Here is a 57,671-nt window from a genome sequence, read left to right as displayed (position 1 = left end):
CTGTAGCTAAATAAATAGACGCAAACATTACATTACCCAAAGTAGCAGAAATACCAAAAATATGAACTGTTTTGATTACTTGAATATTAGCAATAATTGTACCAATTGCTACCCAAGCAATTAAGCCTTGTTTGCCAAAACATCGAAACATTATAACCATTAATATAAATGTAACAAGAAATGTTGTTACACCGAAAATTTCATTATACATAAATATCCTCCTAAATTTTGATGATGCGGGTGTTTAGAAACCGCAAAAAACAACTTAATTATTTTATAGTAATTACTACATAAATGCAATAAGACTTACCATTTTCATCAACACTTATTATTTATTAAATCGATTATTTCAAAATAAATACAAATTAAGTTATACTTATTCCATGCTTATATTAAGACAATACTGTATTTAAGGAGTGACTGTTATACTTACACATTCCGAACAAGAAGCAATTGATAAAATTGATGAATTAATGAATACTTATTGTGAAAAATGTTTACTAAAAACACATATCAGAAAGACGGAAGGTAAGACACAAGCACACCATTTTTGTATATCTGAGTGTTCAATAGGTAAACAAATCAAACAATTAGGTAATGAACTTCAATAGGAGGTAAGGACTATGCAAATTGTTTCAATTGAAGAAACACCAAATCATAACACTATGAAAATTAACCTAAGTGAAAAAAGAGAAGATAACAAATCTAATACATTTACTTCTGCACAAGAAGGACAACCTGATTTCATAAATAAACTGTTCGAGATTGATGGTGTAAAATCAATATTCTATGTTATGGATTTTATTTCTGTCGATAAAGAAGATAATGCAGATTGGAATGATATTCTCCCTCAAATTCAATCTACTTTTTAATAAATATTTACAAGGGGACATGCACTTATGGAAATATTAAGAGTAGAGCCGACGCCAAGCCCTAATACTATGAAAATCGTATTATCTAACAAAAGGGAAGATAATAAATCTAATACATTCACATACATAGAAGAACACCAACCACAATTTATTAATGATTTATTAGCAATTGACGGTGTCAAATCTATATTTTATGTGATGGACTTCTTAGCTATTGATAAAGAGCCTAAATCCGATTGGGAAGTGGTCTTACCTCAAATCACTTCAACTTTAAATAGTGAGTCATTTATAGATTCATCACAAAAGCCCGATGAACACTATGGAGAGATTAAAGCTGAAGCACTTATGTTTAAAGGTATTCCATATCAAATTAAACTCACTACGACTTCAGATGAAAGTCGTAAGCAGTTGCCGGACTATTTTGTTGAGAGTATGTTAAAAGCTCAAAAAGATGGAGATAATGTTGTGTTTTTACGTAAATGGCATGATTTGGGAGTTAGATACGGTGATTTAGAAGAAGTTATGAATGAAGTGTACGAAGAAATTATTGCTTTATATCCATCTGAAAAGTTAGCATCTCTAGTTCAAACTGCATTAGAAACTGATATTGTTATTCCGCAGCAACAATATCATCATGTAACTTTAAATGAATATAAAGAGGCTACTGATTGGAAAGATAAATTAAGAATGTTAAAAGAATTTCCAACACCTACATTTCAAAATATTGACTTATTAGATGAAGCTTTACAAGAAGATAAAGCACCCCTAAGACGACAAGCTATAGTATTAATAGGCATGATTGAAGATAAAGAAATTCTTCCATACTTATATAAAGGCTTGCATGATAAGAGTCCAGCTGTTAGACGCACTGCTGGAGATTGCTTAAGTGATTTAGGTTTTAAAGAGGCTCTGCCTGAAATGGAAAAAGCCTTAAATGATCCGCAAAAAATTGTACGTTGGAGAGCTGCTATGTTTCTATTTGATGAAGGCGGACCTGAACAATTACCTAGTCTAAAGTCACACGCTAATGATCCTGCTTATGAAGTCAAACTTCAAATTGAGATGGCAATTTCTAGAATTGAAAATGGTAATGAGGCACTAGGTTCTGTATGGAAACAAATAGCTAATCGAAATAAATAATTATGTTAAAGTAAAACTAAATTAGGAGTGAAAATTATGAATCCTTATGAACAATATATGCAAGAATTAGCACAACAAATGAGAGCTGAACTCACTGAAAATGGTTTTGAAAGTTTAGAAACAAGTGAAGATGTATCAAATTATATGAAAAATGTTAACGAAGAAGATACAACATTTGTAGTAATTAACTCTACATGTGGTTGTGCTGCTGGCTTAGCCAGACCTGCAGCTGTTGCCGTAGCAGAGCAAAATGACAAAAAACCAACAAATAAAATCACTGTATTTGCTGGACAGGATAAAGAAGCAACTCAAGCGATGCGAGAGTACATCCAACAAGTTCCATCAAGTCCGTCCTACGCTTTATTTAAAGGAACAGAATTAAAACATTTTATCCCTAGAGAACATATCGAAGGTCGTGACATTCAAGATATCTGTATGGATATTAAAGATGCATTTGACGAAAACTGTTAAGCAGTATAATTTTAAATAATTTGAGTCATCCATATCAGAGAATACACTCAGAGTTACTATTGTAATCCTAAATTAAGGGTATAAACTTGAATTGAATAAATAAGGACTCTCTTTTCAATCCCAAATATAAAATTAAAAACTAATTTTATATTTGGGATTTTTTTATTTTAATTTTATAAATACGCATTATCTAGTATAATATTCAGTAATATAAACAATTCTAGGAGATGAGCAAAATGTTAAATTCCTTTGATTCAGCTTATCATGCTTTATGCGAAGAAATATTAGAAATTGGTAATCAACGGGATGATCGTACTCATACCGGTACTATTTCTAAATTTGGTCATCAGTTACGATTTGATTTATCTAAGGGTTTCCCATTACTTACAACAAAAAAAGTATCTTTCAAACTTATCGCTACAGAATTATTATGGTTTATTAAAGGCGATACAAATATACAATACTTACTAAAATATAATAATAATATTTGGAATGAGTGGGCCTTCGAAAAATATGTGCAATCTAATGATTATCATGGTCCTGATATGACCAATTTTGGTCATAAAGCACTACAAGATGATAAATTTAATGAACTGTATAAAGAAGAAATGTCTAAATTCAAACAACACATATTAAATGATAACTCATTTGCAAAAAAATACGGAGATTTAGGTAATGTATATGGTAAACAATGGAGAGATTGGGTAGATAAAGAAGGTAACCACTTTGATCAACTTAAAACAGTTATTGAACAAATTAAAAATAGTCCAAATTCTCGCCGACATATTGTCTCAGCATGGAATCCAACAGAAATAGATAGCATGGCTTTGCCACCATGTCATACTATGTTCCAATTTTATGTTCAAGATGGCAGATTAAGTTGTCAATTGTATCAACGAAGTGCAGATATTTTCTTAGGTGTACCATTTAATATTGCTAGCTATGCATTATTAACACATTTAATAGCAAAAGAATGTGATCTTGAAGTTGGAGAATTTGTGCATACTTTTGGTGACGCACATATTTACTCTAATCATATTGAAGCAATAAAAACACAATTGTCTAGAAACAGTTTTGATCCGCCAACTTTAAAAATTAATTCAAATGCATCCATTTTCGATATCAATTACGAAGATTTAGAATTAATTGGATATAACTCACACCCTGCAATTAAGGCACCTATTGCAGTATAATAGGCTGAAATTTTACGGTTATTAATATAAACAATTTTTTCATACGGAGGGGAAATATGACTTTATCAATTTTAGTAGCACATGATGAACAACGCGTTATTGGATATAATAATGATTTACCGTGGCATTTACCTAATGATTTGAAACATGTTAAAAAATTATCAACTGGAAATACACTAGTGATGGGGAGAAGAACATTTGAGTCAATTGGTAAACCGCTTCCTAACAGAAGAAATGTAGTGTTAACGAGTGACACAACGTTTAACGTTGATGGTGTAGATGTGATTCATTCTATAGATGATATTTACAAATTAGAAGGTCACATTTTCATCTTTGGTGGTCAGTCATTATTTGAAGAAATGATTGATAAAGTAGATGATATGTACATTACTGTTGTTGATGGTAAACATCAGGGCGATACATTTTTCCCACCTTATACTTTTGAAGAATGGGAAGTAGAGTCATCGGTAGACGGAGAGTTAGATGAGAAAAATACAATTCCACATACGTTTTTACATTTAGTACGTAAACATTAAATTAAATTGATATACCGGAGGCACTTATGACTAAACAAATTATCGTGACGGATTCTACATCAGATTTATCACATGAATATCTAAAACAAAATAATATACACGTAGTACCTTTAAGCTTAACGATTGACGGAAAATCATTTGTTGATCAAATAGATATTACATCTGAGGCTTATATTCAACGAATTGAGGAAGATGCCGACGTAAAAACAAGCCAACCACCAATCGGGAAATTTATTGAACTATACGAAGAACTTGGTAAAGAGGATGTTGAAATCTTTAGTATCCATATGTCATCAGGTCTAAGCGGTACATACCAAACTGCTTTGCAAGCCAGTGATATGGTTGACACTAAAGTAACCGTAATTGATTCCAAATCTATTTCATTCGGACTCGGCTACCAAATCCAACGACTTGTTGAATTAATTAATACGAATCTTTCGTCTAATCAAATCGTAGACAAACTCAAAGAATTACAAAAGAACATTAAACTCTTTGTTGTAATTGGACAATTAAATCAATTAATTAAAGGTGGACGCATAAGTAAGACAAAAGGTTTTATTGGTAATATAATGAAAATTAAACCCGTCGGCACTTTAGAAGATGGATATTTAGAAATCGTACATAATGCACGTACACAAAATTCTAGTATTCAATATCTAAAAAAAGAAATTTCAGAATTTATCGATAAAAATAAAATTAAATCGATTGGTGTTGCTCACGCAAACGTTCTTGACTTTGTTAACAAGCTCAAGTTGCAATTTGATGAAGCATTCGGCCAACAGAAATATGATGTTAATGTAACGACACCAGTTATTTCAACTCATACTGGTCAAGGAGCAATCGGCTTGGTTGTTGTTCGTGAATCAAATTAATCTCATTATTTACTTCTTATTGTTCTTTTAATAAAATTCATCAATGTGAGTAGATTACTTTAAATAATAGTATATATATCGTAAATTTAAATAATGACAGAGGAGGTAATAATATGGCATATGCAACTTTAGCTGGAGGATGTTTCTGGTGTATGGTTAAGCCTTTTACATCATATCCCGGTATTGAAGAGGTAGTATCTGGATATAGTGGAGGTCATGTTGAAAATCCAACGTATGAACAAGTTTGTACTAATCAAACTGGACATAGGGAAGCTGTTCAAATTCAGTTCAACTCAGACATTACGTCCTTTGAAAACATCTTAGAAGTATATTTTAAAACTTTTGACCCTACAGCCGGCGGTGGTCAATTCTTTGATAGAGGAGAAAGCTATGAACCGGCTATCTTTTATCATGATGAAGAGCAAAAGAAAGCAGCTGAACTTAAAATACAACAATTAAATGAAGAAGGTATTTTTAAAAAACCTGTTATAACGCCAATTCTTCCATACAAAAACTTTTATCCTGCTGAAGACTATCATCAAGATTATTACAAGAAAAACCCTGCTCATTATGAGCAATATCAACGTGGATCAGGAAGAAAATCATTTATCGAAACACATTGGGGGTCTCAAAATGATTAAAAAAGCTAAAAATGAATTAAATGAAATGGAATATTTAGTTACTCAAGAAAATGGTACTGAACCTCCATTTCAAAATGAATATTGGAATCATTTTGATAAGGGTATTTATGTAGATAAAATTTCAGGCAAACCATTGTTTACTTCTGAGGAAAAGTTTGAATCTAATTGTGGTTGGCCAAGTTTCTCTAAATCAATTGATGACAATGAAATCATTGAACTCGTAGATAAAACATTTGGTATGATTAGAACAGAAATTAGATCGGAAGATGCTAACAGTCATTTAGGTCATGTATTCAACGATGGTCCAAAAGAAAGTGGTGGACTACGTTATTGTATTAATTCCGCAGCGATTCAATTTATCCCTTATGATAAGTTAGAAGAACTTGGATATGGAGATTTAATTCCGCATTTTGAAAAATAGGAGTGGCTAATTATGTTTAAAAAATTATTTGGTAAAGGTAAAGAAGTTAATAAAGAAATTGAAATATATGCACCACTAACTGGCGAATATATTAATATTGAGGATATTCCAGATCCAGTATTTGCACAAAAAATGATGGGCGAAGGCTTTGGTATTAACCCAACTGAAGGAGAAGTTGTTTCTCCAATTGAAGGTAAAGTGGACAATGTATTTCCAACTAAACACGCAATAGGACTTAAAGCAGATAATGGTTTAGAAATATTAGTTCATATTGGATTAGACACTGTTCAATTAGATGGTCAAGGTTTCGAAATCTTAGTAAGTAGTGGCGACACTGTTCAAGTTGGTGATCCATTACTTAAATTTGATCTAGAATATATTAGTAATAATGCTAAAGATGTTATTTCACCAATTATTATTACAAATTCAGATCAAACTGAATCAATTCATGTTAATGATGTTAAAGCAGTCATTAAAGGTGAAACTAAAGTTGTTGATGTGACAATGAGCTAATGAAAGAACATTCATTCTATCAATTTGCTCTAACGGTTAGAGGGCGTAAAGATAGCAAGGGAGACTTAGCTGAAGAAATATTTAATGATTTGTCTTTTCCAAAACATGAAAAAGATTTCAATCAATTGTCTGACTATATTGAAATGCAAAGCGACATATCAGTACCCATGTCAGTGTTTGATGATTTATATGAAGAGTATACAGAATGGTTAAAATTCTGACTTACTCAGTAATGTGATTAGCACATGTATCATATTAAAATTGCATTAAAAATTTCATAACAGCTAGCTAAATGAGAAGTATATCAAGCCTTTCTCAATTCTAGTCATTTTTTCGGGGGTGGAACGAATTCATTATGAATTCTGTCCCACTCCTTTTGTGCTTTTTATTCAACTTATTTCTTAAAAGTTGCGTTTGTGTCTAAATAACGACATACTTATATTATCTTTATAGATGAAATTATAAATACATAAGATGTTATATGAGGAAGTGGTTTTATGAGTCAACATTCTGAGGAAAAACAAAGTAGTATAGACTCCAAACATAAAAATGAAACATCTTCTAATAAAAGAATCAATTTTAAAACTTGGCAATTTATAGTACTTTTATTAGGAGTTATCATTATTACAGCTGGTATTACAGTTGCTGCTACAATTGGTATCAGTCACAAAATAAGCGGATTAACTAAAGATGAACGTCAAGAAATTAAAAAAATTCAATATGCTTATAAGACACTGAATAATGATTACTACAAAAAACAAAATGCTAGTAACTTATCTGAGGCTGCTATAGATGGCATGGTTAAAGAACTTAAAGATCCTTATTCAGAATACATGACTAAAGATGAAACGAAAAGCTTTAATGAAGATGTTTCAGGCGACTTTGTAGGTATTGGTGCAGAAATGCAAAAAAAAGATAAACAAATTATGATTACAAGTCCAATGAAAGATTCTCCTGCTGAAAAAGCCGGTATCCAACCAAAAGATGTTGTTACTAAAGTGGATGGAAAATCCGTAGTAGGCAAACCTTTAGATCAAGTAGTAAAATTAGTACGTGGTAAAGAGGGAACAACGGTCAAACTAACAATAAAACGTGGTTCTCAAGAAAAAGAAATTAAAATTAAACGTGGTAAAATCCATGTAAAAAGCGTGGAATATAAGAAGAAAGACAACATTGGAGTATTTACTATAAATAAATTCCAAGATAATACTGCAGGCGAACTGAAATCTGCTATTATTAAAGCTCATAAAGACGGTGTTCGTAATATAGTATTAGATTTAAGAAATAATCCTGGTGGTCTACTTGATGAAGCCGTAAAAATGGCTAATATCTTTATAGATAAAGATCAGACAGTTGTAAAACTTGAAAAAGGCGATGACACAGAATCAATCAAAACGTCAAATGACGCTTCTAAAGAAGCTAAAGACATGAAAGTTAGTATCTTAGTAAATGAAGGTTCTGCCAGTGCATCAGAAGTATTTACTGGTGCAATGAGAGACCACAAAAAAGCTAAAGTTTACGGTTCAAAAACTTTTGGTAAGGGAATAGTACAGACAACTCGTGAATTTAAAGATGGCTCATTATTGAAATATACACAAATGAAGTGGTTAACACCTGATGGTCATTATATTCATGGGAAAGGTATAAAACCTGATACAAAAATAGCTTCACCTAAATATCAATCTATCAGTGTCATTCCAACTGATAAATCTTATTCTGTTGGTGACAATACAAAATACGTGAAATCTATCAAAATCGGTTTAGATGCATTAGGCTACGACGTTAACAATGATTCTAAACAATTTGATACACAGTTGGAATCAGCTATTAAAAACTTCCAATCAGAACATGAATTATCAGTAAATGGTAAATTCGATAAAAAAACTAATGAGAAATTTACACAGTTATTAGTTGAAAAAGCTAATAAAGAAGATAAAGTTTTAGATGAATTAATTAATAAACTAAAATAAAGAGGAGCGTCAAAAACAATGATAAGACTAGGTAATATGCAAGATATTTCACAAATAGAAACTTTAGTTGAAGAAGCCAAAAAATTAATGAAAGAATTCAATAATAATCAATGGGATGATAAATATCCAGTCACAGAACACTTTGAAGAAGACATCAATACCGAAACACTATATGTGTTGGAAGAAAATGACACAATTTATGGCTTTATCGTGGTCGACCAACAACAATCAGAATGGTATGATGAGTTAGAATGGCCAATCGATCGTGAAGGCGCCTATGTCATTCATAGACTTGCTGGATCACAACAGTATAAAGGAGCAGCTACTGAGTTATTTGATTTCGCAGTTAAGTTAGCTGAAGAACATAATATCCATGTTCTTTTAACTGATACTTTTGCTCTAAATAAGCCAGCACAAGGATTATTTGAAAAATTTGGTTTCATAAAAGTCGGTGAAGCAGAAATTGACTATCATCCATTTGATAGAGGCGCACCATTCTACGCATATTATAAAAACATTTAAGAATAGAGGTTAATTACTATGTCTAAAATAGCATTTACCGGTGGCGGTACTGTTGGACATGTATCGGTCAATTTAAGTTTAATTCCAACAGCTATTGATAAAGGGCACGACGCATTTTATATTGGTTCTAAAACAGGTATAGAACGTGAAATGATACAATCACAATTACCTAACATTAAATATTATCCAATATCTAGCGGTAAATTACGTCGATATCTATCAGTTGATAATGCGAAAGACGTATTTAAAGTTTTAAAAGGTGTTATTGATGCACGCAAAGTATTAAAAAGAGAGAAACCAGACCTATTATTTTCTAAGGGAGGATTTGTTTCAGTTCCCGTAGTAATAGCTGCACGCTCACTAAACATTCCAACAATTATACATGAATCGGATTTAACACCAGGCTTAGCTAATAAAATTTCACTGAAATTTGCTAAAAAAATCTATACAACATTTGAAGATACATTAAAATATTTACCTAAAGATAAAGCAGACTTCGTTGGCGCTACCATTCGACAAGACTTAAAAGAAGGTAATCAATCACGTGGATACCAGTTAACAGGTTTCGACGCCTCAAAAAAAGTATTACTCGTCATGGGTGGTAGCTTAGGTAGTAAAAAGCTTAATCAAGCTATACGTGAAAATTTAGAAGCATTACTTCAAGACTATCAAATTATTCATTTAACAGGTCATGGACTAGTTGATTCTAGTATTGATGCTAAAGGCTATGTTCAGTATGAATTTGTTAAAGAAGAGTTAACAGATTTATTAGCTATTACAAATACTGTAGTTAGCCGTGCAGGATCTAATGCTATTTATGAATTTTTAACATTGCGTATTCCTATGTTATTAATACCTTTAGGACTTGACCAATCACGTGGTGATCAAATTGATAATGCAGAGAATTTTGAATCTAAAGGGTATGGTAGAACCATCCTTGAAGATCAACTTACACAGGTTAAATTATTAGAACAACTTAAAGAAATTGAAAATGATCGAGAGTCAATCATTAAACAAATGGAGACTTACACAGAAAGTTATACGAAAGAAGATCTATTTAATAAAATTTTAAAGGACGCTCTATAAACTCAGGAGGTGCAGACAATGAATCGTACGAAACGTATTACTTTGCTAATCGTTTTTACCTTAATATTTGGTATCATTGCATCCTTCCATGAGTCTAGACTGGGTAAATGGATTGATACTGAAGTATATGAATTTATTTATTCATCTGAAAGTTTCATCACTACTTCTATCCTTTTGGGTGCCACTAAGCTAGGAGAAGTATGGGCAATGGTCTGTCTATCTTTAATGTTAGTCGCATATTTAATGTTAAAACGCTTTAAAATCGAAGCGCTATTCTTTGTGATTGTTATGTCTCTTTCAAGTATATTAAATCCATTACTGAAGAATATTTTTGACCGAGAGCGTCCAACATTATTACGATTAATTGATATATCTGGATTTAGCTTTCCTAGTGGCCATGCTATGGGGTCAACATCATTCTTTGGTAGTGCGATGTTCATAGTAAATAGAAAAGCATCAGGTAATAATAAAGGAATTATTATAGGATTATGCGCATTATTTATTCTTCTGATTTCTATTTCAAGAGTATATTTAGGTGTGCATTATCCTACAGATATCATTGCTGGTATAATTGGCGGTGCTTTCTGTATTGTTCTATCAACATTAATACTTAAAAATCATTTATATCCAACAGCTACGTAAAATATATCGAGATACATTCTTAAAACGCGAGATTGTATCTCAATTTTTTTAAGGATTAAATATAAGCTATTTGAATTAGTAGATACTCAAAAGATTTAATCAAATCAGAATAACTAAATAAGCTAAATAAAAAAGCAGTGAACCTCGGCATTAGATTCACTGCTTTTTTTTAAAACGTTTAAAGTAAGTTTGAAACTTTAACGTTAGTCTTTTACGGGCATATAAAAGGGGAATAACTTGAAAATGACCAATCCTTTAAGAACGAAATATATGTGGGGGGAATTGTCTTATTCGGTATTGATAATCATTTTCAAATACTATTATACATCGTTGATAATCATTGTCAATTATAATTGCGAAAAATTTTCATTTAAATTTGATTATATCATTACAATTTAAATCCATTCTCTAATTTCAGTCTTTACTGTGATAAAATATAGTTTATATTATAAGAATATGCATTCGAAAACGCATCATTGATTTAACTCATTCTAGCTATTTAAAATATGATTAATACATAATAAAAGAGGTGAAAATAATAATGACTAATATACTTATTGTGGAAGATGAACAAAATTTAGCCCGCTTCTTAGAACTAGAACTAACTCATGATAATTATAGTGTAGATATAGAATATGAAGGACAAGCAGGGCTCGATAAAGCATTAAGTAATAATTACGATTTAATTATATTAGATTTAATGTTACCAAATATAAATGGCTTAGAAATATGTCGCCGTGTCAGACAAGAACAATCAACGCCTATCATTATTATTACGGCTAAAAGCGATACATATGACAAAGTGACTGGTTTAGATTACGGTGCTGACGATTATATTGTAAAACCCTTTGAAATTGAAGAACTATTTGCACGCATTCGTGCAGTACTCCGTCGTCAACCTCAAAAGGATATCATTGATATCAATGGCATTAAAATAGACGTCGATGCTTTTAATGTCACAATTAATGGAGAACAGTTAGATTTCACTAAAACTGAATATGACTTACTTTATTTATTAGCAACCAACAGAAACCGTGTACTACAAAGAGAACAAATCTTAGATCATGTTTGGGGCTATGACAGTGAAGTTGAGACGAATGTCGTAGATGTTTATATTCGATATTTACGCAACAAACTTAAACCTTATGGTAAAGATAAAACGATTGAAACCGTTCGTGGTGTTGGGTACGTGATTAGATGATTAAAAAGGGTACTTTAAAATATAAGTGGATGATGATTACAACGTTAATCATGTTTAGCACAATTATTCTTTTCTGTCTTGTTATAATCTTCTTTTTAAAAGATACCTTAAGAGACGGTGAGATTGATGAGGCTGAACACAGTTCAAATGATATCGTTAATTTAGTAGAATCACGATCTATGAATAATATTACTACATTAGATTTGACTGCTATGTTGGAGAATTTTGAAAAAGCCATCATTTACGATCGAAATGGTAAACAATTAATGCAATCCTCAAATGAAAATATGATTAATTTTAAACCTGATATTGATTTTGTTGATCCTGAAACGATTCAAATTTCAAAACATAATGGAATCCCTTACTTAATTATTACAGAACCAATACATAGTGAACGTTTTGAAGGCTATAGTGTTTTAATTCACTCCCTTGAAGGATATAACAATGTAGTTCGTTCTCTATATTTTGTAGCCATTGCATTTGGTTTGTTAGCAACTTTCATTATGGCGGGTATTAGTTATATTTTTTCAACGCAATTAACTAAGCCACTCGTAACCATGTCGAACAAGATGATTCAAATACGACGAGATGGATTTCAAAATAAACTTGAACTCAAGACGAACTATGAGGAAACAGATAATTTAATCGATACCTTTAATGATATGATGTACCAAATTGAGGAATCATTTAACCAACAACGTCAATTTGTTGAAGATGCTTCTCACGAGTTACGCACGCCGCTACAAATCATTCAAGGTCATTTAAATTTAATTAAACGTTGGGGTAAAAAAGACCCAGCTGTACTTGAAGAGTCTCTTAATATTTCATTAGAGGAAATGAATCGAATAACGAAGTTGGTTCAAGAATTATTATTATTGACTAAAGACAAAGTTAATATTCAGGCATTAGAATTTGAAGAAGTAAATATTAACGAAGAAATTCATTCACGTATTAAATCTTTAAAACAATTACATCCAGATTATCAATTTAAAACGCATCTATCAAAGAAACTATTAACATTACAGATTAATCGCCATCAATTTGAACAGCTATTACTTATTTTTATTGATAATGCAATGAAGTATGACAAAGATAACAAGCAAATCGAGATAGCTACTCAATTAAGAAACAAACAAATTAGTATTGAAATTACAGACCATGGTCTTGGTATTCCTAAAGAAGATCAGGAGTTTATTTTTGATCGTTTTTATAGAGTTGATAAATCCCGCGCAAGAAGTCAGGGTGGTAATGGCTTAGGGCTCTCTATTGCTGAGAAAATAGTACAACAATATGGTGGATATATAACTGTTGACAGCGAAGTAAACCAATATACAACGTTTAAAATTATATTTAAATGAATATTTACATCGAATCTGGGACAATTAAGTTGTTCCGGTTTTTTAATGCATAACTTTCTTTCAAATAATCATCTACAATTAAAACACTCATTCAAACTATCTCTATTTCACATTTTCAGAAAAATTTCCCATCAATTTTCACACAAAATCATATAATTTCAAATTACTAGATTTAGTATTTTTGTTTTTTCCATAATATTCAGTCAATGGACTTTATCAAAGCCACAAATAGTGCTATTATTGACCTGTAAGCGGTTTAACTATTTTGTGGAGGGTAATACTATGTCAAAGGATAACAAGGACGTTACAGAAGCTCCTGTAAACTTCGGTGCTAACCTAGGTTTAATGTTAGATTTATACGATGACTATCTACAAGACCCTAGTTCAGTGCCTGATGATTTACAAGTTCTTTTCAGCACTATTAAAAATGGCGAAGCTCATGTCGCAGCTAAGTCAACCACTGAAGGGAGTGGTTCATCAGCGGGAGATGGTACAATTAAGCGTATTATGCGCTTAATCGACAATATAAGACAATACGGTCACCTTAAAGCTGATATTTACCCTGTTAATGCTCCTAAAAGAACTAATCTTCCTAAGTTAGAAATTGAAGAGTTTAACTTAGATAAAGAAACATTAGAAAATGTCTCAGCTGAAATTGTATCTGATCATTTCAAAGATATATATGATAATGCTTACGAGGCAATTGAAAGAATGGAGAAGCGTTATAAAGGGCCGATAGCCTTTGAATATAATCATATTAATAATAATAAAGAACGTACGTGGTTAAAACGACGTATTGAAACACCATATAGAGCTAATATCAATAATGATGAAAGAAAAAAATTATTTGATACTTTAGCGCATGTAGAAGGCTTTGAAAAGTATTTACACAAAAACTTTGTTGGTGCTAAACGATTCTCTATTGAGGGTGTTGATACATTAGTTCCAATGTTACAACATACATTAAAACGTGCTGCTGAAGTTGAAATTAACAATATTCAAATTGGTATGGCACACAGAGGTCGTTTAAATGTTTTAACTCATGTGCTAGAAAAACCATATGAAATGATGATTTCTGAGTTTATGCACACAGATCCTATGAAATTCTTACCAGAAGATGGCAGTCTTGAACTAACTGCTGGATGGACAGGAGATGTGAAGTATCACTTAGGTGGTGTGAAGACAACTTCTTCATATGGTATTGCACAACGAATTTCATTAGCTAATAACCCAAGTCACTTGGAAATTGTTGCGCCAGTGGTAATTGGTAAGACACGTGCATCACAAGATGACACAAAACACGCTGGTAAACCAACTACAGATTTCCATAAAGGTATGCCAATTATAATTCATGGGGATGCTGCATACCCAGGACAAGGTATTAATTTTGAAACAATGAATTTAAGTAACCTAGATGGTTATTCAACTGGTGGCGCCTTACACATCATCACAAATAATAGAATTGGATTCACTACGGAACCAGTTGATGGACGTTCAACAACATATTCAACTGATATTGCGAAAGGTTATGACGTACCAATTTTACATGTAAATGCAGATGATGTTGAAGCAACAATTGAAGCTATTGACATTGCAATGGAGTTCCGAAAAGAATTTCATAAAGATTTTGTAATTGATTTAGTTGGCTATCGTCGCTACGGGCATAATGAAATGGACGAACCTTCGATTACAAATCCACTTCCATATCATAATATTCGCAAACATGATTCAGTTGAAATTATTTATGGTAATAAGCTAGTTGAAGACGGCGTTATTTCTAAGGAACAAATGGAAGACGTAATGGATAAAGTTCAAAAAGAAATGCGTGCTGCTCAAGACAAGATTGATAAATCAGATAAAATGGATAATCCAGATATGGAAAGACCTGAGTCATTGCAAGAACCTTTACAAAGTGATGATAAAGATTTCTCAGTAGATCATCTTAAAGAAATTAATGATGCTATGCTTTCATATCCTGAAGATTTCCATGTACTTAAAAAGCTAAACAAAGTTCTTGAAAAACGTAGAGAGCCTTTCGAAAATGAGAATGGTTTAGTAGACTGGGCTCAAGCTGAGCAACTTGCATTTGCAACGATTGTTCAAGATGGCATATCTGTTCGATTAACTGGACAAGATAGTGAGCGTGGTACGTTCAGTCATAGACATGCTGTATTACACGATGAAGAAAATGGTGATACATTCACACCATTACATCATGTTCCTAATCAAAAAGCCACATTTGAAGTTCACAATAGTCCATTATCTGAAGCAGCTGTCGTTGGCTTTGAATATGGCTATAATGTTGAAAATAAAAATAGCATGAACATTTGGGAAGCTCAATACGGAGACTTTTCTAATATGGCTCAAATGATGTTCGATAATTTCATGTCATCAGCACGTGCTAAATGGGGAGAAAGAAGTGGTTTAACGCTATTCTTACCTCACGCATTTGAGGGGCAAGGACCTGAACACTCTTCAGCACGTTTAGAAAGATTCTTACAACTAGCAGCTGAAAATAATAGTACAGTTGTTAACTTATCTAGTTCAAGTAACTATTTCCATATACTAAGATCACAAGCTAAGAGTTTAGGTACTGAAGCTATGAGACCATTAATTGTAATGTCTCCAAAAAGCTTATTAAGAAATAAAACAGTTGCTAAACCAATAGATCAATTCACTTCAGGTGGTTTCAAACCTATTATTGTCGAGGATGGAAATAAAGAGAAAGTGACTAAACTTGTATTAGCATCAGGTAAAATGTTCATAGATTTAAAAGAACATTTAGCTAAAAATCCTGATGATTCAATTTTATTAGTTGCAGTTGAACGTTTATATCCATTCCCTGAAGGGGAAATTAAAGAAGTATTAAAAGAATTACCTAATCTTGAAACAGTATCTTGGGTTCAAGAAGAACCTAAAAATCAAGGCGCTTGGTTATTCGTTTATCCTTATTTAAAATCACTTGTAGGTAACCAATTTAATTTAAGCTATCATGGTAGAATTCAACGTGCAGCGCCAGCTGAAGGTGATGGGGAAATTCATAAACTTGTTCAAAATCAAATTATTGAAAGTAGCATTGAAAAATAACTAGGGGGAAATATTATGCCAGAGGTAAAAGTTCCAGAATTAGCAGAATCTATAACAGAGGGTACCATTGCAGAATGGTTAAAAAATGTGGGAGATAGCGTTGAAAAAGGCGAAGCTATCCTTGAATTAGAGACAGATAAAGTAAACGTTGAAGTTGTTTCTGAAGAAGAAGGTGTACTTCAAGAACAATTGGCTTCTGAAGGCGACACTGTGGAAGTCGGCCAAGTTATCGCAACTGTTGGCGAAGGTAGTGGTAATGCTTCTTCAAGCAAAGAAGAATCTTCAGACCAATCTCAATCTGCGAACAATGATGAAGCGACTAAAGAATCAGCTCAACCAAAAGAATCTCAATCAAATAATGAAGAAACACAATCTAATCCTAACAATCAACGTGTTAATGCAACGCCATCAGCTCGTCGCCATGCACGTGAAAACGGTGTAGATTTAAGCACTGTTTCTGGAAAAGGAAACGATGTTGTACGTAAAGGTGATGTACAAAATAGCCAAAAAGCAGCTCAATCCCAATCTTCTCAAGAAGCAAGCAAAAAAGAAGAACCTAAAAAATCTTCAGGTGCACCTAATAAACCTGTAATTAGAGAAAAAATGTCTCGTAGAAAGAAAACAGCTGCTAAAAAATTATTAGAAGTTTCTAATAATACAGCAATGTTAACTACATTCAATGAAGTAGATATGACAAACGTAATGGAATTACGTAAACGTAAAAAAGAACAATTTATTAAAGATCATGATGGTACTAAACTAGGTTTCATGTCATTCTTTACAAAAGCTGCAGTTGCTGCATTGAAAAAATATCCTGAAGTAAATGCTGAAATCGACGGCGATGATATGATTACTAAACAATATTATGATATAGGTGTAGCTGTTTCTACTGATGACGGCTTATTAGTTCCATTCGTACGAGATTGTGATAAAAAGAACTTTGCAGAACTTGAAAGAGCTATTGCTGACTTAGCAGTTAAAGCAAGAGACAAAAAACTTGGTTTAGATGATATGGTTAATGGATCATTTACAATTACTAATGGTGGTGTATTTGGTTCAATGATGAGTACACCAATTATTAATGGTAACCAAGCAGCTATTCTAGGTATGCACTCAATCATTACTCGTCCAATTGCAATTGATAAAGATACAATTGAGAATAGACCAATGATGTATATTGCTTTAAGTTATGATCATAGAATTATTGATGGTAAAGAAGCAGTAGGATTCTTAAAAACGATTAAAGAATTAATCGAAAGTCCTGAAGATTTACTTTTAGAAAGCTAATCCCAAAGGAATATAACCTCAAACTAATATTGATACAACGGCGTCACATCGTCGTTGTATTTTTTGGGTCTATAATAAATTGGACTGATGACTAAAAATCATCAGTCCAATTTTTATGTTTGAATACAAAAATGGCGCAATTACCTCTATAATTATTAGTTACCACACAAAATAAAAAAGAAAGGTAACACGCCTATGTGTAAGTCTATATTAAATACATTAAAAAATCAAAGATGATATTCAATTAATATTATATAAGAAGTGCTAAGACTATATTCAATGCCCTTAAAATAAATCGAGGTGTTATAATGAAGAACAAATAAAATTAAGAAACATAGTTCACAAAATGCCAAGTGCACGAATAATTAAGGAAAAATGGAAAAGAGAAACAAGAAATGGATAAGTTACTTGGAATATATAAATCAATCACAAAAGAAACTGATTTATCTAAAATTGCCATAGAAGTCTCTGATGAAGAGTTAGAAGATATATTACTTGGCCGAAAATAAATAACACTCATTTATAAAAGTTCATAGGACAATTGTATAGAAAGTTCAGATTGTAATTTTTAGAGAATAGCAAATAAAGTATTTAAGTAATTAGCGTTTATATTATTGGCTAATTATGGAATAAATAATTCTTATAATAATTTATTCCATCTCTTAAATAATCCAACTATTATATTATAAGTATAGTTATTACTAATTGACTAAAAAACGAACTATTTTTAATTATACAAAATTAAGTCATTAGTTAAACGACATATTTCAAATTACCCCCTACCTTATAAAATAAGGGTAGGGGAGGACTTGTTGATATTTATTATAAAATCGTATTTATATTCATTATACGAATTTTATTAAATTTATATATATATCTCTTCGTATGTATTTTTGAACTCATTAAATTAACGGTCCATTATGTAGTTCATGATATAAATCATATTTAAAATGCGTTATAATAATTAAGAAAAGACAAATATTAGGGGTGTCATGCATGAGTGGACTTAGAAGTGTCACATTAGGGACAAGTGATCTTTCTAAAACAAACAAACTATTTAAAAATATTTTAGGACTAAATGTAGCATCTAAAAATCAAGCTTTACGTTTTGGTGATGCAGATTTAAGTCCAGGTACACGAATACATTTTGTTGAAGTGCCAAATTCTGAATATGAAAATCAACATATCGCTAGTGTTGGTTTGAGAACGCCGACAGATTCAGGATTGGATGAGTATCAAACGATTTTTAAAGATAATCAAATTCAAGCAAGTGAAATTACTGAGTTAAACGGTAATAAGCATTTTAATTTCGAAGATAACAACCATCAAATTTTTGATATTTATTCGAATGAACATAATACGGGCGTCGGACTAGGCACACCCACTTTTGATAGTACAGTAAATCCGCTACACCAAATTCAGGGACTTGGTCCTATCATTATTAAAGTTAATGAATTGCCAGTTACAGCATCTATCCTAAAGAATGTATTTAACTTAACTCATTATGCTGAGTACGAATCAACAGAGTTTCCTGACCAAGTGATACAAGTATTTCAAATTGGCGAAGGTGGTTTAGGTGGTGAACTTCATTTATATCAACCTAATGAACCTATTGAATTAAAAGAAGAAGGCATCGTTGAGCAAATTGAATTTAGTGCAAATTCAGTTGAAGCATTCAACAATGCACAAAAGGAATTAGATGACATTGGCATTCCTTATCAGACGTTAAATCAAGGCGATGCTCAATCACTACGTATTACTGAGAATAGTGGCATCTCATTTATTTATACATTAGAAAAGTAAAACAATAATTATATGGAGGCATGAAATTTATGGCAATGTTACATGAAACATGGAAAACACGTACACCTATTAAAAAAGTTGAAGTGATTAATACAGATGCTAAGAAATTTACAGTTTCTGATATGTTAACTGTTGGAAAGCAATATGATGTTATTAATGAAACTGAGGAATACTATCAAATTATTGATAATTCTGGTTTAGTCGGTGGTTATTATAAAACGTACTTTAAAGAAGTTTAGTATCAATAATTAAGCATGTTCATGATTTAATCAAGACTTGGGGGTTATTTTGAAAAAGGGATGTAACCGTTGAAATATACTCAACATTACTTTTTCAATGCAACTTCTTAGTCTATTTTTCATTTTAAAGAAGGAGAGTAAACTACAAAAATGACTAAGAATCAATATATTAATTCAGATGAATCCGTATTTAATGATGCTAAAGCATTATTTAATTTAAATAAAAATATATTACTTAAGGGGCCAACAGGTTCTGGTAAAACCAAATTAGCGGAAACACTTAGTGTAGCTGTTAATACACCAATGCATCAAGTTAACTGTTCAGTAGATTTAGACGCTGAAAGTCTACTTGGTTTTAAGACAATTAAAACAAACGAACAAGGTCAACAAGAAATTGTTTTTATAGATGGTCCTGTAATTAAAGCAATGCGTGAAGGACATATCCTTTATATTGATGAAATAAATATGGCCAAACCTGAAACCTTACCAATACTAAATGGTGTTCTAGATTATCGTCGCCAACTTACAAACCCATTCACTGGAGAAGTGATAAAAGCGGCGCCAGGATTCAACGTTATTGCCGCAATTAATGAAGGCTATGTAGGTACACTTCCTATGAACGAAGCTTTGAAAAACCGTTTTGTTGTTATTCAAGTAGATTATATAGACGGTGAAATATTAAAAGACGTTATTAAGCAACAAAGTCAACTTCAAGATGATGCTATTATTGAACAAATTATCAAATTCAATGAAGATTTACGTACAATGTCTAAACAAGGTCAAATTTCTGAAGAAGCAGCTAGTATTAGAGCATTAATAGATTTAAGTGACTTAATTACTGTAATGCCAATTGAGCGTGCTATTCAACGCACAATTATCGATAAATTAGAAGATGAGCGTGAACAACAAGCAATCAAAAATGCGATTGAATTAAACTTTTAGAGAGGGATTATTATGAGCGATCGTTTTATCAAATTTAATGATGAGCAATTAGATGCTAAGCAAGTTATGATGCTACAGGACTTAGCGCGCTTACTTCTTAAAAATGAGCAAACACAAGTTAAAATTCAAAAATTCCCTTACTATGATCCAATTAATAACATATTGATCACAAGTTGGTTCTGGTCGCACCGTCCCGAGCATATAGAGAAAGCCGGACTTAAAACTGACGTGATGCTCGCAGCCTATGGGTATCAAATGATGGATGAATCTATTGTGAATGAAGTATTACATGATAATGAGTTTGAACACCCTAAGTTTTATCAGCAAATCTTTAGATTACTAGAAGATATGCGCGTGTTTAATCATATTCGTAATGAACGTCCAAGTACTTCTAAATTAATAGATTTACGTTTACAAACGAGATTGTCTTATACTGAATCTCAAATTAAATTCTATAAAACTAAAACTGTGTATACTGATTTACTATTTTTATATTTAGAAAAAGCATTTCTTAGTCAGAATTTCTTTGATATTCCAATGATGCATTCACAATTAGACGATATTTTGAATTCTATGTTTCAATATCTGCCTAACTTTTTCCAAAATGAAACATCAGAAGATAATATGTACTTAGCTCAACGTATCATGTTCCAAATTGATGATATGTTAAACAAAGATATGTTAAATGAATATTATCATCTCCCTCGTCGTGTATATGAGGCAATCCATGAAATGACGTTTGATGAGTTAAAACGTACAGATGCGAGTAATGTAGATGGAAAAGACAATACCTCTGAGGATACTGACTCTGAGACTGCTGAAGCTGAAACGAATGCCCAAGATAGTAAATCAGAAGGCGGTGCTTACCTTGAAATGGAACTTCATGAGGGCGAGAATAGTGAGGTAATAAGTGATAATGATACTGCTCGTGAAGGTGATTCTACAGACGATATGACAGACATGATGACCAAAAAGGGTCGTGGTTCTGACAATACATTAAATAATGATGAAGGTGGCTCTATAGGAGAGAATGCATCATTCGCACTTAAAGGGATTAATGAAAATGTAGAAATTAAATGGAATGTTCCCGATATTGAACCGGATTACTTATTAGAGTATCAAAATGTTAAAAACGATGTTCAATTTGAAACTAAGGATTTAATTCAAATTATCAAGAAAACCATTGATCGCGAGCATGTTGATGAGCGACATAACCTTACTAAAGGTCGTTTGCAAAGAGATTTAACAAATTGGTTTATCGATGATCAATATAAATTATTTTATAAAAAACAAGATTTAAGTAAAACGTTTGATGCCACTTTTACTTTATTAATTGATGCATCTGCAAGTATGTTCGATAAGATGGAAGAGACAATCAAAGGGGTTGTTCTTTTCCACGAAACATTGAAAGCATTAAATGTTAAACATGAAATACTTGCGTTCAATGAAGATGCATTTGATTCTGATGATCGTAAACAGCCTAACATCATTGATGAAATTGTTCATTATGATTATTCAACCATGGAAAAAAGTGGTCCTCGAATCATGTCTTTACACCCACAAGATGATAACCGTGATGGCGTAGCTATACGTATTGCTAGCGAACGCTTGCTAAGAAGAAGTCATAATCAACGTTTCTTGATAGTATTTTCCGATGGTGAACCTTCAGCCTACAATTATGCACAAGATGGTATTTTAGACACTTATGAAGGTGTAGAAATGGCCCGCAAATATGGTATTGAAGTATTTAATGTGTTTTTGAGTCAAGATGTTATAACAGAAGATATTGAACAAACCATTCATAACATTTATGGTCAATACGCATTATTTGTAGAAGGTGTAGAAAATTTGCCGAGTCATTTATCACCATTACTAAAAAAATTACTTCTAAAATCATTTTAAAAGATATATGATTTCTATTTTAAATATTTATCAACTTTTCAAATTTTCTGAAATCACATAGACTTGTAAATCCTTTTTATGCTAGAATGTTAAATATTGCAAACATACACATAAAAAGGAGCAATTCTATGAATAAGAATACTTGGATAGTAGGATTTACATTATTCGCTATGTTTTTTGGCGCAGGTAATCTTATTTTCCCACCAAATTTAGGCCAAGATAGTGGTCATTTCTTTTGGCCAGCAGTTATCGCATTTTGTTTAACAGGAATCGGCTTACCATTGTTAGGCGTTATCGTTGGCGCATTAGATAAACAAGGTTATGTAGGTTCATTAAATAAAATATCACCTAAATTTTCTGTAATATTTTTAATTATTATATATTTAACAATAGGGCCTCTGTTTGCAATTCCGCGTACAGCTTCGACTTCATTTGAGATGACTGTGACACCAATTGCTCATACGAATAGTAATTTAGTGTTATTTATATTCACTCTTATCTATTTCCTAGTCGTTCTTTACCTATGTATAAATCCAGGTAAAATTGTAGATCGGATAGGATCTTTATTAACACCATTATTATTAATAACAATTTTAGCAATGATTATTAAAGGATTTGTTGATTATAATGGTAATGCACCATCTCATGGAAACAAGGTTGATTACAATTCAGCTATTGGAAGTTTCTCAAGAGGCTTTACAGAAGGGTATTTAACTATGGATGCAATCGCAGCAATTGCTTTTTCAATGATAGTAGTTAACGCGATAAAAGCTACAGGGGTTAAACATGCAAATCAAATATTTAAACAAACAGTTATGTCAGGCTTAATTGCAGCCATAGCGCTTGTATTTATATATGTTTCATTAGGATTTATAGGCAATCATATGAACATTGACAGTGCGACACTTAAAAATCTGACAGCTAAAGATCAAAATGTTGGTGCTTATTTATTAACAACAATGGCGGCGAATGGTTTTGGTGTCTTCGGTAAATATTTATTGGGTATTATCGTTGCACTCGCTTGTTTAACAACTGCTTGTGGCTTAATTGTATCTGTAAGTCAATATTTTAATAGAATATTCCCTAAAGTTTCATACAAAGCTTATGCAATATTCTTTACTTTGATTAGTTTCATACTGGCAAATTTAGGTTTAAATGCTGTAATTTCTATGTCAGTACCAGTATTGAGCGTTATTTATCCTATAGCAATAACTGTTGTTTTACTAATTTTACTTGCACGATTCATTCCAACTAAACCAGTTGCACAGCAAGTACCAATTGCAGTTATTAGTATTGTTTCAATATTAAGTGTTATAAGTACTAATGGTTGGGTGAAGATGTCATTTATAGATGCTTTACCGTTAAAGCAATATTCTTTAGAATGGTTCCCAATAGCAGTAGTCGCAACTATTATTGGATATGTCGTTGCTAAATTCGTAAACCAAGACCATATTGTTTATCAAAAAGAATAGTTATCTAAACGAATTAATTATAATAAAAAAGCACATCATACTCATTTTGAGTTGTGATGTGCTTTAATCATTTTAGCTATTCCTTCTTCATCGAAAGTAAGTGTTGTTTTAATTCATCTTCTAAGCCAACAAGTTCTTTCTCAGCTTCTTTACGCTTTTGACGACCATTTTGTTGGATTTGAAGTGTTTGTTCAATTGTTTCAATAATATCACTTTGCGTTGTTTTAAGTGTTTCAATGTCTACAATGCCACGCTCATTTTCCGTAGCAGTTTCAATGGCATTTTGTTTTAACATAGCCGCATTCTGAGTAAGTAAATCATTGGTTGTATCTGTTACGGCACGTTGGGCAGACACTGCATTACGCTGTCTCATTAACGTAAGGGCAATTGCCATTTGATTTTTCCAAAGTGGAATACTTGTAAGAATAGAACTTTGAATTTTCTCAGCCAATGCTTGATTAACGTTTTGAATCATGCGAATTTGTGGTGCAGTTTGTATTGCAATTTGACGAGATAATTGTAAATCATAAATACGCTTATCTAAGCGATCAACAAATTGCTCCATATCCGCTACGGCTTGTATATCCATTTGATTACCAGTTTGATTGGCAAGTTCTTGTAGTTTCGGAATGTCGTTCGTTTGTATTTCATGTTTTTTTCTTTTAGCGGCGGCGATATATAAATTAACATCATCAAAGTAATCTTTATTTTGTTGATATAATCCGTCTAATAATTTGATATCTTTTGATAGATTATTTTTGTGTTTATCAAGCTGAATTGTAATTCTATCAATTTGGGAACTTACTGATTGCATCCTAGAAAACACTTCATTAATTGAAGCTTTGGTACGTTTAAAAAAGCGCTTAAGTTTGGATTGTTTCTCTGGATTTAACTCATCAGGATTTACAGCTTTTAACTTAGTCATTAATTGATTAAGTGAATCTCCAACAGGTCCAATATCTTTAGTCTGCACTTCATCCAGCATTTTATGTGAGAATTGAGACATATTTTCTTGCAAATGTGAGCCATATGATAATAGACCATCATTGTCTAAAGGTTTAATTTGTTGACTAATACTTTCAATTTTTTGCATTTCTTTATCACTGAATTGTTGCTGAAAATCATCTAAAACTGTGTTTTGATTCGCTAGACTGACATTGCTATTATTATCTAGGTTTTTTAGTTGTTGTTGTACTATATAATCATCTAATGGATGTGAGTTGTTAAATTGATCATTTCGAGGCATTTAAAAAATCGCTCCATTTCTTTATTCTAGTTATCTTTATGACGTTTTTGTTCTAATTTGTTAATTTCCATTTCAACATCTAGACGCTCGTAATCATCTTCATTGATTCTCTTCAGATCAGCAATCAACGTACGTTTAACTTCATCTAAAGTTATACGAGTATGTTCTAATTTTTGCTTTTCTTCAATAGTTTTTTTCGGCATTTTTGCTAATCGAGTGTATGACTCTATTAAATTTAGCGCATTATCTATATGCGAATAAAAGAAACTCTCTACTTTAAAAAACATTGCTGGCCTTTGTTTAACAGCAAAATGAATTGATTTTGAAATCCTATATATATCATTGATTTGTCTAAAATCTTGAATAGATCTTACATTAACAAATGATTTTAATATTGTTCGTATCTTATCTTGTGTTTGCTTTAAATGGTTGCTTACGTAATGATAGTCTCTTCGTGAAAGACCAATTTCTGTTAAATACTTCCTAGACGTGAGTCGTTGAGTAGGGAAGTAGGACACAAAAAACATCCCAATACCAACCAAAGCGTCAATAATAAATGAAAGATCAAAGCCAAATACGCTGACCATCCAAGATACCATAGCTACTGGAATTCCTACAATTACGCCTAAAAGCCGAGAAATATTATATCTCAAATTACATCTTCCTTTTTATATTTAAATCGATTTAAAATCAGAAAAATCTTCACTCACATTAGTATCTTCAAGCTCATAGTGTGTAACATGTGAAGCAGGTGATGCACCCTCAGTTACAGCATTAATAAACTGTTGGATGTCATCGTCATTACCTATTGCATATATTTCAACATAATCATCTACATTCTGGACAGTGCCTAGAATATGATACTTATTCGCTAATCTTTGTGTATAATATCGAAAGCCTACACCTTGAACCGTCCCAAACACTTGTAAATGCTTTTGCTTCATAGTATCACTCCTTATACTTATTATACGAAGTTTTATACTAAAAAACTAATAATTACTATGGAATAAATAGGCTATCGACAAAAGTATGAGACATTATATTTTTAATTCAGATATAAAATAGTTAAAATAATTATTATAGGCTAATTGAAAGGGGAAATATATATGTGGACAGTTGCCAAAATTAGAGCTGACTATGAGGGATGGTGGTTATTTAGTGACTGGACAGATAAAATTATAGAGCAATATCAATTTACTTCATATGATGAAATGCTAAACTACTACATTAACATAATTTCAAAAAGTAAAGATTATTACGATAATTATGTTGTTGGAAAATACAATATTCATGCGTTTTATAACAATTGCGATTTAAACTTTTGTGAAGATTGTGAAGAAGATTTACAAATATTTTATAGTTTTATTGTATTAAATAATAAAGAAGTATATTATAATCTACCAAAAATTAATTAAAAGATAATTTTCTATAATTGTATTGCAATTTGGTAAGAACTAACATATAATTATTATTAAGCAATGGTTTTATTCCATATTGCAAAGAATATCTGTAAGAGTTATTTATAGCGTTTTGTTATTAATACATAATTGTCACATGTATTTTTTGTAATATGCGAATAATGCATATTGAAAGAATTTAGTCTTGGAGGTTTCAGAATTATGAAACAAGGTACAGTTAAATGGTTTAACGCTGAAAAAGGTTTTGGTTTTATCGAAGTTGAAGGTGAAAACGACGTATTCGTACACTTTTCAGCAATTAACCAAGATGGTTACAAATCATTAGAAGAAGGTCAATCAGTTGAATTTGAAGTAGTTGAAGGCGATCGCGGTCCTCAAGCTGCAAACGTTGTTAAACTATAATAAATAGATTGTAAAATATTGACTTTAGTAACACCTTACCAAGATGTAGGGTGTTTTTTTATTTTTAAGTTAAAATTGCTTAAGAAAAAAGTTCTACGAAAAATGAGATTAATGAAACTATCAATTTGTTTCATTAATCTCATTTTTTATAAAGAAAGTTTGTCTTTAATTCAATAGTTCAAAATACAATATCATTTTTATTATATATATTATTATGCTGATAAGTAGGAGAAAGGAGCAGTGATTATGCAAGAATTTGGTCATCTTGAAGGTGACACTATCATTGGCCGTAATCATGGGAGTGCTGTCATAACCTTAGTAGAAAGAATCTCTAAGATGATTTTCACTATACGACCTCAAAGCCGCAAGGCAGATGATATTGAAGATGCTCTTCACTCCATGTTTTCAGCTTTACCTCCTCATATATTTAAATCGATTACTTTCGATTGTGGTAAGGAGCTCTCCAACTGGAAAACTATCTGTAACCGACACGATATCTCGATATTCTTTGCTGACCCCGACACTCCGTCGCAATGTGGATTGAATGAACATTCTAACGGGATACTTAGACGCAATGGATTAGATAAAGAATTAGACTTTAATTCAGTCACTGATCATCTTATCATTAGTGTTGCTCAAAATATTAATCATCGTCCCAGAAAATCGCTGGGCTATAAAACACCATTGGAAGTATTTATGACTTTTATCGAAGATGAGAAATTGTCTAGTTTATTTTGACAAACGAAATTATTAAAAGATACTAAATATACTCATTATTTAATGACAAATTTGATAGTCTTATTTTTTACCGATGCTATTTTAATATTTTTTCACTTATTGCATCTATACGTTTCAATACTGGAGTAACTATTATTACTTTAATTACAGGATATATTCTCATAAAAGTTACAGACAGTATTGATAAAATTAAGCTTTTACTATCTAATTTTATCAAATTCGATAGTAATATTAGCTTTCCAAAAAATTTATTAATAATGAGTGTTATTACTTTATTATACATAGTAGTTATATATCTTGTATCAAAATTTATTTTTAAAAAATTACAATATTAGTAATCATATATCTTAATAATAAAATTAATTATTAAGATATTAAAAACCTACGTAGCAAAATTTATAAAGTCTACGTAGGTTTTAAGTTTAAACTTCTCTTTTAACATTCTTAAGAATTATTTTTTAATTGTTAATTTTTATTTAGTGTCGTTAATAATCAATTGACGTAATGATTGGCGTTTAATAACTTCACGTGCTTTACCATCTTTTAAGAAAAATACAGGTGGTTTCTGCATTTGGTTGTAATTAGAAGCCATTGAGTAATGATATGCTCCTGTAGAAAGAATCGCTAGGTAATCACCACGTTGAACAGAAGAAGGGAGTTTTGCATCACGAATAATGATGTCACCTGATTCACATAATTTACCAGCAATTGTTACTGTTTCATCAGCTTCTTCATGACGGTTTACTAATAATGCTTGATATTTGGCACCATATAATGCAGTTCTAATGTGATCGCTCATGCCACCATCAATTGAAACATATTTGTTTACTTCAGGAATTTCTTTAATTGTACCTACTTCGTATAAAGTAATTCCAGCTTCTCCAACAATAGAACGGCCTGGTTCAATACCAATTTCCGGTACTTCATAATTTAGACGTTCAGTTTCAGCTTTGATTGCATCTGTAATTTCTGCAATACCTTCTTCAATAGGGAAGCTTACGTCTCCTTCAACGTATTTGATACCGAAACCTCCACCTAGATTAAGTAATTCAACTTTGATATCATTTTCAGAAAGCCAGTTAAGCACAATCTTAGCAGTTTCAATCATCGCTTCAGTTCCTTCGATTTGAGAACCAATATGGAAGTGAATACCTTTTAGATGTAAACGTTTAGAGTCGCTCACTTTATTAACCGCTTCAATCGCTAAGCCATGGCGAATTGATAAACCGAATTTACTATCTTCTTGGCCAGTTTGAATAAACTCATGCGTATGTGCTTCAACACCAGGATTTACGCGTAATACTACATTTACAGTGTCGCTCGCATATCTGTCGATTAAATCAATTTCCTCAAGTGAATCGATAACAAAATAACCAACGCCACTTTCTAAAGCGTATTGTATTTCACGTTTAGTTTTGTTATTTCCATGAAAGTGGATCTTACTTGGGTCAAACTTTGCTTCTAATGCAGTATATAATTCACCTTCAGAAACTACATCTAATTGTAAGTCTTCTTCTTGTACTAATTTGACCATTTGGATACATGTAAATGCTTTCGAAGCATATGAAATATTATATTTCAAACCGCTTTTTTGAAAAGCTTTATGGTATCTACGCATTTGATTGCGAATTTCATCTTCGTCATAAACAATAGTAGGGGTACCAAAACTTTGAGCAAGTGTTTTTAAACTTGTACCTGCCATAGTTAATTCACCATATTCATTATATTTTAATGCCATTTTTATCTATACTCCTTTATGAGAGAATCATGATTCATCGCACTAAGTTGTTCTGAGTTAGCGCCTACACCTTTGAATGTATATTCATCAATGCGTATATCGTTATTATATAATATCACTTCATCTTGTGCATGGACTTCATCATCAACTTCTACAAACATGTGACTCATCATTAATGCGCGAATAGGGTAGCGTTTACCTTTAATTAAAGCTTCATGTTTAGCTCTCGATTTAAGAATACCATCTCCATAGCCTACATCTACAACTGCTAATCGTGTATGATCTCTTGTAGCTTCAAATGCAAAACTATACCCACAATTATCTCCAGCATTCACTTCACGCACTTGTATCACATTACCTTTTACAGTAAGAGATTGTTTAATACTATACTCATCTAAATCACTATATGGTCGAGAACCATACAATGCAATGCCTACACGCGCATGTGTATGATAGGGTAAAAGTTTCTGACCTTCACGATAGTAACTTGCACTATTTTGCGCATGAATTAAATCAAATTGATAACCCTCATCTAATAAGGTATCGACTATATTTAACCATGCTTCACGTTCTATACTATACTCAGGCACATCAAATTCATCTGCATAACCAAAGTGCGTCCACAATCCACTAATAATCATTTTGTCTTCATTTGAGTTAATATAATGATCATTGAGTACTTCTCTAATTTCTTCTAATGTTTTAAATCCTGAACGATGAAGTAAATTTTCAAATTCTAAGTGCACTTTGATACCATTCAAATCATTCTTATATTTGTAATAATAGGCTAATGACGGTAAAGTCATTTGTATTTGATATTTTCTTACTTTTTCAAAATCATAAACAGCGTTCATTAAGAATATAGTGGCATCAGGTGCTATTTCTCGTACTTTAATGGCTTCTTTTAAAGAGGTAGTGCTGAATGTATTAATTCTAGCTTTTAAAAAAGTAGTAACAGCAAACTCCAAACCATAATGATAAGCGTTGTTCTTCACCACAGCCATAATTGAATTATCATTTTTAACTTTAATAGCATTTTGTAAAAACGCTTCTTTATCGACGGACCATATTGCTGTCAATGTGAATTACTCCTCTCCATAATGCATTAATAATTGTTCATAATAATTTGCTACATAGATTAATACTTTCTCATCAAAATTAAGATGAGACGTATGAAGTCCAGTCACATAACCTTTGTCTTCATTACGCGTACCAACGAATGCAAAGTAGGCAGGGGCTAACTGTTGACCGTAGAAGCTAAAGTCTTCACCAAATAAAAATGGTAGGGGTTTATCTATAACTTCTAGATTTGCAGCATTAATTGCTTGTTCTACACTCGCACGCAATTTAGGACTGTTCATAGTAGGTGGGTAGCCTTCTTCAAATTTCACTTCACAATCCACATTAAATAATAAGCTTACACTCTCAGCAATTTTATGCATTTGCGTTTTTACTACATTTAAATCATTTGGATCATAAGTTCGAATCGTTCCTTCTAAATATCCATGGCTAGCTACAGTGTTAATAGCTTCTCCAGCTTCAAAATGACCCATATGAACAATATTTCGTTTTAAGCCATTAAGATGATACTGTTGTATTTGTCCTACTTGATTTAGAACGTGTAGAAGGGCTTCACCACAGGAATGACCTTGCTCTTTATCTGCAACATGACTTGATAATCCTTTTAAGAAGAAGCGATATTCAGTTGCACTTGCTGTAATTTCTTCATCACGGATAACAACTTGTCCTTCATCGGCAAATGGATTAACATGGATTCCAAAAACAGCTTCTATTGGATAGTTATTAAACGCACCTGCTTTAATTAGACGATTCGCTCCGCCACCAGTTTCTTCGGCAGGTTGGAAGATGAATACAACGTTGTGTGGAAGCGTTCCTTTATCGAACATTTCTTTGCAGCGTTTAACAAATAACATTAATGCCGTTGTATGTCCGTCGTGACCACATGCATGCATTACATTATCCGTTTGACTTCGATAATCGACATCATTTTCTTCAAAAATTGGTAACGCATCGATATCCGCACGAAATGCAATGGTATGATCACTATTACCGTTTAAGTATGCTATTGCACCAGTTTCAAGAGGGCGCTCATATGACACTCCTAATTCGTCTAAAAACTGTGTGATGTAATTTGTCGTCTCGAATTCATGTAAACTTAATTCTGGATGTTGATGTAAATGTCTTCTATGTTTAGTTACAAATTCTAATTCACTCATCATATCATTCCTTTATTAACTTAATTTGTCTTATTAATATTGTAACTTATTTCATCTTTTTATGTATGAGGTGATATTAATTTAAAATAGTATTAATTTTGAAATAGAGTCGCATGGTTTTTTTGTCCACTGCTTGGGTCTATTGGTAAAAATTCTAAATAAATACGCTTTATTATGCCAAATCCACTCTTCATAAGAATAACTAAAACTGAGAAGGGCTCAGTTAAGCGCCTTCTCAGTTCAATAAGGCCATTGTGATTATGCAATACAGCTATAAAATAGTCTTTTGTCATTGCCACTTATCATATACTCATATCATTAGTCATTTAATTTTCTTAATGCTGAAACAATTTCACGTTTAGAGTCTTCTACTTCCGAAGTTTGTTTAATCACTTTAGCAGGGGTACCAGCTACGACTGCACCAACTGGAACATCTTGAGTAACAATAGCACCTGCAGCGACAATCGCGCCTTCGCCAACATGAACACCTTCTAAAATGACTGCATTAGCACCAATTAATACATTATCATCTATGACTACTGGTGAAGCACTAGGAGGCTCAATTACGCCAGCTAGAACGGCGCCAGCACCTACATGCACATTCTTACCAGTTGTCGCACGACCGCCTAATGTAGCATTCATATCAATCATAGTTCCTTCACCAACTACAGCACCAATGTTGATTGTTGCGCCCATCATAACGACAGCACCGTCTTCAATAATAGCTTGTTCACGTATAAATGCACCTGGTTCAATACGCGCATTTGTGTTTGTTAAGTCTTTAAGTGGAATTGCTGAATTACGACGATCCATTTCAATTTCTAACTCAGTAATTGTATTTTGATTTGATTCATAGAATGGTTTCCAATCATCGGCTTCACAAAAGATTACTTTAGAATTGTCGGAACCAAATACTTTAAAAGAATCAGGGAAGGTAACACCATCAAAATTGCCATTAACATATACTTTTAATGGTGTAGATTTTTTGGCGTCACTAATATATTGAATAATTTCCTCAGCTGATAAATGTTGTACCATAATTTAAGTCTCTCCTTAACATTTTCTAGATTTTATATCTTATAAGTTGTCAAACGTGTAATAACCGCTAGATTGGTTTATTAATTTTTCAGCAGCAGTGATTGCTCCATTTGCAAAAATATCTTTAGACTGTGCTTTATGTGAGATTGTAATGGTTTCATCTGTTCCTGCAAATAATACATCATGTTCACCTACAATAGTCCCACCACGAATAGAGTGAATGCCAACTTCATCTTTAGTGCGTTGTTCTGTATGTTCATGTCGATCATAAACTGGTGTGATATTTTGGCGTAAGTCTTTAATAACATCATATATTTTTACTAATGTACCACTAGGGGCATCTACTTTTTTATTATGATGTGCTTCAGTCAACTCGATATCATAATCTTGAAGAAGTGGTACAGCTGCTTCTAATATTTTAGTTAAAGCATGTACACCATAACTCATATTTGCACTAAAGAATATGGGCATGTTATGGCTTAATTCATTTAACTTTTCAACTAATTTTTCTTTTTCACCTGTAGTAGCTATAACTAAAGGTAATTGAAACTCTTCTTCAAGAAGTGGTAACAATAGATTAGGATTTGAAAAATCAATCGCTACATCCGCTTCATTTTGTGCATCAGCAATGTGATCATAGTGTGTATATGGTGTTGTCTCATTTTTTTGAGGTTCAATAACACCTATAATTTCATAACCTTTTTCCTCTGCTAAGCGAGCTACTCTTTGATTCATTGCACCGTAACCAATAAGTAAAATTTTCATTAAAGTTCACCTGCTTTAAACTGTTCAAATGCATTGATTAAGACTTTGGCATCTGCATCTTCTAACGGAAGAAGTGGTAAACGCAATTCATAATTACCAAAACCTAAATGACTTGTTAACGTTTTAATTGGAATAGGATTAACATCTACAGAAAGGGCATCTAATAATTTACTAATTGGTTCGAAATCGTTTGAAATATCTTGTCCACTTTGTTTAGCATCATATAAACCTTGGAATTCTTTAGGAATTGCATTTGCAATAACTGAGATAACACCATTGCCACCTCTTTGATAAAATTCGACAACATTATCATCATTACCACTATATAAAGCGAATTCCTCTTGATTGATACGACTTTTAACGTCTTCATAATATTCAAAGTCATTTGTGGCATCTTTGATTGCAACAATATATTGGTTATGACTTAATGTTTCAACTGTCTCTGGTTCAATTGTCATATTTGTACGAGAAGGTACATTATATAGTACAACTGGCAATTCAACTTCATTCGCAATCGTTTCGAAGTGTTTAACTAAGCCACGTTGATTTGTTTTATTGTAGTAGGGGGTAATTAACATAATTGCATCTGCACCAAGTGCTTTAGCGCGTTGAGATGCTTGAATTGATTTGGCAGTATTATTCGTACCTGTACCTGCAATAATATTCACACGATGATTAACTTGCTTTATAACTGATTCCAATACTTGTTCTTTTTCTTCTTCAGTTAAAGTAGGGCTCTCAGCTGTAGTTCCATTAACGATAATTGCTTTTACACCATTGTCTAATAGGAAATCTACATGTCTCTCTAATGCATTATAATCAACTTCATTATTTGTGAATGGGGTAGCAAGTGCTACTCCCACACCTTCGAATAAATGTGGCATATTATCTAGCTCCTTTTAAATTGATTACTTGCTCTAATACTTGTACTGCATTCAATGCTGCACCTTTCAATAAATTGTCAGATGTGCACCAAACGTGGAATGTATTATCTAATGAGTCATCTCTACGGATACGGCCTACAAATACTTCATCTCTACCAGTAGAGTTAAGTGCCTGAGGATATTCATTTTTTTCAGGGTTATCAACTAATACAACACGTTCGTCTTTATCAAATAAATCTTTAATTTCCTGTACAGTTGCTTCCTTATCTAAAGTAACGTCAATTTCAACACTATGACTATCTTGTACTGGAACACGTGCACATGTTGCAGTTACTTTTAATTCAGGCTCATGTAAAATCTTGCGTGTTTCATCAATCATTTTTTGTTCTTCTTTTGTATATCCATCCTCTAAGAATACATCAATATGTGGTAATACATTATTATAAATAGGGTGAGGATACGCTTCTGGTTCTTTACCATTTGCACCTTCAGCTAAATCTCTTTTACCTTTAATACCTGAACCTGAAACAGCTTGATAAGTTGTATATGCAACACGTTTTAAACCAAATTGATCTTGTAATACTTTTAATGGTACTACTGATTGAATTGTAGAACAGTTAGGGTTGGCAATAATGCCGCGCTTAAATTCAGGTTGATTTACTTCAGGTACAATTAAGTCAATATCTTCAGTCATGCGCCATTGACTAGAGTTATCGATGACAATTGCACCTGCCTTTTCAAAGATTGGGGCGAATTGTGCACTTGTGCCACCACCGGCACTCATTAGAACGTAGTCAAATTTTTCACTTGCTGCTTCTTCTGTTAATTCTTGTACAACATACGTTTGGCCTTGAAATTGAACTTCTTTTCCTGCTGATCTAGCTGATGAGAATAATACTAACTCATCGAACTTGATGTTTTTGCGATCAATTGTTTCTAACATTTTTGTTCCAACTAAACCTGTTGCTCCGACTACTGCTAATCTTGTCATAAAAGTCACTCCAATATCATTTGTTTGAATTTTAAAAAAATTATTTATAAGTAGCATGTTGATGTTTAAATATCAAATGCATTGTATAATACTTCAACCGCTTTTTCCCCATTATCAGCATCTATCACATAAGAAATACTAATTTCAGATGTTGTAGTTTGATAGAATGGGATATTTGCATTAATTAAAGTAATGAAAGCCTTTGATGCAACGCCCGACATATCTCTCATACCCGAACCAATAAGCGAAATTTTAACGTATTCTTCATTAATTTTATAATCCAATGCGTTAAATGAAGAAGAAAGGTTACTCAAAATAGTTGAAATTTGTTGTACATCACTATCTTTAATAGAGAATGATAGCTGCAATCCTTCAACGTTAACTATTTGGGATATCATATCCACATTTACTGAACCTTCTTCTAATGCTGTGAACAATTGCGTTAAAAGACGATTATCAGGTAGGGGATAACTAATTGTAACGTGCATCATATGTTTATCTAATGCTACACCTGTTACAGCTTTTTTCTCTAATAAGTCTGCTCTTGACATAATCCATGTTCCTTTCTCATTTGATAAAGTTCTACCGAGATACAATGGGATATCATAGTTCTTAGCAAGTTCTACGCTTCGAGTTTCAAGTACGCCTGCACCTAATGCACTCATTTCCATCATTTCTTCATAAGAAACATAATCTAAACGTTTTGCCTTACTTAATATTCGAGGGTCAGTGGCATAAACGCCATCAACGTCAGTATATATTTCACATGGAATTTGATTACTTGCAGCAATTGCAACTGCCGTTGTATCTGATCCTCCACGTCCTAACGTTGTAAGTTCAAATGCATCATTAATACCTTGGAAACCAGCAACGACTAACACATCTTTGTCAGTGAATGCTTTATCAAATGTTTCTGGATTGATTTCAGCAATTCTGCTTTTTAAATGATGGCCAATCGTTTTAATACCTGCTTGATAACCAGTCATTGCTCTAGCATTAACACCGATATCATTTAACACCATGGATAAATATGATACCGTCTGTTGTTCACCGGTCGTTAAAAGTAGGGCGAGTTCCTCATCTTTAGGTGTAGCAGTAAGATTTGATACATTATCCATTAATTGATCTGTTGTTTTACCCATAGCACTAACAACTACAATTAATTGTTCACCGTCATCCACACGGTTCTTAAGCATTTCTGCAATATTTTTTATCTTTGTAAAATCAGCGACGGATGAACCACCGAACTTCAAAACACTTCGCTTCAAAACTTTACCTCCTAAAATATAGGGAGGCACACGCTATAAAAAAGAACAAGTTCGGAAGTGCGAACTTGTTCGTGATTTATATACAAGTGATGCACTCCATTATTAAATAATAATGACAAACTTTCAGCTCTTAACCACAAAGTCCAACAAATCATAGCTGCGATTATGATTCATTTCGGCATCGCACCCTTTCTATATTAGCTGTTGCAGACAGTTTATCTAATATATACTGATGATTGATGCGCCTCATCAATTTCCTATTCAATTGCTATGTTTTATATTATACATATGGCAATTGTGTCTGTAAACCGATAATTGTGATTTTTTGAAATAGACTGAAAAATTAGAAAGTACTTTTACCATATGTAAGCAAAGGTTTATGAAATGGGTAAAAAGATAGTAAAATACGCACTCCCCAATTTAGTAATAGGGAAGTGCGTATGTACTTATAGATTATTTTTGTAATACGCCAATCTCTTGTAAATATTCTTCATAAGGAACTTCTTTAGATAAACCACCTGATTGATTTAGATCAATCACACGATTTGCAATAGTATTGATAAATTCAAAGTCATAAGATGTAAAGATGATAGATCCTTTGAAAGAAGCTAATCCATCATTTACTGCTGTAATACTTTCTAAGTCAAGATGGTTAGTAGGTTCGTCTAATAGTAAAACATTGGCACTTGATAGCATCATTTTACTTAACATACAGCGAACTTTTTCACCACCAGAAAGTACACTAGCTTTCTTTTTAACTTCTTCACCACTAAATAACATTCGTCCTAAGAAACCACGTAAGAAAGTTTCTGTTTGTTCATCTTCAGGTGCATATTGACGTAACCAATCTACTAAATTCATGTCTACGCCTTCAAAGAACTCTGAGTTATCTTTAGGGAAGTAACTTAATGAAGTCGTTACACCCCATTTAAATGTACCTTCATCAGGCTCCATTTCACCAGCTAAAATTTTCAATAATGTAGTTTTTGCAATTTCACTATCTCCAATCAAAATTGCTTTATCATTAGGATTCATAGTGAATGAAATGTTATCAAGTACTTTTTCACCATCAATTGTTTTAGAAAGTCCTTGAACAGTTAATAAATCATTACCGATTTCACGTTCTGGTGTGAATTTAACATATGGATAACGTCTTGAAGATGGTTGTATATCATCTAATTCAATTTTTTCTAATTGTTTCTTACGACTTGTTGCCTGTTTAGATTTAGAGGCATTAGCTGAGAAACGTGCAATAAAGTCTTGTAACTCTTTAATTTTTTCTTCTTTTTTCTTATTTTGTTCTTGAGCCATTTTTTGAGCTAATTGACTAGATTGATACCAGAAATCATAGTTACCTACATATAATTTAATCTTACCGAAATCTAAATCAGCAATATGTGTACATACATTGTTTAAAAAGTGACGGTCATGAGATACCACGATGACAGTATTATCGAAGTTAATTAAGAAATCCTCTAACCAACTAATGGCAGGAATATCTAAACCATTGGTAGGCTCATCAAGTAAAAGTACATCAGGCTCACCAAATAAACTTTGAGCTAATAAGACTTTCACTTTTTGATTATTTTCCAATTCTGACATTTGCTTATCATGTAAATCAGCAGATATGCCTAAACCTGAAAGTAAAGAAGCAGCGTCAGCCTCTGCGTTCCAACCATTCATTTCGGCGAATTCACCTTCTAGTTCAGCGGCACGTATACCATCCTCATCACTGAAATCAGGTTTCATATAAATTTCATCTTTTTCTTTCATGACTTCATATAAGTGTTCGTGTCCTTTGATAACAACATCTAATACACGTTCTTCTTCATAGGCGAAGTGATCTTGTTTCAAAACAGCTAAACGTTCATCTTTACCCATTGAAACATGCCCTGTTTGAGAATCAATTTCTCCTGATAAAATTTTTAAAAACGTTGATTTACCAGCACCATTAGCACCGATAAGCCCATAACAATTTCCTTCAGTAAACTTAATATTTACATCTTCAAATAATTTACGATCGCCAAAACGTAAACTTACATCAGTTACTTGTAGCATGCATTTACTCCTTTATTTATCGTTTATCTAACGGAAAAATTATATCATATTCTTTATATAGTTTCGACCTAATGCAAAACTAAACACGTGAATGATAGTTTTTAGTATGCATGTTATAATAATGAAGAATACAAACCCTCGAAGGAGAATATTATGGCATTAGATAAAGATATTGTTGGTTCAATTGAATTTTTAGAAGTCATTGGCTTAGAAGGTTCTACATACCTTTTAAAAGGTCCTAATGGTGAACAAGTAAAATTAAATCAATCAGAAATCAATGATGAAGATGAATTAGAAACAGGTGAAGAATATAGTTTCTTCATATATCCAAATCGCTCAGGCGAATTATTTGCTACTCAAAACATGCCTGACATTACAAAAGATAAATATGATTTTGCAAAAGTGTTAAAAACAGACCGAGATGGTGCACGTGTAGATGTAGGTTTATCAAGAGAAGTGCTAATCCCATGGGAAGATTTACCAAAAGTAAAATCACTATGGCCACAAACTGGAGATTATGTATTAGTAACATTACGTATAGATAGAGAAAATCAAATGTTTGCTCGTCTTGCTAGTGAAACAATTGTAGAAAAAATGTTTACACCTGTATATGATGATGAAAAACAGAATGAACTGATTAAAGCTAGACCATATCGACTATTAAGAATTGGTAGTTTCTTATTATCGAAGGAAGGCTATAAAATCTTTGTGCATGAATCAGAGCGTAAAGAAGAACCCCGATTAGGTGAAGAAGTAGAAGTACGTGTTATTGGTCATAATAACAAAGGGGAACTCAATGGTTCATTTTTACCTTTAGCTCATGAACGTCTTGATGATGATGGTCAAGTAATATTCGATTTATTAGTAGAATATGAAGGTGAATTACCTTTTTGGGATAAATCAAGCCCAGAAGCAATTAAAGAGGTGTTCAATATGAGTAAAGGCTCTTTTAAACGCGCAATAGGTCATTTATACAAACATAAAATTATTAATATTGAAACAGGCAAGATCTCTTTAACCAAAAAGGGTTGGAGTCGAGTAGAAGATAAATAATCATAAATATCAACATTTTCCTTCTATTAAAATAGTTGTTTAAATAGTACAAAATAATAACGTTAAAAATTAAATAATATTAAGTCAAAAATTAATTTAAAATCATATTACTTATTCAAAGTAAAATACAACACTAACAATATATTTTACGCTTTCAGTCACCTTTACGGGAGTGATACAGCATTTCATTATGAATTCTGTATCACTCCCGTCTTTTTTATAGATAATTTTTATGAAAAATATTGATTTTCCTGCAATCTTAACAAAACCTTTACATTTAAACTATTTTATATTAACAAAAAGTATGTATCATAAACATTGTAAGAAATACATATAACATTTTGGGTTATCTATTAGGAGGATATTTTAATGAAAAAATGGCAATTAGTTGGTACAACTGTTTTAGGCGCTTCAGTATTATTAGGCGCATGTGGTGGTGGAGATAGCAGTGGAAGTGGTTCTGGAGATGGCAAAGACCTTAAAGGTGAAGCAAAAGGTGAAGGTTCATCAACAGTAGCTCCTATCGTTGAGAAATTAAACGAAAAATGGGCTAAAGATCATCCAAACGCTACTATTTCATCTGGTCAAGCAGGTACTGGTGCTGGTTTTGAAAAATTCATCGCTGGCGAAACTGATTTCTCACAAGCTTCTAGACCTATTAAAGATGAAGAAAAACAAAAATTAGAAGACAAAGACATTAAATATAAAGAATTCAAAATTGCACAAGATGGTGTAACTGTTGCAATTAACAAAGACAACGACTTTGTTAAAGAATTATCTAAAGATCAATTAAAAAAAATCTACAACGGCGAAGCTAAAACTTGGAAAGATGTAAACTCTAGCTGGCCTGACAAAAAAATCAAAGCTTTCTCTCCAAACTCAAGTCACGGTACTTATGATTTCTTTGAAGAAGAAGTAATGAATAAAGAAGATATCAAAGCAGAGAAAAACGGAGACACTAACGTAATTGTTCAATCAGTAGAGAAAAACAAAGAGGGTATCGGTTACTTCGGTTATAACTTCTACGAACAAAACAAAGATAAATTAAAAGAAGTTAAAATCAAAGACGATAAAGGTAAAACAACTGAACCAACTAAGAAAACAATCAAAGACGGTTCATATGCTTTAAGTAGACCATTATTCTTATATGTTAAAGAAAAATCATTAAAAGATAATGATGTTATGAAAGAATTCATCAAATTCACATTAGAAGACAAAGGTAAATCTGCTGAAGATGCTGGTTATGTAGCTTCTCCAGAAAAAACTTACAAAGATGAACTTAAAGAATTAAAAAAATACGATAAAAAATCAGATAAATAATAATCATTATTAATATCAAAGGGCTGGGAATTATTCAAGGGGTATTACAAGGTAGCAACTCTGCTACCTTGTTCTCGAATATATGGGTGATTGTTAAAATGTTTTAGGTTAATTTGAACTCATTGTTTACCTGATAATTTCTAGCGCTTTTTTAAATTTATTGGGAGAAAAAGAGAGGGTTATATATGGCATCGGAAACTAATGTTAGAGACTTGATAGCTAAAAATAACGCTAAAAAGGGCGGTTTCAGTGATAAAATCGTACCTATTATTTTAGGAATTATAGCTGCAATCTCAATTTTAACTACAATTGGTATTCTTTTCACTTTGATAACTGAGACAATAACATTCTTCACACGCGTATCTATTGTTGAATTTTTATTCACTAAAGACTGGAACCCAACTGGTTCTGATCCTAAATATGGTATTTGGGCTTTAGTTATTGGTACGTTGAAAATTACAGTAATTGCAACTATCGTCGCAGTTCCAATTGGATTAGGTGCTGCAATTTACTTAAGTGAATACGCAAGTGACAAAGCAAGACGTATTATTAAACCAATTCTTGAAATTTTAGCAGGTATTCCAACAATTGTATTTGGTTTCTTTGCTTTAACTTTTGTAACACCTGTATTAAGAACAATAATTCCAGCACTTGATAGTTTCAACTCTGTCAGTCCAGGAATTGTAGTAGGTATCATGATTGTTCCAGTAATTACAAGTATGAGTGAAGATGCAATAGCATCTGTTCCAAACAAAATTCGTGAGGGTGCTTATGGTTTAGGTTCAACAAAATTTGAAGTTGCTACTAAAGTAGTATTACCAGCCGCAGCTTCAGGTGTTGTAGCTTCAATCGTATTAGGTATTTCAAGAGCGATCGGTGAAACTATGATTGTTTCATTAGCTGCAGGTAGTTCACCAACAGCTTCATTAAACTTAACGAATTCAATTCAAACTATGACTGGTTATATTGTTGAAGTTGCAACTGGAGATGCTACATTCGGTTCTGATATGTACTACAGTATTTATGCAGTAGGTTTCACATTATTTATTTTCACATTGATAATGAACTTAATTTCTTATTGGATTTCGAAACGCTTCAGAGAGGAGTATTAATATGACAGCTACTACAAATCCTAAAGCTAAAACACTAATTGACCAAAACAAAGTAGAAAAAAATATCTCAAGTCGTGATAAAACAAATAAATTAAATAAATGGTTATTCTTTACATGTATTGTAATAGCTTTATTAGTACTTGCAGCATTATTGATACAAACATTTGTTAAAGGTGTTGGCTATCTTACACCAGATTTCTTTACAAATTTCTCTTCTTCTACACCTTCACAAGCAGGTATTAAAGGTGCGTTAGCAGGAACAATTTGGTTAATGATAAGTATTATTCCAATCTCTATCGTTCTTGGTGTAGGTACAGCGATTTATTTAGAAGAATACGCTAAAGACAATTTCTTTACTAGTTTCGTTAAAATTAGTATTTCTAACTTAGCTGGTGTACCTTCTATCGTATTCGGTTTACTTGGATTAACATTATTCGTTCGTGGTGGCGGTATTCAAGCATTAGCATTAGGAAATAGCGTTATTGCTGCCGCTTTAACAATGTCATTGTTAATTCTACCGATTATTATCGTATCAAGTCAGGAGGCAATCAGAGCAGTTCCTAATTCTGTTCGCGAAGCTTCTTATGGCTTAGGTGCAAATAAATGGCAAACTATTCGTCGTGTCGTATTACCGGCTGCTTTACCTGGTATTTTGACTGGATTCATCTTATCACTATCACGCGCATTAGGAGAAACAGCACCATTAATCTTAATTGGTATACCAACTATTCTATTAGCAACACCAACAAGCATTATGTCTATGTTCACAGCATTACCAACTCAAATTTACACTTGGGCTAAAATGCCTCAAGCTGAATTCCAAAATGTTGCATCAGCAGCAATTATTATATTACTTGTAATCTTATTACTAATGAACGCAGTAGCCATTTTCTTACGTAACAAGTTCTCTAGAAAATATTAATCCAATCAAATACAACATAATTTAGGGAGTGAAGGTTGAAACGATAATATCATGTTTTTAATAGAGCATAACTATCGTTTCAATCTTACAGATATAAAGGAGTTTTAATTATGGCAAATACAAATGTTAAAGATAAAGAGTTAGCAAAACATACTGATCAATCTCAAGAATCAATTTCAACAGTAGTTTCATCAAATGAAGTTAAACACAATAAAGAATCGGATAGCAATAAAAAAGTAGTTTATTCAACACAAAACTTAGATTTATGGTACGGAGATACACATGCGCTACAAAACATTAATTTAGATATTTTAGAAAATAATGTAACTGCTATTATTGGACCATCTGGTTGTGGTAAATCAACTTATATTAAAACATTAAATCGTATGGTAGAATTAGTACCTTCAGTAAAAACTGCTGGTAAAATTCTATACCGTGACCAAAATATTTTCGATGAAAACTATTCTAAAGAAAAATTAAGAACAAATGTAGGTATGGTATTCCAACAACCAAACCCATTCCCAAAATCAATTTACGATAACATCACTTATGGTCCTAAAACTCACGGTATTAAAGATAAAAAATTATTAGATGAAATCGTAGAAAAATCATTACGTGGCGCGGCAATTTGGGATGAATTAAAAGATAGATTACACACAAACGCTTACGGTTTATCTGGTGGGCAACAACAACGTGTTTGTATTGCTAGATGTTTAGCTATTGAACCAGATGTTATTTTAATGGACGAGCCTACATCAGCTTTAGACCCAATCTCTACATTAAGAGTTGAAGAACTTGTTCAAGAATTAAAAGAAAATTACTCTATTATTATGGTTACACACAACATGCAACAAGCTGCACGTGTATCTGATAAAACTGCATTCTTCCTTAATGGTTATGTTAACGAATACGACGACACTGATAAAATCTTCTCTAATCCTTCTGATAAACAAACAGAAGACTACATCTCAGGACGTTTTGGTTAATATTCTATAATGATGACCATTATTAGACATAAATACGAAGGTCAATTAGGTGAATTAATTAAGGATATTCGTCACCTTGGTCTTCGTGTTTATTTTAATCTCGAACATGCATTAGTGTCGTTAAGTGAAGAGGATAAAAGTTTCGCAAGACAAGTCATTGAGAATGATAAAATAATCAATAACTTAGATTATGATATTAATGAAAAAGTTATTATGTTAATTACAAAGCAACAACCTATTGCTACAGATTTAAGAATGATGATGGCAGCTTTAAAAATTTCCACAGACTTTGAACGCATGGGAGATAACGCAGCACATATAGCGCATATTCGTCTCCGAGTAAAGATTACAGATCACTATGTATTGACTCGATTAAAAACGATGGGGAAATTAGCAATGCTAATGTTGCAAGATCTTAATACAGCTACGAAACAAGAGGATATAACGTTAATTAAAGAAATTATTGAGCGTGATAAAGATATTGATGATCTTTATGCAAATATAGTTAACACAACATATTTAATAGATAATGATCCTTTTGTAGCTGGCCAAGCACATTTAGCTGCACGAAATCTTGAAAGAGTTGGAGACCATGTTAGAAATATTGCAGAGAGCGTTTATTATTTCTATACTGGTGAACATTATGAAAAATAATATAGTATCAAATCCTAAATAACCCAAAATCAAACAATTAAACCCTGATAAGACTGATTAAATCAGTTATTATCAGGGTTTTACTATTAATCAAAATATATATACATAGTTTAATTAGTCTTGTTGCTCAATTTCATCTGTTAATTGTTCCGCTTCATTAACTAAATCAGAGATATATTTAATAGTAGCTTTAAGTGGTGCATCAGTAGTAATATCAACTCCTGCAATTTTTGCTAATTCAATAGGAGATTGACTTCCACCTGCTTTTAAAGTTTCAAGCCATGCATCTACAGCTGGTTGTCCTTCTTGTTTAATTTTTTGTGAAACGACCGTACCAATTGTTAAACCAGCAGAATAAGTGTAAGGGTATAATCCCATATAGTAATGTGGTTGACGCATCCATGTTAATTCAGTTCCATCTGTTAATTCAACAGCATCGCCAAAGAATTGTTCATAAACGTCTCTCATAATCTTATTAAGCACGGGTGCTGTAAGTGACTCACCATTATCAACTTTGCGATATACTTCACGTTGGTAAGCAGCTTCTAACAAGTGAGTTACCATATTATGATAATATGTGCGTGATAAAATAGATCCAATTACCCAACGTTTAAATTTAGGATCTTTACTGTTACTGAATAGATAATTTGCCATTAACATTTCATTCATGGTAGATGGTGCTTCTACAAAGTACATTGAAGCTTCAGAATCTAATAAATTTTGATGTTGTTGTGCCAATGTAAAATGACCTGCATGTCCCAATTCGTGTGCTAGTACAAACGTTTCAGTCATCTTTCCAGTCCATGAAATAAATACATATGAATGTGTATAATAAGGGCTAGCACAGTAAGCACCTGTGTCTTTTCCTTTATTTTGTGCAAAATCTATCCAACGATCACTATATGCTTGCTCAATCATTTGTATATAATCTTCGCCCAGTACATTTAAAGCACCATGAATATATTGTTTAGAATCTTCGATTGATATTTCAGGTTCATAGCTTGGATCAACAGAAACCTTTAAATCCTCAAAGCGCATTTTATTTAAACCGTGTATACGTTGTAATAATTTAGCATATTTTTGCATTACAGGTGCTAAATCACTCATAATTACGTCGATTTGTCTGTCATACATTTCTCGTGTAACTTCTTGATCATGTAATAAATAGTCTATGACAGAATCGTATCCTCTTAAGTCAGCCTCAATTTTTTCTTGTTGCACATGTTGATTGTAAGTCGCAGCAGTAGTATGTTGATATTTTTTCAGAGCATCACTAAAGCTTTTAAAACTTTTTTGTCTAAATTCTGGATCAGCATTATCCTCGTATTCATTTTCAAATGTTGCGTAATCCACAGGGTATGTCACATTGTTATGTTCAAATGATTCAAAGGCAATATCAAGCATTTTCGTTGTGCCATATAATTCATATGCACTTTGAAAAGTAGGCGATAAACTCGCCATTACTTGTTCCACTTCAGGTGACAATTGATATGGCCTACTTTCAATTAATTTCTCTAAGTAGTGAGACACATCAGATTCTTCTATTGCTTCTTTAATAATTTCTTCAGGTAACATTAATATTTCAGATTCTACAAAGGATAACTGACTTGAAATCTTACCATAATTTGTCGATAACTTTGCGCTTAATGTTTGTGCATCAGTATTAGCAGTATCAACGCTTAGTCTTAGTTCCGCATAATTACCAAGACGATCAAGTTGAATAAGAATATTTTCAAATTCTGATAATACTTTTTTTATCATCTTAGCATCTGAAATTTTCCCTTTATATTGTTGATTAAATGACTTCGCTTGATTTAGTACGTTATCTAAAGCGTCATAAAATTGTTTATCACTATCAAACAAATCATTTAAATTCCATTTTTCTAGTTCTGGAACATCTTTTCTAAATGGTAAACCTGACGTCATAAATTCCACTCCCTTAAAAATCATTTCACAATCATTATACACAATATCATTTTCAAACTCATTATTAAGCCTCAAGGCCGAGTTATGCTTATAGACAAAGGGGTATAATTTAATTACATATTATTATATAATATTTAAAAGAAAGATTTTTATTATGATAGGAGATATACATGACTATTTTTGATATGCCGAACTATTTATGGATTACAATAGTTGCAATGATAATTTTAACTGTCTTCTGTGCTTTAGTACTTAAGAAATGGTTTGTATCCGCAGTAATTACATTTGTTGCGTTAGCTGTTTTAGCATTTTTTATTCCTAATTTTTATGCCATCTCATTTCAACCATTACTAGGATATGCTGCTTTTCTAGCCATTATCAGTTTAATTATCAGCTTTTTATTATGGTATTTCACAAGAAATTGGCGTCGTGAACGTAAAAAGAAACAACTAGAAAAAGAAATTCGTAAATATGAAGATGATGACGAAACAATCCGTCGTCGTAGAAGATAATAAAAAAAGCATTTGAAACGTATATGCATACTTGCATGTTAAAATGTTTCAAACGCTTTTTTCTATTCTAAAGTGAGGGGATTAAAAGCATTTCACTAATTATTTTTAAAAGCTTTTTCAATTTTGTCTAATTGCTCAATGGTAGTTTCAATTCCACCCTCAGAAAAATATCATGCCTTAGATTCAAATTGATATACTTGTTTGTTCTTAATAGCTTTTAAATTTTTTATAAGGTCGTTATTTAATGTAGAAGGTAACGACTTATCATTTACTTTTTGAATACGATCAATTACAAATAGTTTATCTGGGTTTACTTTGTTTAAATACTCATAAGTAATAGAATTTCCAGCAGAACTGGCTTTCATTATAAATGTAGCTATTTTAGTAATCTTTGCTTAATTCATTTAAAGATAAACATAGCGCTTCCGTATTTGCATAAATACAACGGATATTTTTATTATTTTTTAAAATAGATGCATCCATTCATTTATTATTTACAAAATAACCAACTGAAGACTAGGTGCATTGATAGCTAGATATGTTACAACTTCGTCAAAGTCTTTTTCATCTATGTTCAATAAAATCGTCTTAATAGGTGAAGTAATCTCATTAATAGTTAATTTTTGTGCTAATAGTTGAGGATCTAGGCGTTTATAAATTGTATTTGTAGCATCAACACGTGCTGCATAATTCCAATCATCATCAACAATGTGATTCAAGTTATATTGATTAATGACATATTTTATCACATTAAATGATTCAGACTAAATAGTTGCAAGTGTCTTTATACGACCATTAATTGAGATAATGGAACCATTACCATCAATAAGTACAAATTTATGAAATTTATTAGGTAGTACAGGTAATAAATCACGAATTGGTCTAGCTGAAGCAAAAATAATTTTATGTCCTATATTATGTAAACTAAAAAGTTGGTCGGTAATTTTACAGTCAATTTGACGACCATCAAAGCAAATTGTTCCATCAATATCCAACACGATATTCATATTTAACTCCTTTATATATTAGTATATTTAGAGTTAAGCATAAATAACTATATATAGCCAGATATTTAAATGAATTATTGCTGCTGAATAGATAGTAAATGTATATATAGAATCAGACATAGTAGGTAGTAAGATAGGTCCCCTGAGTTACTATGGATAACTTCCTATAATATATATTATGTAAACTAAAATGAAGCACAAATAATTATCTACATAAAACCTTTAAATTAATACGCTGTCAGGACGATTTCTGAACATGTTTTATTATTGTTACGTATGATTGATTGTTATCTTACAATATTTAGCTTAAATAATTTGTTCATCCTAAGTTAATTAATTTAAAACTCATAAATACACATGGTTATATATATGTCTATACGTTTAGAGATATTAATCCTATAATAATGTGTTTAATCTTTGCCAAATCTAATTGTTAACTAATTTAAGTACTACAACAATTATTAATATCATCTACATAAAGCGAGTCATCAAGAACTCTTATTATATAGACTTAAGTAAATGTAATAATCTCAATTTTAGATATTAGGTTTAGTTATTACATTTGAATGAATCGTAACTTTTTCGTATTAATCTTGGTATCTATTTATATAAATTGTTAGTCTTAACTAAATTTGCTAAAGAATAATAATGTAAATATTTTAAATTTAACAAAATAAATTTATTTTGTAATATTATTGCTAAAAATCAGACGTGTGGTAATATTAAATTGTAGGGGGCAACATGAAAATCAACTTAGAATTTACCTACACTGTATTGTAACTTGTCTCTATCACGAGTTGCGATAAAAAAAGGCTGTGACATCCACCATGTCACAGCCTTTAATAACATCAATTTATTTTTTTACTTTTTTGCGAATTGTATTAAGTGTATTAAACAACCAATATTTAACCTTGTTTATAGGTTTATAGAAGTCTCCGATTAGCTCTTCAATGTAAACATTAAATCCTCTTTTAAAGCGATAAACACCATAATCTTCACTGTTCTCTGTAAAATCACCAGATAAACCATAAAAATTATATCGATCATATCCATGTTCGAAGCAATAGTTCATCATATGCCAATGCACCATATATGGTCCCATATAATTATTATATTTTTCAGATGAACCTCCAGAGAAGTAATTCACTTCATATGAATTTGCAAAGAAAATTCCTGATGCCAAATTCAAGATTTGGCCATCTGTCTGACGTAATTCGCTTGCTTGTAAGAGTTCTTTTTTATCGTGTTCAATTTGCTTATCTAATTCTGCAATTTTTCTAAGTTGTTTATCATTTTTATTTTCTTTTGCCATCATTTGATCACGACGGTTTTCTTTATCATTTAAAGCGTCTTGCAATGATTTTATGTATTCATCTAAATCAATATATGCAAGTGGAACAAGCACTTTATCTCCATAAGTATCAAAGAAGTTATAGAAATATTCGTCTGTTTTTGATACGAAACCTGTTCTTGCTTCTGTTTCACGGTATAAATCTAAGAATATATGAAACTCATCTCTACCAAGGAATCTTACTTTTACCCCGTAGTTTATCGCTTTATTAATATTTCTTTTACGTTGGCTATCAAATTGTTTTCTTAATGATGCAGGTGTTTCCCCTTTTAGAAAGCTAACACCCATCCATCTTGCTTGACTTGATGTGTCATATTCAGTAGTGAATCCATGGTGTTCATATCCATGTGATTTAAATAAATTAACTACAGCATCATTTTTCTCTCTATCTTCAAGTGGATTAATATCTTTATCATAAATTTGATAAATCCAATATGGATCAATTTTAACGTATAAGCATTGGTGTTGATGTAAATACTTTTCTAATTCACGTAAATAAAAATCAACTAAGCCTAAATCAGAATAGTCCATTACTGGGCCTCGATTTGAGTAATATACATAGCTTCCCATGGTCGGAATTTTAGAGAAAAGACTAGCAGCTAGTACTTTATTGCTTTCATCTTTTACACCTAGTAACACTACTTCAAAGCCATCATTTTCACGTGTTTGAATATTCTCTTTCATTTGGAAGTAATGGCTTTCTAATGATGGGTTTTGTACAAAGTTTTCGAATTCTTTAACTGTTAACTCTGTAAATTTCATATTCGTCTATTCCCCTCTTAATTAAATCTATTTTTTAATCTTTTTGAGTGTCTTATACACTGAATACATAGGTTTGTTAATAGGTTTCACAAAGTCTCCAACATACTCAATTACGTCTGCATTGAAACCTTTTTTAAATTTAATGACTCCAACATCTTCAGCGTCTTCACTGAAATCACCGCTAATACCATAGAAATTGTATCTATCAATACCATGATCAATTGCATAGTTAATCATTGTCCATTGAACAGCATAACTGCCTGCAAAATGTCTATATTTATTAGAAGTTCCACCTGCATAATAAACAACTTCAAATGGATTAATAAAGAAGAAACCTGCTGAAATTGGTAATTCATTACCATGTTTGGCTTGTAATTTTTTAGCCTCGTCTAATTTTTGTTGATTGGCATCTAATTGTTTTTCAAGATTTTCTTTTTTATTAAATGCCTTTTTATTGTCTGGTCGTTTTTCAATATCTTTTAAAGCTTTATTAACATCTTTATTTAAAGTTTCACGTTCATTTTGTAATTCTTCGATGTACTCATCAAACTTAATATAAGCTAGTGGTACAAGCACGCGATCTTTGAAATGTCTATAGCGATTATAATAGAAACTATCATCTCTATCTTGGAATTGTTTCGTTTCGGTTGTATCTTCCATAAATGAACGGAAGATTGGAAGTTCTCCTTCTGATAAGAACTTAACTTTCACACCATTTTTTTGAACTTTTTTAGTATTACGTTTACGTAGGCTATCCATTCCATTTAATATATCTTTAGATGTTTTATTTTTTAAATCTAAAACAGAATGATATCGAATTTGTTTAATCGGATCAAAACCTTTATTAAAGCCTTCATGTTCAAATCCGAGATGCTTCATCTTATCAAAGAACCAATCATTACCAGCATTACCTGTAATTTCACCATTATGATTTAAGTATTGGTATGGTAAATAAGGGTCAACTCGAACATAAAGACAATTATGCTGTTTTAAATACTTTGTTAACTCATTAAAGAAAAAGTGAACAAGCTCTCTATTATCATAATCAATTACAGGTCCTCGGTTAGAATAAAAGTACTTGAAAAATCTCATGACTGGTACTGCTGTCAACATGCAGGCTGCAATGACCTCATTATCTTTATTTTTTATACCAACTAAGTGAGTTTCTGTTTTATTTGCAACTTTCATCTCATAGTTTTCAGTCATTTGTGTGAAATGACTATATGGCATCTTATCTGTATAATTGCCAAACTCTGCAGCTGTTAAATTTGTAAACTTCATTATTTATTGCTCCTACTTCAAAGAATCTTTATCTACTTTTTAGTTCAAAATTTAAATTATAATTTTCAATAATATCTTTATCTTCAACCAAAAATTTATTTATCCAGTTTCATTAAGTATACAATAGATATTAACAAAACTAAAATACAAACCATTTATTAGTTTGAAATATTTTGCAAAATAAATAAATAGAGATTAAGACATCAAACATTGTCTTAATCTCAAGTGAACTTCCTTTATAAATTACATATCCACCAAGGTACATCTTATACCTAAAGTGTATCTAGCGTTTCTCTTACTTGTTTCAAATAGTGAATCGTATCCTCGTTATTATCTTGACAAAAGCGTTTTACAATTTCACTACCAATGACTACGCCGTCAGCAAAAGTAGCTAAATCCTTTATATGTTCTTTAGTTCTGATGCCAAAACCTGCAACTACAGGTATATCCGTATGTGCTTTTAGATGTTTTAGTTTATCTTTTAATTGAGGATGAAACGTTCCATTTTTGCCTGTTGTTGCATTCATAGTTACAGTGTATATAAACCCTTCAGCATGCTTAACGATTTCTTTTATACGGTCATCATTTGCAGTCATTGATATGAGAGATATTACTTTAACATCAAATTTGGATATTTTATGCTTTAATTTTTGAGTTAATTCGTTAGGCAAATCCGGAATAATTACGCCGTAAACACCTACTTTTTCACATTCTTTAAAAAAAGCTTCTTCTCCATAAGAAACAATGATATTGAAATAAGTCATTAGTACATATTTGCAATTAATTTCATCTTTATTTTTGGATAATTCATTAAAAATGTAATTAATTGTCACGCCTTGCTTGATAGCTCGGTTGCCTGCTTCCATTATTATGGGACCATCAGCTACTGGGTCAGAGAATGGTATACCAATTTCTATTATATCAGCACCATTCTCATCTAAGATTTTCATATTTTTAATAAATGACTTATTTCCCATAATGTATGGAATAAATAATTTAGTCATGTGATTCACCTCTTGTTTGCATATAGTGTCTAATTGTTTCCATATCCTTGTCACCGCGACCTGAAATAGTAACTACTAAAATTTCATCTTTATTCATTTTAGGTGCTATCTTTTCAACATAACTAAGTGCATGTGCACTTTCAATGGCAGGTATGATTCCTTCCATTTTGCTGAACCGGATGAGCACCTCCATTGCTTCTGTATCAGTGACATGTTTATATTGCACACGTCCAATATCGTGATAATATGAATGTTCAGGACCTATACCTGGATAATCTAAACCTGCAGATATAGAGTGTGCTAATTCTACTTGTCCATATTCATCTTGAATTAAGTACATTTTTGAACCATGAAGTACGCCCGGACGTCCTTTTCCAATTGCAAGTGCGTGCTTAGCAGTATCAATCCCTTGTCCTGCAGCCTCTACACCATATAATTTGACCTTATCTTTAATAAAAGGATAAAAAGTCCCTATTGCATTAGACCCTCCACCTATACATGCAACAACTGCATCTGGTAATCGACCAGTTTTTTGAAGTAATTGTTCTTTAATTTCTTGACCTATAACACTTTGAAAATCTCTGACCATCGTTGGAAAAGGATCAGGTCCTAATGCCGAACCTAGTAAATAGTGTGTATCTGCAACATGACTTACCCAATACTGTAATGCCTTGTTTACCGCATTAGAAAGTGTTCCTTGACCTTCATCCACTGCTTCAACTTTAGCTCCTAATAATTCCATACGAAATACATTAAGCTGTTGACGTTTGATATCTTCTCTTCCCATAAATACGATTAATTCCATATCAAATAACGCAGCTACTGTGGCACTTGCTACACCATGCTGACCCGCGCCCGTTTCAGCAACTAGTTTATTTTTGCCCATACGTTTTGCTAATAAAGCTTGCCCTATCGCATTATTAATTTTATGTGCGCCGGTATGATTCAAATCCTCACGTTTTAAATATATTTGAGCTCCACCCAACGCTTCACTAAATGATTTTGCATAAGTCAATGGGGTTTCTCTACCTACATATTCTTTCAAATAATAAGTTAATTCATCTTGAAATGATTGATCTTGTTTAGCCTTGTTATACGCTTGTTTTAATTCAATAATTGCTGGCATTAATGTCTCTGGAACATATTTCCCACCATATTCTCCGAAAAAACCTAATTCATCTGCTTCAGTTTGTATATTATACATATTATGATTCTCCCTTCACTTGTTGTATCACAGTTAACATTTTATTTTTGTCTTTCATACCATCCGTTTCAATGCCGCTTGAAATGTCATAACCTAAGTGATTCAACTTCATTGTTTCAATTTGTTTTATCTTATCAACGTCAATACCTCCAGCAATTAAAAACGGTATAGATTGATCTAATCCCTTAAGCAATGTCCAATCAAAAGATTGTCCAGTCCCACCATATTGCTCTGATGGCGTATCTATAATAAATAAGTCAACATGCTCTTTGAATTGATCGATATCATTTATTATATTTTGAGTAGCTGGTAAAGCTTTAATTATCTTAATATTCTTAAAATTTAAACGGAATTGTTTGATAAAATCAATCGTCTCTTCACCATGGAGTTGGATAGCATTAATATTAGTAACATTAATAATTTTCTTTATTAATTTCAATGTTGGATTGACTAATACGACTACTCTATCTATTTCGTCTGGCAACAATCTAGATAGTTTATTTATTTGTTCAATATCCAAATGTCGTTTACTTTTGGGATAGTGTATAAATCCCACCATGTTTATATTGAGTGGTCGAATGCTTAATGCTTCTACTTTAGTTTTTATACCGCAAAATTTTAAAATCATTGTTTCACCTTTTTTAATTTGAGTAAGGGTATAAAATGTTCTAACTCATTACAATTCATTAAGGCTCCACCAACTAATAAGCCATCGATCCCACTTTTTACTATTTGCTTAACCTCTTGTTGTGAATGAATTCCACTTTCAGATATATATAAATAGTTCTCTTTCTTACACTTAAGTATTTGATTAGTATGTTTAACATCGGTGTTGAATGATTTTAAATCACGATTGTTTACCCCAATGATTTGTGGATTTAATTGATAGGCACGTTGTAATTCAATACCATCATGTACCTCTACTAACACTTCTAGTCCTTTAGAACTTGCATATTGATAGAGTTGTCGTAACTTTTCATCGGTAAGTATATTTACAATGAGTAAAATAATTGAAGCACCTGCTTTTTGTGCAACATCAATTTGAAGCGGATCAATGATGAAATCTTTACATAAAACAGGTAATTGTGTTTTTTCTGATATTTGCTGTAATCTTTCAAAGCTACCACCGAAATAACGTTCGTCTGTTAATACGGAGATAGCATTTGCTCCATAACGTTCATAATCAATTACTTGTTTAATTATATTCGTTTGTTGAAAAGCTTTTACAGATGGACTCTTCGATTTGATTTCAGCAATTAATGTTAAATTGTCATTATTAATTAAAGCATCCTTTAATCGTGATTTATTTTTATGTTTAACCTCTTTCAAATTTTGTAATTTATCATGATAATAGCCGTCTTTTAATAATTGCTCTTTATAATCCACTATTTCACTTAATATCGTCACAGATATCACCTCTCATCCTCATAAATTGTTCCATCGCTCTACCACTATCAATTAAGAACGTAGCTAAACTTATTCCAGATGCTATCGTATTTACTTTTTCAGAAACATATAACGCAAGTGCAGTATTTAACAAAACAACATCTCTTCTACAAGTTTTATCATCTCCACTTAAAATATCTAATGTAATCATTTTGTTTTCTCTTGGACTGCCTCCTTGTAAATCCTGATTACTTGCAATCTTTAAACCATAATCTTTAGCATTTACAAAATAATGCGTTATGTCTCCATTTTCATTTAATTCATAAATTTCATTGTCTCCTGAAAGCGTAGCCTCATCCATACCATTTGCTCCATGTAACACTATTGCTCTCCGTCGCCCTAAATCTTTCAATGTTTGTGCTATCATGTACAATCGACTTGGGTCGTACACTCCTAACACTTGATAGGTCAATTTAAATGGATTGATAAGTGGCCCAACTATATTAAAAATGGTCGGTATAGAAATCATTTTTCTAACAGGTTGGATATATTTCATTATTGGATAAGATTCCATTGCACTAATAAATGCCAATCCCTGTTCTTCAATTTGTAATGGGACTTCTGAAACTTTTGTCGTCTTTATTCCCAATTGACTTAACAAATCAGTACTTCCTGAATGGGATGTTATACTTCTATTTCCGTGTTTAATGACTGGAATACCAGCACTTGCTACTACAAAAGACACTGTTGTAGAAATATTGAAACTGTTTGACTTATCCCCTCCTGTACCGCATACACACATACTTCCTTCATATGTTGGTTGATTAGGATACATGGTTTGAATTAAACTATTGACGACATAGGTTAATTCTTGTTGTTTAATTTCCTTTTTCGTAAATCGCGTTAATAAGTCGACCTTGTCTTCCACATCAATTTCAGGATTAGTTAGATAGGTTATGAATTGTGTTGTCTCTGATTGCGTTAAAGTTATGTCATTATCCAATTGTTTTAGTAATCCCACTCAAATTCACCCTTTCTTTTACAATACGAATGAAGTTGTTAATAATTTGTGAACCAAACTCAGTAGCAAATGATTCTGGATGATATTGTATACCGAAATGAAGATGTTGTTTGTCCTCGAAGGATTGTATTGAATCTGATGTACTCCCCGTAATGATTAAATTCTTAGGAAAAGATTTTATCTCACTTACAAGTGAATGATATCTCATAATTTTGAATTGGTGTGGTATCGTCAAATAGAGTTCTGACTCGTTTTTAACTTCAAGTGTATCTACCTTTCCATGCATGACTTTCTCTCCTTGAATAACTTTGCCACCGTAGTAGCACGTTAATGCTTGAGCACCTAAACAAATACCTAAAATTGGTAAAGTATGATATTTATCGATAATTTTTACCAATTCATCGCCATCTAAAGGATGACCAGGACCCGGAGAAATGATTACCCCATCAATTTTCTCTAAATAGTTCAATACATCTTTATCATCTGGATATTTAATAATCACTTCATCAATTTAACTAACTATATCAACCAAGTTATACGTAAACGAATCGTAATTATCTATAATTAATATCATGGTGTTACCTCCAATAAGCTTTTTGCTTTAAGTCGTGTTTCTTCAAGTTCCTTTTCAGGTATAGAATCGTACACAACACCACAGCCTGCCTCGACATTAACAGTGTCGTCATCAATCAACATGGTTCGTATTGCCAATGCAAAATCTAAATTTTGATTACAATTGATATAACCAACGCCACCGCTATATACGCCTCTTTTATATTTATAGGATTCATATATGCGTTGAATAGCTCTTAGTTTAGGTGCTCCCGATACTGTCCCAGTTGGTAAAAGACTTGCTATAGTAGTCATTGGAGATATATCTTTTCTAATTTTTCCTTTTACTTCACTAACGATATGCATGACATGTTCATATCTTTCAATCACCATTAGTTTTGATATTTCAGATGTCCCCGTAATACTTACTCTATGAATATCATTTCTACCTAAATCCACAAGCATACTATGTTCGCTTATTTCTTTCTCATCTGTAATTAATCGGTGTGCATTGCGTTCATCTACCTCTGAGGTAGTGCCACGTCTAATCGTTCCTGCAATTGGATTAGTTATTACTTCGCCGTTATGCACTGCTACAAAGCTTTCTGGTGAACTTCCAACTAAAATCTCATTTTCCATGTTCATGTAATACATATATGGACTAG

At 32.0% G+C, this 57,671-nt stretch carries 57 protein-coding genes, 5 pseudogenes and 1 riboswitch (2 of these 63 cut by a window edge); of the genes and pseudogenes, 35 read left to right on the top strand and 27 right to left on the bottom strand.

All coding sequences use genetic code 11. The annotated features are described in order from the left end of the window. Positions 1–211 carry the 5' end (the start) of a queuosine precursor transporter gene (locus BDW31_RS06695; protein WP_053024729.1) on the bottom strand. The gene continues 494 nt to the left of window position 1, outside the view, so only the first 211 of its 705 coding nucleotides appear in the window; its start codon is at positions 209–211; its stop codon lies beyond the left edge, outside the window. 205 nt (positions 212–416) lie between these two features. On the opposite strand from BDW31_RS06695, the gene BDW31_RS06690 reads away from it, so the two are divergent. From BDW31_RS06690 to brnQ3, 25 genes and pseudogenes are all read left to right on the top strand, one after another. After that, entirely contained in the window at positions 417–611 is a 195-nt protein-coding gene (locus BDW31_RS06690) for a zinc-finger domain-containing protein (protein ID WP_075140546.1), read from the top strand. Positions 612–623: 12 nt separating this feature from the next. Further along, positions 624–872, top strand: coding sequence for a NifU N-terminal domain-containing protein (locus tag BDW31_RS06685; protein ID WP_053024728.1), 249 nt, complete (start codon positions 624–626; stop codon positions 870–872). 27 nt (positions 873–899) lie between these two features. Beyond that, positions 900–2,012, top strand: a complete 1,113-nt coding sequence (locus BDW31_RS06680) for a conserved virulence factor C family protein (RefSeq protein ID WP_053024727.1) — start codon at positions 900–902, stop codon at positions 2,010–2,012. 36 nt (positions 2,013–2,048) lie between these two features. After that, positions 2,049–2,483, top strand: coding sequence for a bacilliredoxin BrxA (brxA, locus tag BDW31_RS06675; protein ID WP_037551453.1), 435 nt, complete (start codon positions 2,049–2,051; stop codon positions 2,481–2,483). A gap of 236 nt (positions 2,484–2,719) precedes the next feature. After that, positions 2,720–3,676 (top strand): thymidylate synthase, encoded by a 957-nt coding sequence (locus BDW31_RS06670; protein ID WP_037551451.1) that lies wholly within the window; start codon positions 2,720–2,722, stop codon positions 3,674–3,676. Positions 3,677–3,732: 56 nt separating this feature from the next. Next, complete coding sequence (locus tag BDW31_RS06665) at positions 3,733–4,212, top strand: dihydrofolate reductase (RefSeq protein ID WP_037537083.1); 480 nt, start codon at positions 3,733–3,735, stop codon at positions 4,210–4,212. 26 nt (positions 4,213–4,238) lie between these two features. Continuing rightward, entirely contained in the window at positions 4,239–5,084 is an 846-nt protein-coding gene (gene fakB2 / locus BDW31_RS06660) for a fatty acid kinase binding subunit FakB2 (RefSeq protein ID WP_037551449.1), read from the top strand. A gap of 113 nt (positions 5,085–5,197) precedes the next feature. Continuing rightward, positions 5,198–5,725, top strand: a complete 528-nt coding sequence (msrA, locus tag BDW31_RS06655; RefSeq protein WP_110709366.1) for a peptide-methionine (S)-S-oxide reductase MsrA — start codon at positions 5,198–5,200, stop codon at positions 5,723–5,725. Beyond that, positions 5,718–6,146, top strand: coding sequence for a peptide-methionine (R)-S-oxide reductase MsrB (msrB, locus tag BDW31_RS06650; protein ID WP_110709364.1), 429 nt, complete (start codon positions 5,718–5,720; stop codon positions 6,144–6,146). The genes msrA and msrB overlap by 8 nt, the downstream gene beginning before the upstream one ends. A gap of 12 nt (positions 6,147–6,158) precedes the next feature. After that, complete coding sequence (locus tag BDW31_RS06645; protein WP_053024724.1) at positions 6,159–6,659, top strand: PTS sugar transporter subunit IIA; 501 nt, start codon at positions 6,159–6,161, stop codon at positions 6,657–6,659. Further along, positions 6,659–6,880 (top strand): YozE family protein, encoded by a 222-nt coding sequence (locus BDW31_RS06640; protein ID WP_037551441.1) that lies wholly within the window; start codon positions 6,659–6,661, stop codon positions 6,878–6,880. The genes BDW31_RS06645 and BDW31_RS06640 overlap by 1 nt, the downstream gene beginning before the upstream one ends. 276 nt (positions 6,881–7,156) lie before the next feature. Then, positions 7,157–8,629 carry a S41 family peptidase gene (locus tag BDW31_RS06635; protein ID WP_053024723.1) on the top strand — a complete coding sequence of 491 codons (1,473 nt, stop codon included), beginning with the start codon at positions 7,157–7,159 and terminating at the stop codon, positions 8,627–8,629. Between the two features lie 18 nt (positions 8,630–8,647). Continuing rightward, positions 8,648–9,151, top strand: a complete 504-nt coding sequence (locus BDW31_RS06630; protein ID WP_011275782.1) for a GNAT family N-acetyltransferase — start codon at positions 8,648–8,650, stop codon at positions 9,149–9,151. 18 nt (positions 9,152–9,169) lie between these two features. Next, positions 9,170–10,237 carry an undecaprenyldiphospho-muramoylpentapeptide beta-N-acetylglucosaminyltransferase gene (locus BDW31_RS06625; protein ID WP_053024722.1) on the top strand — a complete coding sequence of 356 codons (1,068 nt, stop codon included), beginning with the start codon at positions 9,170–9,172 and terminating at the stop codon, positions 10,235–10,237. A gap of 18 nt (positions 10,238–10,255) precedes the next feature. Next, on the top strand, positions 10,256–10,879 hold the full coding sequence (locus tag BDW31_RS06620) for a phosphatase PAP2 family protein (RefSeq protein ID WP_037551436.1): 624 nt from the start codon (positions 10,256–10,258) through the stop codon (positions 10,877–10,879). 243 nt (positions 10,880–11,122) lie between these two features. Then, positions 11,123–11,229, top strand: a pseudogene (locus tag BDW31_RS12725) (hypothetical protein); the annotation flags it as partial. A gap of 191 nt (positions 11,230–11,420) precedes the next feature. Further along, positions 11,421–12,080: a response regulator transcription factor gene (locus BDW31_RS06615; protein WP_011275785.1), complete on the top strand. Its 660-nt coding sequence runs from the start codon at positions 11,421–11,423 to the stop codon at positions 12,078–12,080. Continuing rightward, positions 12,077–13,438, top strand: a complete 1,362-nt coding sequence (locus tag BDW31_RS06610) for a HAMP domain-containing sensor histidine kinase (protein WP_110709362.1) — start codon at positions 12,077–12,079, stop codon at positions 13,436–13,438. The genes BDW31_RS06615 and BDW31_RS06610 overlap by 4 nt, the downstream gene beginning before the upstream one ends. 282 nt (positions 13,439–13,720) lie before the next feature. Further along, a pseudogene (locus BDW31_RS06605) lies at positions 13,721–16,529 on the top strand (2-oxoglutarate dehydrogenase E1 component). Between the two features lie 11 nt (positions 16,530–16,540). Then, positions 16,541–17,812, top strand: coding sequence for a dihydrolipoyllysine-residue succinyltransferase (gene sucB, locus BDW31_RS06600; RefSeq protein ID WP_053024719.1), 1,272 nt, complete (start codon positions 16,541–16,543; stop codon positions 17,810–17,812). Positions 17,813–18,808: 996 nt separating this feature from the next. After that, the gene (locus BDW31_RS06595; protein WP_053024718.1) at positions 18,809–19,615 is read left to right on the top strand and encodes a VOC family protein; all 807 of its coding nucleotides are present in this window, start codon (positions 18,809–18,811) and stop codon (positions 19,613–19,615) included. A gap of 35 nt (positions 19,616–19,650) precedes the next feature. After that, a complete protein-coding gene (locus BDW31_RS06590; protein ID WP_029376685.1) occupies positions 19,651–19,854 on the top strand; it encodes a DUF6501 family protein in 204 nt (67 codons plus the stop codon). A gap of 150 nt (positions 19,855–20,004) precedes the next feature. Beyond that, entirely contained in the window at positions 20,005–20,796 is a 792-nt protein-coding gene (locus BDW31_RS06585; RefSeq protein WP_053024717.1) for an ATP-binding protein, read from the top strand. A gap of 12 nt (positions 20,797–20,808) precedes the next feature. Then, entirely contained in the window at positions 20,809–22,698 is a 1,890-nt protein-coding gene (locus tag BDW31_RS06580; protein WP_053024716.1) for a vWA domain-containing protein, read from the top strand. Between the two features lie 128 nt (positions 22,699–22,826). Next, entirely contained in the window at positions 22,827–24,170 is a 1,344-nt protein-coding gene (gene brnQ3, locus BDW31_RS06575; RefSeq protein WP_053024715.1) for a branched-chain amino acid-like transporter carrier protein BrnQ3, read from the top strand. 76 nt (positions 24,171–24,246) lie between these two features. Here brnQ3 and BDW31_RS06570 read toward each other — a convergent pair whose 3' ends face one another. The 3 genes from BDW31_RS06570 to BDW31_RS06560 are packed head-to-tail and all read right to left on the bottom strand — an operon-like array spanning position 24,247 to position 26,360. Further along, positions 24,247–25,416 carry a toxic anion resistance protein gene (locus tag BDW31_RS06570; RefSeq protein ID WP_053024714.1) on the bottom strand — a complete coding sequence of 390 codons (1,170 nt, stop codon included), beginning with the start codon at positions 25,414–25,416 and terminating at the stop codon, positions 24,247–24,249. A 26-nt stretch (positions 25,417–25,442) separates the two neighbouring features. Further along, the gene (locus tag BDW31_RS06565; protein WP_053024713.1) at positions 25,443–26,069 is read right to left on the bottom strand and encodes a 5-bromo-4-chloroindolyl phosphate hydrolysis family protein; all 627 of its coding nucleotides are present in this window, start codon (positions 26,067–26,069) and stop codon (positions 25,443–25,445) included. A gap of 21 nt (positions 26,070–26,090) precedes the next feature. Then, positions 26,091–26,360 (bottom strand): acylphosphatase, encoded by a 270-nt coding sequence (locus tag BDW31_RS06560; protein WP_037551418.1) that lies wholly within the window; start codon positions 26,358–26,360, stop codon positions 26,091–26,093. 162 nt (positions 26,361–26,522) lie between these two features. On the opposite strand from BDW31_RS06560, the gene msaA reads away from it, so the two are divergent. The 3 genes and pseudogenes from msaA to BDW31_RS06545 all read left to right on the top strand — a co-directional run. Continuing rightward, positions 26,523–26,831: a regulatory protein MsaA gene (gene msaA / locus BDW31_RS06555; RefSeq protein WP_037551417.1), complete on the top strand. Its 309-nt coding sequence runs from the start codon at positions 26,523–26,525 to the stop codon at positions 26,829–26,831. A gap of 204 nt (positions 26,832–27,035) precedes the next feature. Next, positions 27,036–27,236, top strand: a complete 201-nt coding sequence (gene cspA / locus BDW31_RS06550; protein WP_002433901.1) for a cold shock protein CspA — start codon at positions 27,036–27,038, stop codon at positions 27,234–27,236. 249 nt (positions 27,237–27,485) lie between these two features. Then, positions 27,486–27,974 (top strand): annotated as a pseudogene (locus BDW31_RS06545) (IS30 family transposase); the annotation flags it as partial. 472 nt (positions 27,975–28,446) lie between these two features. Here BDW31_RS06545 and lysA read toward each other — a convergent pair. The 10 genes from lysA to BDW31_RS06495 all read right to left on the bottom strand — a co-directional run bounded on the left by lysA (position 28,447) and on the right by BDW31_RS06495 (position 38,953). Next, positions 28,447–29,712 carry a diaminopimelate decarboxylase gene (gene lysA, locus BDW31_RS06540; protein WP_037551416.1) on the bottom strand — a complete coding sequence of 422 codons (1,266 nt, stop codon included), beginning with the start codon at positions 29,710–29,712 and terminating at the stop codon, positions 28,447–28,449. Between the two features lie 2 nt (positions 29,713–29,714). Then, positions 29,715–30,791: an alanine racemase gene (locus BDW31_RS06535; RefSeq protein ID WP_053024712.1), complete on the bottom strand. Its 1,077-nt coding sequence runs from the start codon at positions 30,789–30,791 to the stop codon at positions 29,715–29,717. A gap of 6 nt (positions 30,792–30,797) precedes the next feature. Further along, on the bottom strand, positions 30,798–31,949 hold the full coding sequence (locus BDW31_RS06530; protein WP_037551414.1) for an amidohydrolase: 1,152 nt from the start codon (positions 31,947–31,949) through the stop codon (positions 30,798–30,800). A gap of 92 nt (positions 31,950–32,041) precedes the next feature. Beyond that, entirely contained in the window at positions 32,042–32,248 is a 207-nt protein-coding gene (locus tag BDW31_RS12470) for a hypothetical protein (RefSeq protein ID WP_037551412.1), read from the bottom strand. Positions 32,249–32,267: 19 nt separating this feature from the next. Further along, positions 32,268–32,987 (bottom strand): 2,3,4,5-tetrahydropyridine-2,6-dicarboxylate N-acetyltransferase, encoded by a 720-nt coding sequence (gene dapD, locus BDW31_RS06520; RefSeq protein WP_053024711.1) that lies wholly within the window; start codon positions 32,985–32,987, stop codon positions 32,268–32,270. 39 nt (positions 32,988–33,026) lie between these two features. Beyond that, entirely contained in the window at positions 33,027–33,752 is a 726-nt protein-coding gene (gene dapB / locus BDW31_RS06515) for a 4-hydroxy-tetrahydrodipicolinate reductase (RefSeq protein ID WP_053024710.1), read from the bottom strand. Then, positions 33,752–34,636 (bottom strand): 4-hydroxy-tetrahydrodipicolinate synthase, encoded by an 885-nt coding sequence (gene dapA, locus BDW31_RS06510; RefSeq protein WP_053024709.1) that lies wholly within the window; start codon positions 34,634–34,636, stop codon positions 33,752–33,754. The genes dapB and dapA overlap by 1 nt, the downstream gene beginning before the upstream one ends. A 1-nt stretch (position 34,637) precedes the next feature. After that, positions 34,638–35,627: an aspartate-semialdehyde dehydrogenase gene (locus BDW31_RS06505; protein ID WP_011275809.1), complete on the bottom strand. Its 990-nt coding sequence runs from the start codon at positions 35,625–35,627 to the stop codon at positions 34,638–34,640. A gap of 65 nt (positions 35,628–35,692) precedes the next feature. Beyond that, positions 35,693–36,895, bottom strand: a complete 1,203-nt coding sequence (locus tag BDW31_RS06500; RefSeq protein ID WP_037551404.1) for an aspartate kinase — start codon at positions 36,893–36,895, stop codon at positions 35,693–35,695. Between the two features lie 81 nt (positions 36,896–36,976). Next, positions 36,977–37,153, bottom strand: a riboswitch (Lysine riboswitch). 195 nt (positions 37,154–37,348) lie between these two features. Continuing rightward, entirely contained in the window at positions 37,349–38,953 is a 1,605-nt protein-coding gene (locus BDW31_RS06495; protein ID WP_037551403.1) for an ABC-F family ATP-binding cassette domain-containing protein, read from the bottom strand. Between the two features lie 153 nt (positions 38,954–39,106). Between BDW31_RS06495 and cvfB the strand changes: the two genes are divergently transcribed. The 6 genes from cvfB (at position 39,107) to phoU (ending at position 45,000) form a co-directional block, all read left to right on the top strand. Continuing rightward, positions 39,107–40,006 carry an RNA-binding virulence regulatory protein CvfB gene (cvfB, locus tag BDW31_RS06490; RefSeq protein WP_053024708.1) on the top strand — a complete coding sequence of 300 codons (900 nt, stop codon included), beginning with the start codon at positions 39,107–39,109 and terminating at the stop codon, positions 40,004–40,006. 369 nt (positions 40,007–40,375) lie between these two features. Further along, positions 40,376–41,326: a PstS family phosphate ABC transporter substrate-binding protein gene (locus BDW31_RS06485; protein ID WP_053024707.1), complete on the top strand. Its 951-nt coding sequence runs from the start codon at positions 40,376–40,378 to the stop codon at positions 41,324–41,326. A gap of 185 nt (positions 41,327–41,511) precedes the next feature. Then, positions 41,512–42,438: a phosphate ABC transporter permease subunit PstC gene (gene pstC, locus BDW31_RS06480; protein ID WP_053024706.1), complete on the top strand. Its 927-nt coding sequence runs from the start codon at positions 41,512–41,514 to the stop codon at positions 42,436–42,438. Between the two features lies 1 nt (position 42,439). Next, positions 42,440–43,360: a phosphate ABC transporter permease PstA gene (pstA, locus tag BDW31_RS06475; RefSeq protein ID WP_053024705.1), complete on the top strand. Its 921-nt coding sequence runs from the start codon at positions 42,440–42,442 to the stop codon at positions 43,358–43,360. A 110-nt stretch (positions 43,361–43,470) separates the two neighbouring features. Next, the gene (pstB, locus tag BDW31_RS06470) at positions 43,471–44,346 is read left to right on the top strand and encodes a phosphate ABC transporter ATP-binding protein PstB (protein ID WP_037551394.1); all 876 of its coding nucleotides are present in this window, start codon (positions 43,471–43,473) and stop codon (positions 44,344–44,346) included. A 12-nt stretch (positions 44,347–44,358) separates the two neighbouring features. Continuing rightward, positions 44,359–45,000, top strand: a complete 642-nt coding sequence (gene phoU, locus BDW31_RS06465) for a phosphate signaling complex protein PhoU (RefSeq protein WP_110709372.1) — start codon at positions 44,359–44,361, stop codon at positions 44,998–45,000. Between the two features lie 114 nt (positions 45,001–45,114). On the opposite strand, the gene pepF is transcribed toward phoU, so the two are convergent. Next, positions 45,115–46,926 (bottom strand): oligoendopeptidase F, encoded by a 1,812-nt coding sequence (gene pepF, locus BDW31_RS06460; protein WP_053024704.1) that lies wholly within the window; start codon positions 46,924–46,926, stop codon positions 45,115–45,117. Positions 46,927–47,096: 170 nt separating this feature from the next. On the opposite strand from pepF, the gene BDW31_RS06455 reads away from it, so the two are divergent. After that, positions 47,097–47,438: a hypothetical protein gene (locus tag BDW31_RS06455; RefSeq protein WP_053024703.1), complete on the top strand. Its 342-nt coding sequence runs from the start codon at positions 47,097–47,099 to the stop codon at positions 47,436–47,438. Positions 47,439–47,533: 95 nt separating this feature from the next. On the opposite strand, the pseudogene BDW31_RS06450 reads toward BDW31_RS06455, so the two are convergent. The 12 genes and pseudogenes from BDW31_RS06450 to BDW31_RS06400 all read right to left on the bottom strand — a co-directional run. Continuing rightward, positions 47,534–47,803, bottom strand: a pseudogene (locus BDW31_RS06450) (transferrin-binding protein); the annotation flags it as partial. A 129-nt stretch (positions 47,804–47,932) separates the two neighbouring features. After that, on the bottom strand, positions 47,933–48,187 hold the full coding sequence (locus tag BDW31_RS12720; protein WP_226955319.1) for a hypothetical protein: 255 nt from the start codon (positions 48,185–48,187) through the stop codon (positions 47,933–47,935). Positions 48,188–48,202: 15 nt separating this feature from the next. After that, complete coding sequence (locus BDW31_RS12715) at positions 48,203–48,445, bottom strand: HAD hydrolase family protein (protein WP_226955321.1); 243 nt, start codon at positions 48,443–48,445, stop codon at positions 48,203–48,205. An 853-nt stretch (positions 48,446–49,298) separates the two neighbouring features. Then, on the bottom strand, positions 49,299–50,558 hold the full coding sequence (locus BDW31_RS06440; RefSeq protein ID WP_110709358.1) for an aminoacyltransferase: 1,260 nt from the start codon (positions 50,556–50,558) through the stop codon (positions 49,299–49,301). 27 nt (positions 50,559–50,585) lie between these two features. Then, positions 50,586–51,839: an aminoacyltransferase gene (locus BDW31_RS06435; protein WP_053024701.1), complete on the bottom strand. Its 1,254-nt coding sequence runs from the start codon at positions 51,837–51,839 to the stop codon at positions 50,586–50,588. A 272-nt stretch (positions 51,840–52,111) separates the two neighbouring features. After that, positions 52,112–52,843 (bottom strand): tryptophan synthase subunit alpha, encoded by a 732-nt coding sequence (gene trpA / locus BDW31_RS06430; RefSeq protein WP_053024700.1) that lies wholly within the window; start codon positions 52,841–52,843, stop codon positions 52,112–52,114. Beyond that, positions 52,836–54,047: a tryptophan synthase subunit beta gene (gene trpB / locus BDW31_RS06425; RefSeq protein WP_053024699.1), complete on the bottom strand. Its 1,212-nt coding sequence runs from the start codon at positions 54,045–54,047 to the stop codon at positions 52,836–52,838. Before trpB ends, trpA begins: the two co-directional genes overlap by 8 nt. A gap of 1 nt (position 54,048) precedes the next feature. Continuing rightward, on the bottom strand, positions 54,049–54,675 hold the full coding sequence (locus tag BDW31_RS06420; RefSeq protein ID WP_037551382.1) for a phosphoribosylanthranilate isomerase: 627 nt from the start codon (positions 54,673–54,675) through the stop codon (positions 54,049–54,051). Continuing rightward, positions 54,672–55,454: an indole-3-glycerol phosphate synthase TrpC gene (trpC, locus tag BDW31_RS06415; protein WP_037551380.1), complete on the bottom strand. Its 783-nt coding sequence runs from the start codon at positions 55,452–55,454 to the stop codon at positions 54,672–54,674. The genes BDW31_RS06420 and trpC overlap by 4 nt, the downstream gene beginning before the upstream one ends. After that, positions 55,438–56,454 (bottom strand): anthranilate phosphoribosyltransferase, encoded by a 1,017-nt coding sequence (trpD, locus tag BDW31_RS06410; RefSeq protein ID WP_053024698.1) that lies wholly within the window; start codon positions 56,452–56,454, stop codon positions 55,438–55,440. Before trpD ends, trpC begins: the two co-directional genes overlap by 17 nt. Then, positions 56,429–57,028: pseudogene (locus BDW31_RS06405) on the bottom strand (anthranilate synthase component II). Before BDW31_RS06405 ends, trpD begins: the two are co-directional and overlap by 26 nt. Further along, positions 57,025–57,671, bottom strand: the end of a protein-coding gene (locus BDW31_RS06400; RefSeq protein ID WP_110709356.1) for an anthranilate synthase component I. 763 nt of this gene lie beyond the right edge of the window; the window shows 647 of its 1,410 coding nt (coding positions 764–1,410); its start codon lies off the right edge, out of view; it ends in the stop codon at positions 57,025–57,027. The pseudogene BDW31_RS06405 and the gene BDW31_RS06400 overlap by 4 nt, the downstream one beginning before the upstream one ends.

This window comes from Staphylococcus sp. AtHG25 (assembly GCF_003217445.1).
Lineage (GTDB): Bacteria > Bacillota > Bacilli > Staphylococcales > Staphylococcaceae > Staphylococcus > Staphylococcus haemolyticus.
Note: the sequence above shows the minus strand (reverse complement) of the source record. Positions and strands in the feature narration are given on the sequence as shown.

Excerpts from the sequence above, each read along its gene's own strand:
- BDW31_RS06685 (WP_053024728.1), top strand. The coding sequence starts at position 624 with ATGCAAATTGTTTCAATTGAAGAAACACCAAATCATAACACTATGAAA.
- BDW31_RS06680 (WP_053024727.1), top strand. The coding sequence starts at position 900 with ATGGAAATATTAAGAGTAGAGCCGACGCCAAGCCCTAATACTATGAAA.
- brxA (WP_037551453.1), top strand. The coding sequence starts at position 2,049 with ATGAATCCTTATGAACAATATATGCAAGAATTAGCACAACAAATGAGA.
- BDW31_RS06670 (WP_037551451.1), top strand. The coding sequence starts at position 2,720 with ATGTTAAATTCCTTTGATTCAGCTTATCATGCTTTATGCGAAGAAATA.
- BDW31_RS06665 (WP_037537083.1), top strand. The coding sequence starts at position 3,733 with ATGACTTTATCAATTTTAGTAGCACATGATGAACAACGCGTTATTGGA.
- fakB2 (WP_037551449.1), top strand. The coding sequence starts at position 4,239 with ATGACTAAACAAATTATCGTGACGGATTCTACATCAGATTTATCACAT.
- msrA (WP_110709366.1), top strand. The coding sequence starts at position 5,198 with ATGGCATATGCAACTTTAGCTGGAGGATGTTTCTGGTGTATGGTTAAG.
- msrB (WP_110709364.1), top strand. The coding sequence starts at position 5,718 with ATGATTAAAAAAGCTAAAAATGAATTAAATGAAATGGAATATTTAGTT.
- BDW31_RS06645 (WP_053024724.1), top strand. The coding sequence starts at position 6,159 with ATGTTTAAAAAATTATTTGGTAAAGGTAAAGAAGTTAATAAAGAAATT.
- BDW31_RS06640 (WP_037551441.1), top strand. The coding sequence starts at position 6,659 with ATGAAAGAACATTCATTCTATCAATTTGCTCTAACGGTTAGAGGGCGT.
- BDW31_RS06635 (WP_053024723.1), top strand. The coding sequence starts at position 7,157 with ATGAGTCAACATTCTGAGGAAAAACAAAGTAGTATAGACTCCAAACAT.
- BDW31_RS06630 (WP_011275782.1), top strand. The coding sequence starts at position 8,648 with ATGATAAGACTAGGTAATATGCAAGATATTTCACAAATAGAAACTTTA.
- BDW31_RS06625 (WP_053024722.1), top strand. The coding sequence starts at position 9,170 with ATGTCTAAAATAGCATTTACCGGTGGCGGTACTGTTGGACATGTATCG.
- BDW31_RS06620 (WP_037551436.1), top strand. The coding sequence starts at position 10,256 with ATGAATCGTACGAAACGTATTACTTTGCTAATCGTTTTTACCTTAATA.
- BDW31_RS06615 (WP_011275785.1), top strand. The coding sequence starts at position 11,421 with ATGACTAATATACTTATTGTGGAAGATGAACAAAATTTAGCCCGCTTC.
- BDW31_RS06610 (WP_110709362.1), top strand. The coding sequence starts at position 12,077 with ATGATTAAAAAGGGTACTTTAAAATATAAGTGGATGATGATTACAACG.
- sucB (WP_053024719.1), top strand. The coding sequence starts at position 16,541 with ATGCCAGAGGTAAAAGTTCCAGAATTAGCAGAATCTATAACAGAGGGT.
- BDW31_RS06595 (WP_053024718.1), top strand. The coding sequence starts at position 18,809 with ATGAGTGGACTTAGAAGTGTCACATTAGGGACAAGTGATCTTTCTAAA.
- BDW31_RS06590 (WP_029376685.1), top strand. The coding sequence starts at position 19,651 with ATGTTACATGAAACATGGAAAACACGTACACCTATTAAAAAAGTTGAA.
- BDW31_RS06585 (WP_053024717.1), top strand. The coding sequence starts at position 20,005 with ATGACTAAGAATCAATATATTAATTCAGATGAATCCGTATTTAATGAT.
- BDW31_RS06580 (WP_053024716.1), top strand. The coding sequence starts at position 20,809 with ATGAGCGATCGTTTTATCAAATTTAATGATGAGCAATTAGATGCTAAG.
- brnQ3 (WP_053024715.1), top strand. The coding sequence starts at position 22,827 with ATGAATAAGAATACTTGGATAGTAGGATTTACATTATTCGCTATGTTT.
- BDW31_RS06570 (WP_053024714.1), bottom strand. The coding sequence starts at position 25,416 with ATGCCTCGAAATGATCAATTTAACAACTCACATCCATTAGATGATTAT.
- BDW31_RS06560 (WP_037551418.1), bottom strand. The coding sequence starts at position 26,360 with ATGAAGCAAAAGCATTTACAAGTGTTTGGGACGGTTCAAGGTGTAGGC.
- msaA (WP_037551417.1), top strand. The coding sequence starts at position 26,523 with ATGTGGACAGTTGCCAAAATTAGAGCTGACTATGAGGGATGGTGGTTA.
- cspA (WP_002433901.1), top strand. The coding sequence starts at position 27,036 with ATGAAACAAGGTACAGTTAAATGGTTTAACGCTGAAAAAGGTTTTGGT.
- lysA (WP_037551416.1), bottom strand. The coding sequence starts at position 29,712 with ATGGCATTAAAATATAATGAATATGGTGAATTAACTATGGCAGGTACA.
- BDW31_RS06530 (WP_037551414.1), bottom strand. The coding sequence starts at position 31,949 with ATGAGTGAATTAGAATTTGTAACTAAACATAGAAGACATTTACATCAA.
- dapD (WP_053024711.1), bottom strand. The coding sequence starts at position 32,987 with ATGGTACAACATTTATCAGCTGAGGAAATTATTCAATATATTAGTGAC.
- dapB (WP_053024710.1), bottom strand. The coding sequence starts at position 33,752 with ATGAAAATTTTACTTATTGGTTACGGTGCAATGAATCAAAGAGTAGCT.
- dapA (WP_053024709.1), bottom strand. The coding sequence starts at position 34,636 with ATGCCACATTTATTCGAAGGTGTGGGAGTAGCACTTGCTACCCCATTC.
- BDW31_RS06505 (WP_011275809.1), bottom strand. The coding sequence starts at position 35,627 with ATGACAAGATTAGCAGTAGTCGGAGCAACAGGTTTAGTTGGAACAAAA.
- BDW31_RS06495 (WP_037551403.1), bottom strand. The coding sequence starts at position 38,953 with ATGCTACAAGTAACTGATGTAAGTTTACGTTTTGGCGATCGTAAATTA.
- cvfB (WP_053024708.1), top strand. The coding sequence starts at position 39,107 with ATGGCATTAGATAAAGATATTGTTGGTTCAATTGAATTTTTAGAAGTC.
- BDW31_RS06485 (WP_053024707.1), top strand. The coding sequence starts at position 40,376 with ATGAAAAAATGGCAATTAGTTGGTACAACTGTTTTAGGCGCTTCAGTA.
- pstC (WP_053024706.1), top strand. The coding sequence starts at position 41,512 with ATGGCATCGGAAACTAATGTTAGAGACTTGATAGCTAAAAATAACGCT.
- pstA (WP_053024705.1), top strand. The coding sequence starts at position 42,440 with ATGACAGCTACTACAAATCCTAAAGCTAAAACACTAATTGACCAAAAC.
- pstB (WP_037551394.1), top strand. The coding sequence starts at position 43,471 with ATGGCAAATACAAATGTTAAAGATAAAGAGTTAGCAAAACATACTGAT.
- phoU (WP_110709372.1), top strand. The coding sequence starts at position 44,359 with ATGACCATTATTAGACATAAATACGAAGGTCAATTAGGTGAATTAATT.
- pepF (WP_053024704.1), bottom strand. The coding sequence starts at position 46,926 with ATGACGTCAGGTTTACCATTTAGAAAAGATGTTCCAGAACTAGAAAAA.
- BDW31_RS06455 (WP_053024703.1), top strand. The coding sequence starts at position 47,097 with ATGACTATTTTTGATATGCCGAACTATTTATGGATTACAATAGTTGCA.
- BDW31_RS12715 (WP_226955321.1), bottom strand. The coding sequence starts at position 48,445 with ATGAATATCGTGTTGGATATTGATGGAACAATTTGCTTTGATGGTCGT.
- BDW31_RS06440 (WP_110709358.1), bottom strand. The coding sequence starts at position 50,558 with ATGAAATTTACAGAGTTAACAGTTAAAGAATTCGAAAACTTTGTACAA.
- BDW31_RS06435 (WP_053024701.1), bottom strand. The coding sequence starts at position 51,839 with ATGAAGTTTACAAATTTAACAGCTGCAGAGTTTGGCAATTATACAGAT.
- trpA (WP_053024700.1), bottom strand. The coding sequence starts at position 52,843 with ATGACTAAATTATTTATTCCATACATTATGGGAAATAAGTCATTTATT.
- trpB (WP_053024699.1), bottom strand. The coding sequence starts at position 54,047 with ATGTATAATATACAAACTGAAGCAGATGAATTAGGTTTTTTCGGAGAA.
- BDW31_RS06420 (WP_037551382.1), bottom strand. The coding sequence starts at position 54,675 with ATGATTTTAAAATTTTGCGGTATAAAAACTAAAGTAGAAGCATTAAGC.